At 70.9% G+C, this 54,999-nt stretch carries 53 protein-coding genes and 1 pseudogene (1 of these 54 only partly in view); 26 read left to right on the top strand and 28 right to left on the bottom strand.

All coding sequences use genetic code 11. The features are described 5' to 3' along the window. Both ACWCQ1_RS41660 and ACWCQ1_RS41655 read right to left on the bottom strand, forming a co-directional pair. Positions 1 to 244, bottom strand: the 5' portion of a protein-coding gene (locus tag ACWCQ1_RS41660) for a cupin domain-containing protein (protein ID WP_358594020.1). The gene continues 131 nt to the left of window position 1, outside the view; the window shows 244 of its 375 coding nt (coding positions 1–244); its start codon is at positions 242 to 244; its stop codon lies beyond the left edge, outside the window. A gap of 76 nt (positions 245 to 320) precedes the next feature. Beyond that, the gene (locus ACWCQ1_RS41655; RefSeq protein WP_451028800.1) at positions 321 to 4,178 is read right to left on the bottom strand and encodes an ATP-binding protein; all 3,858 of its coding nucleotides are present in this window, start codon (positions 4,176 to 4,178) and stop codon (positions 321 to 323) included. A gap of 139 nt (positions 4,179 to 4,317) precedes the next feature. Here ACWCQ1_RS41655 and ACWCQ1_RS41650 point away from each other — a divergent pair, with 139 nt between their 5' ends. From ACWCQ1_RS41650 to ACWCQ1_RS41630, 5 genes are all read left to right on the top strand, one after another. Further along, positions 4,318 to 4,995 (top strand): spermine/spermidine synthase domain-containing protein, encoded by a 678-nt coding sequence (locus tag ACWCQ1_RS41650; RefSeq protein ID WP_451028799.1) that lies wholly within the window; start codon positions 4,318 to 4,320, stop codon positions 4,993 to 4,995. A gap of 143 nt (positions 4,996 to 5,138) precedes the next feature. Continuing rightward, on the top strand, positions 5,139 to 5,876 hold the full coding sequence (locus ACWCQ1_RS41645) for a response regulator transcription factor (RefSeq protein WP_451028798.1): 738 nt from the start codon (positions 5,139 to 5,141) through the stop codon (positions 5,874 to 5,876). Next, entirely contained in the window at positions 5,873 to 6,985 is a 1,113-nt protein-coding gene (locus ACWCQ1_RS41640; RefSeq protein ID WP_358594026.1) for a HAMP domain-containing sensor histidine kinase, read from the top strand. Before ACWCQ1_RS41645 ends, ACWCQ1_RS41640 begins: the two co-directional genes overlap by 4 nt. Before the next feature lie 291 nt (positions 6,986 to 7,276). Next, complete coding sequence (locus tag ACWCQ1_RS41635; protein WP_451028797.1) at positions 7,277 to 11,071, top strand: multifunctional oxoglutarate decarboxylase/oxoglutarate dehydrogenase thiamine pyrophosphate-binding subunit/dihydrolipoyllysine-residue succinyltransferase subunit; 3,795 nt, start codon at positions 7,277 to 7,279, stop codon at positions 11,069 to 11,071. Between the two features lie 85 nt (positions 11,072 to 11,156). After that, positions 11,157 to 11,336 carry a DUF6104 family protein gene (locus ACWCQ1_RS41630; protein WP_023586593.1) on the top strand — a complete coding sequence of 60 codons (180 nt, stop codon included), beginning with the start codon at positions 11,157 to 11,159 and terminating at the stop codon, positions 11,334 to 11,336. Between the two features lie 746 nt (positions 11,337 to 12,082). On the opposite strand, the gene ACWCQ1_RS41625 is transcribed toward ACWCQ1_RS41630, so the two are convergent. Further along, entirely contained in the window at positions 12,083 to 13,042 is a 960-nt protein-coding gene (locus ACWCQ1_RS41625; RefSeq protein ID WP_451028796.1) for a hypothetical protein, read from the bottom strand. 169 nt (positions 13,043 to 13,211) lie between these two features. Between ACWCQ1_RS41625 and ACWCQ1_RS41620 the strand changes: the two genes are divergently transcribed. Both ACWCQ1_RS41620 and ACWCQ1_RS41615 read left to right on the top strand, forming a co-directional pair. Then, on the top strand, positions 13,212 to 14,240 hold the full coding sequence (locus ACWCQ1_RS41620; RefSeq protein WP_451028795.1) for a DUF4097 family beta strand repeat-containing protein: 1,029 nt from the start codon (positions 13,212 to 13,214) through the stop codon (positions 14,238 to 14,240). Position 14,241: 1 nt separating this feature from the next. Continuing rightward, positions 14,242 to 15,300 carry a PadR family transcriptional regulator gene (locus ACWCQ1_RS41615; protein WP_133044597.1) on the top strand — a complete coding sequence of 353 codons (1,059 nt, stop codon included), beginning with the start codon at positions 14,242 to 14,244 and terminating at the stop codon, positions 15,298 to 15,300. Between the two features lie 169 nt (positions 15,301 to 15,469). Here ACWCQ1_RS41615 and ACWCQ1_RS41610 read toward each other — a convergent pair whose 3' ends face one another. The 4 genes from ACWCQ1_RS41610 to ACWCQ1_RS41595 form a co-directional block, all read right to left on the bottom strand. Further along, positions 15,470 to 16,042, bottom strand: a complete 573-nt coding sequence (locus tag ACWCQ1_RS41610) for a Clp protease N-terminal domain-containing protein (RefSeq protein WP_358594034.1) — start codon at positions 16,040 to 16,042, stop codon at positions 15,470 to 15,472. Further along, the gene (locus ACWCQ1_RS41605; protein WP_016437953.1) at positions 16,042 to 16,251 is read right to left on the bottom strand and encodes a helix-turn-helix domain-containing protein; all 210 of its coding nucleotides are present in this window, start codon (positions 16,249 to 16,251) and stop codon (positions 16,042 to 16,044) included. The genes ACWCQ1_RS41610 and ACWCQ1_RS41605 overlap by 1 nt, the downstream gene beginning before the upstream one ends. A gap of 106 nt (positions 16,252 to 16,357) precedes the next feature. After that, positions 16,358 to 17,323 carry a zinc-binding dehydrogenase gene (locus tag ACWCQ1_RS41600; RefSeq protein WP_133044595.1) on the bottom strand — a complete coding sequence of 322 codons (966 nt, stop codon included), beginning with the start codon at positions 17,321 to 17,323 and terminating at the stop codon, positions 16,358 to 16,360. Positions 17,324 to 17,494: 171 nt separating this feature from the next. Then, positions 17,495 to 18,718, bottom strand: a complete 1,224-nt coding sequence (locus ACWCQ1_RS41595) for an NAD(P)-dependent malic enzyme (protein ID WP_133044594.1) — start codon at positions 18,716 to 18,718, stop codon at positions 17,495 to 17,497. A 570-nt stretch (positions 18,719 to 19,288) separates the two neighbouring features. Between ACWCQ1_RS41595 and ACWCQ1_RS41590 the strand changes: the two genes are divergently transcribed. The 3 genes from ACWCQ1_RS41590 to ACWCQ1_RS41580 are packed head-to-tail and all read left to right on the top strand — an operon-like array spanning position 19,289 to position 22,025. Beyond that, on the top strand, positions 19,289 to 20,254 hold the full coding sequence (locus ACWCQ1_RS41590) for an ABC transporter substrate-binding protein (protein WP_208781567.1): 966 nt from the start codon (positions 19,289 to 19,291) through the stop codon (positions 20,252 to 20,254). Between the two features lie 32 nt (positions 20,255 to 20,286). Continuing rightward, positions 20,287 to 21,222: an amino acid ABC transporter permease gene (locus ACWCQ1_RS41585; protein ID WP_133044592.1), complete on the top strand. Its 936-nt coding sequence runs from the start codon at positions 20,287 to 20,289 to the stop codon at positions 21,220 to 21,222. 50 nt (positions 21,223 to 21,272) lie between these two features. Beyond that, complete coding sequence (locus tag ACWCQ1_RS41580) at positions 21,273 to 22,025, top strand: amino acid ABC transporter ATP-binding protein (protein ID WP_165954883.1); 753 nt, start codon at positions 21,273 to 21,275, stop codon at positions 22,023 to 22,025. Between the two features lie 70 nt (positions 22,026 to 22,095). On the opposite strand, the gene ACWCQ1_RS41575 is transcribed toward ACWCQ1_RS41580, so the two are convergent. Next, the gene (locus ACWCQ1_RS41575; protein WP_451028794.1) at positions 22,096 to 22,869 is read right to left on the bottom strand and encodes a class I SAM-dependent methyltransferase; all 774 of its coding nucleotides are present in this window, start codon (positions 22,867 to 22,869) and stop codon (positions 22,096 to 22,098) included. Positions 22,870 to 22,982: 113 nt separating this feature from the next. On the opposite strand from ACWCQ1_RS41575, the gene ACWCQ1_RS41570 reads away from it, so the two are divergent. Then, positions 22,983 to 23,612 carry a CGNR zinc finger domain-containing protein gene (locus tag ACWCQ1_RS41570; RefSeq protein WP_133044589.1) on the top strand — a complete coding sequence of 210 codons (630 nt, stop codon included), beginning with the start codon at positions 22,983 to 22,985 and terminating at the stop codon, positions 23,610 to 23,612. Here the strand turns inward: ACWCQ1_RS41570 and sodX are convergent. Continuing rightward, on the bottom strand, positions 23,516 to 23,947 hold the full coding sequence (gene sodX, locus ACWCQ1_RS41565) for a nickel-type superoxide dismutase maturation protease (protein WP_133044588.1): 432 nt from the start codon (positions 23,945 to 23,947) through the stop codon (positions 23,516 to 23,518). The two genes, ACWCQ1_RS41570 and sodX, sit on opposite strands and share 97 nt — an antisense overlap. 145 nt (positions 23,948 to 24,092) lie before the next feature. On the opposite strand from sodX, the gene sodN reads away from it, so the two are divergent. Continuing rightward, positions 24,093 to 24,488, top strand: a complete 396-nt coding sequence (gene sodN, locus ACWCQ1_RS41560) for a superoxide dismutase, Ni (protein WP_004983535.1) — start codon at positions 24,093 to 24,095, stop codon at positions 24,486 to 24,488. A 103-nt stretch (positions 24,489 to 24,591) separates the two neighbouring features. On the opposite strand, the gene ppk2 is transcribed toward sodN, so the two are convergent. From ppk2 to ACWCQ1_RS41545, 3 genes are read right to left on the bottom strand one after another with little or no spacing between them, the layout of a single operon-like run. Beyond that, positions 24,592 to 25,491 (bottom strand): polyphosphate kinase 2, encoded by a 900-nt coding sequence (ppk2, locus tag ACWCQ1_RS41555; protein WP_133044587.1) that lies wholly within the window; start codon positions 25,489 to 25,491, stop codon positions 24,592 to 24,594. Positions 25,492 to 25,528: 37 nt separating this feature from the next. Beyond that, positions 25,529 to 25,762 (bottom strand): hypothetical protein, encoded by a 234-nt coding sequence (locus tag ACWCQ1_RS41550; RefSeq protein ID WP_133044586.1) that lies wholly within the window; start codon positions 25,760 to 25,762, stop codon positions 25,529 to 25,531. Positions 25,763 to 25,778: 16 nt separating this feature from the next. Continuing rightward, positions 25,779 to 26,933 (bottom strand): inorganic phosphate transporter, encoded by a 1,155-nt coding sequence (locus tag ACWCQ1_RS41545; RefSeq protein WP_358594042.1) that lies wholly within the window; start codon positions 26,931 to 26,933, stop codon positions 25,779 to 25,781. A 102-nt stretch (positions 26,934 to 27,035) separates the two neighbouring features. Between ACWCQ1_RS41545 and ACWCQ1_RS41540 the strand changes: the two genes are divergently transcribed. Genes ACWCQ1_RS41540 through ACWCQ1_RS41530 form a run of 3 tightly spaced genes read left to right on the top strand, consistent with a single transcriptional unit; the run spans position 27,036 to position 28,612 of the window. Beyond that, complete coding sequence (locus ACWCQ1_RS41540) at positions 27,036 to 27,440, top strand: helix-turn-helix domain-containing protein (RefSeq protein WP_133044584.1); 405 nt, start codon at positions 27,036 to 27,038, stop codon at positions 27,438 to 27,440. A 15-nt stretch (positions 27,441 to 27,455) separates the two neighbouring features. Then, positions 27,456 to 27,869 (top strand): VOC family protein, encoded by a 414-nt coding sequence (locus ACWCQ1_RS41535; RefSeq protein ID WP_133044583.1) that lies wholly within the window; start codon positions 27,456 to 27,458, stop codon positions 27,867 to 27,869. Further along, positions 27,866 to 28,612, top strand: a complete 747-nt coding sequence (locus tag ACWCQ1_RS41530) for a VOC family protein (RefSeq protein ID WP_358594044.1) — start codon at positions 27,866 to 27,868, stop codon at positions 28,610 to 28,612. The genes ACWCQ1_RS41535 and ACWCQ1_RS41530 overlap by 4 nt, the downstream gene beginning before the upstream one ends. Here the strand turns inward: ACWCQ1_RS41530 and ACWCQ1_RS41525 are convergent. The 7 genes from ACWCQ1_RS41525 to ACWCQ1_RS41495 all read right to left on the bottom strand — a co-directional run bounded on the left by ACWCQ1_RS41525 (position 28,609) and on the right by ACWCQ1_RS41495 (position 34,618). After that, positions 28,609 to 28,851 (bottom strand): hypothetical protein, encoded by a 243-nt coding sequence (locus ACWCQ1_RS41525; protein WP_308286625.1) that lies wholly within the window; start codon positions 28,849 to 28,851, stop codon positions 28,609 to 28,611. The genes ACWCQ1_RS41530 and ACWCQ1_RS41525 overlap by 4 nt on opposite strands. Then, on the bottom strand, positions 28,848 to 29,162 hold the full coding sequence (locus ACWCQ1_RS41520; RefSeq protein ID WP_358594046.1) for a DUF952 domain-containing protein: 315 nt from the start codon (positions 29,160 to 29,162) through the stop codon (positions 28,848 to 28,850). Before ACWCQ1_RS41520 ends, ACWCQ1_RS41525 begins: the two co-directional genes overlap by 4 nt. Before the next feature lie 10 nt (positions 29,163 to 29,172). Further along, positions 29,173 to 30,378, bottom strand: coding sequence for an RNA polymerase sigma factor (locus ACWCQ1_RS41515; protein WP_358594048.1), 1,206 nt, complete (start codon positions 30,376 to 30,378; stop codon positions 29,173 to 29,175). Positions 30,379 to 30,384: 6 nt separating this feature from the next. Beyond that, positions 30,385 to 30,798 (bottom strand): YciI family protein, encoded by a 414-nt coding sequence (locus ACWCQ1_RS41510; RefSeq protein ID WP_133044580.1) that lies wholly within the window; start codon positions 30,796 to 30,798, stop codon positions 30,385 to 30,387. Positions 30,799 to 31,208: 410 nt separating this feature from the next. Continuing rightward, entirely contained in the window at positions 31,209 to 31,811 is a 603-nt protein-coding gene (locus ACWCQ1_RS41505; protein ID WP_133044578.1) for a GNAT family N-acetyltransferase, read from the bottom strand. Positions 31,812 to 32,000: 189 nt separating this feature from the next. Further along, the gene (locus tag ACWCQ1_RS41500) at positions 32,001 to 33,098 is read right to left on the bottom strand and encodes a family 2 encapsulin nanocompartment cargo protein polyprenyl transferase (RefSeq protein ID WP_358594051.1); all 1,098 of its coding nucleotides are present in this window, start codon (positions 33,096 to 33,098) and stop codon (positions 32,001 to 32,003) included. Positions 33,099 to 33,211: 113 nt separating this feature from the next. Beyond that, complete coding sequence (locus tag ACWCQ1_RS41495; protein ID WP_358594053.1) at positions 33,212 to 34,618, bottom strand: family 2B encapsulin nanocompartment shell protein; 1,407 nt, start codon at positions 34,616 to 34,618, stop codon at positions 33,212 to 33,214. Positions 34,619 to 34,919: 301 nt separating this feature from the next. Between ACWCQ1_RS41495 and ACWCQ1_RS41490 the strand changes: the two genes are divergently transcribed. Together ACWCQ1_RS41490 and ACWCQ1_RS41485 are read left to right on the top strand one after the other, a co-directional pair. Next, on the top strand, positions 34,920 to 35,510 hold the full coding sequence (locus ACWCQ1_RS41490) for an N-acetylmuramoyl-L-alanine amidase (RefSeq protein ID WP_451028793.1): 591 nt from the start codon (positions 34,920 to 34,922) through the stop codon (positions 35,508 to 35,510). 22 nt (positions 35,511 to 35,532) lie between these two features. Beyond that, a complete protein-coding gene (locus ACWCQ1_RS41485) occupies positions 35,533 to 36,426 on the top strand; it encodes a 1-aminocyclopropane-1-carboxylate deaminase/D-cysteine desulfhydrase (RefSeq protein WP_451028792.1) in 894 nt (297 codons plus the stop codon). Between the two features lie 7 nt (positions 36,427 to 36,433). On the opposite strand, the gene ACWCQ1_RS41480 is transcribed toward ACWCQ1_RS41485, so the two are convergent. Further along, complete coding sequence (locus ACWCQ1_RS41480) at positions 36,434 to 38,029, bottom strand: Na+/H+ antiporter (protein WP_208780968.1); 1,596 nt, start codon at positions 38,027 to 38,029, stop codon at positions 36,434 to 36,436. Positions 38,030 to 38,091: 62 nt separating this feature from the next. Here ACWCQ1_RS41480 and ACWCQ1_RS41475 point away from each other — a divergent pair, with 62 nt between their 5' ends. From ACWCQ1_RS41475 to ACWCQ1_RS41465, 3 genes are all read left to right on the top strand, one after another. Next, the gene (locus tag ACWCQ1_RS41475) at positions 38,092 to 38,352 is read left to right on the top strand and encodes a UBP-type zinc finger domain-containing protein (protein ID WP_133044572.1); all 261 of its coding nucleotides are present in this window, start codon (positions 38,092 to 38,094) and stop codon (positions 38,350 to 38,352) included. A gap of 259 nt (positions 38,353 to 38,611) precedes the next feature. Beyond that, positions 38,612 to 39,025, top strand: coding sequence for an ATP-binding protein (locus ACWCQ1_RS41470; protein WP_004925829.1), 414 nt, complete (start codon positions 38,612 to 38,614; stop codon positions 39,023 to 39,025). Positions 39,026 to 39,042: 17 nt separating this feature from the next. After that, positions 39,043 to 40,170 carry an RNA polymerase sigma factor SigF gene (locus ACWCQ1_RS41465; protein ID WP_133044571.1) on the top strand — a complete coding sequence of 376 codons (1,128 nt, stop codon included), beginning with the start codon at positions 39,043 to 39,045 and terminating at the stop codon, positions 40,168 to 40,170. 10 nt (positions 40,171 to 40,180) lie between these two features. Here ACWCQ1_RS41465 and ACWCQ1_RS41460 read toward each other — a convergent pair whose 3' ends face one another. Next, complete coding sequence (locus ACWCQ1_RS41460; protein WP_358594065.1) at positions 40,181 to 40,630, bottom strand: hypothetical protein; 450 nt, start codon at positions 40,628 to 40,630, stop codon at positions 40,181 to 40,183. Positions 40,631 to 40,800: 170 nt separating this feature from the next. On the opposite strand from ACWCQ1_RS41460, the gene ACWCQ1_RS41455 reads away from it, so the two are divergent. Further along, positions 40,801 to 41,769, top strand: a complete 969-nt coding sequence (locus ACWCQ1_RS41455; RefSeq protein ID WP_133044569.1) for a diacylglycerol/lipid kinase family protein — start codon at positions 40,801 to 40,803, stop codon at positions 41,767 to 41,769. A 318-nt stretch (positions 41,770 to 42,087) separates the two neighbouring features. Next, entirely contained in the window at positions 42,088 to 42,345 is a 258-nt protein-coding gene (locus ACWCQ1_RS41450) for a WhiB family transcriptional regulator (RefSeq protein ID WP_006142322.1), read from the top strand. Positions 42,346 to 42,533: 188 nt separating this feature from the next. Here ACWCQ1_RS41450 and ACWCQ1_RS41445 read toward each other — a convergent pair whose 3' ends face one another. From ACWCQ1_RS41445 to ACWCQ1_RS41435, 3 genes and pseudogenes are all read right to left on the bottom strand, one after another. Next, positions 42,534 to 44,000 carry a sensor histidine kinase gene (locus tag ACWCQ1_RS41445; RefSeq protein WP_133044755.1) on the bottom strand — a complete coding sequence of 489 codons (1,467 nt, stop codon included), beginning with the start codon at positions 43,998 to 44,000 and terminating at the stop codon, positions 42,534 to 42,536. A gap of 366 nt (positions 44,001 to 44,366) precedes the next feature. Further along, positions 44,367 to 44,787: pseudogene (locus ACWCQ1_RS41440) on the bottom strand (TetR/AcrR family transcriptional regulator); the annotation flags it as partial. A gap of 58 nt (positions 44,788 to 44,845) precedes the next feature. Next, entirely contained in the window at positions 44,846 to 45,916 is a 1,071-nt protein-coding gene (locus ACWCQ1_RS41435) for an SIS domain-containing protein (RefSeq protein ID WP_358594068.1), read from the bottom strand. A 225-nt stretch (positions 45,917 to 46,141) separates the two neighbouring features. Between ACWCQ1_RS41435 and nagB the strand changes: the two genes are divergently transcribed. After that, positions 46,142 to 46,927, top strand: coding sequence for a glucosamine-6-phosphate deaminase (nagB, locus tag ACWCQ1_RS41430; RefSeq protein ID WP_451028791.1), 786 nt, complete (start codon positions 46,142 to 46,144; stop codon positions 46,925 to 46,927). A 147-nt stretch (positions 46,928 to 47,074) separates the two neighbouring features. On the opposite strand, the gene ACWCQ1_RS41425 is transcribed toward nagB, so the two are convergent. The 4 genes from ACWCQ1_RS41425 to ACWCQ1_RS41410 all read right to left on the bottom strand — a co-directional run bounded on the left by ACWCQ1_RS41425 (position 47,075) and on the right by ACWCQ1_RS41410 (position 51,798). After that, positions 47,075 to 48,562 carry a glycoside hydrolase family 3 protein gene (locus ACWCQ1_RS41425; protein WP_358594072.1) on the bottom strand — a complete coding sequence of 496 codons (1,488 nt, stop codon included), beginning with the start codon at positions 48,560 to 48,562 and terminating at the stop codon, positions 47,075 to 47,077. An 8-nt stretch (positions 48,563 to 48,570) separates the two neighbouring features. Further along, positions 48,571 to 49,428 carry a carbohydrate ABC transporter permease gene (locus tag ACWCQ1_RS41420; protein ID WP_133044565.1) on the bottom strand — a complete coding sequence of 286 codons (858 nt, stop codon included), beginning with the start codon at positions 49,426 to 49,428 and terminating at the stop codon, positions 48,571 to 48,573. Then, positions 49,425 to 50,417, bottom strand: a complete 993-nt coding sequence (locus ACWCQ1_RS41415) for a carbohydrate ABC transporter permease (RefSeq protein WP_133044564.1) — start codon at positions 50,415 to 50,417, stop codon at positions 49,425 to 49,427. The genes ACWCQ1_RS41420 and ACWCQ1_RS41415 overlap by 4 nt, the downstream gene beginning before the upstream one ends. 100 nt (positions 50,418 to 50,517) lie before the next feature. Further along, entirely contained in the window at positions 50,518 to 51,798 is a 1,281-nt protein-coding gene (locus ACWCQ1_RS41410; RefSeq protein ID WP_133044563.1) for an extracellular solute-binding protein, read from the bottom strand. A 307-nt stretch (positions 51,799 to 52,105) separates the two neighbouring features. Here ACWCQ1_RS41410 and ACWCQ1_RS41405 point away from each other — a divergent pair, with 307 nt between their 5' ends. From ACWCQ1_RS41405 to mctP, 3 genes are all read left to right on the top strand, one after another. Beyond that, positions 52,106 to 52,870: a GntR family transcriptional regulator gene (locus ACWCQ1_RS41405; protein ID WP_358594077.1), complete on the top strand. Its 765-nt coding sequence runs from the start codon at positions 52,106 to 52,108 to the stop codon at positions 52,868 to 52,870. Positions 52,871 to 53,028: 158 nt separating this feature from the next. Further along, positions 53,029 to 53,283: a DUF3311 domain-containing protein gene (locus ACWCQ1_RS41400; RefSeq protein WP_356949488.1), complete on the top strand. Its 255-nt coding sequence runs from the start codon at positions 53,029 to 53,031 to the stop codon at positions 53,281 to 53,283. Beyond that, complete coding sequence (mctP, locus tag ACWCQ1_RS41395; protein WP_451028790.1) at positions 53,280 to 54,908, top strand: monocarboxylate uptake permease MctP; 1,629 nt, start codon at positions 53,280 to 53,282, stop codon at positions 54,906 to 54,908. The genes ACWCQ1_RS41400 and mctP overlap by 4 nt, the downstream gene beginning before the upstream one ends. The last annotated feature ends 91 nt before the right edge of the window (positions 54,909 to 54,999 follow it).

Here is a 54,999-nt window from a genome sequence, read left to right as displayed (position 1 = left end):
CGTCACCGGCGTGGAAGACCTCGTCGTGGTCGGCGTACCGGAAGACCAGCTTTCCGGTGAGGACCTGGCCCCAGTGCGGGCACTGGCAGCGGTCGTCGGGCAGACCCCGGAACAGGGGCGCGGGGTCCATGTCCTGCTTCACGGTCTCGTAGCCGACGGTGTAGGGCCCGACCTGGGCGTACCGGCCCTCCATGACCGGCTCGTCCATCTGGAGCTCCGCCTCCGCCTTGGATGTGCGTGGCATGGTGTCCGCCTTCCTTCGTCGTGGTCGCTTCCACACAGAAGGCGTGAGGTCGCGCGGCACGATGTGCGGCGGTGTCTCACAGCTCCCAGGCCGGCGGGTCCTCGGGCCGGTAGACGCAGAGGGTGCCGGTGCGCAGGGCGGTCTCCAGATGCCGCCCGAGCTCGGGATGCACTTCGGCGATCCGGCGTACGGCGGCCCGGACGCGCGCGGTGACGGCGGTGCGGGCGCGTTCGGCGGGGGATCCGGTACGACGGACCCGGCCGCCGATGCCGTACGCGGCGGCGAGCTGTGCCACGAGGGCGTCCCGCTCGACGGCGATCCGAGCGGAGTGGTCGGCGTCCCCGGCGGCGTCGGCGTCCCGCGCCTCCTCCTCCAACTCGTGCAGCCTGCGCCGGTACGCGGTCCGTGCGGTGGCGTCGATGACCTCGCCGGTGTCGCCCTCGGGGTGGAGGCCGTCCACCGGCTCTCCGGGCACACCGGACACCCCCGGCGAAGCCAGCTCCACGGCCGGGACGGGAGTGCCGGGACGGGCGAGCAGGACGGCGATGTCACGCAGCCCCTTGCTGTCGGGCAGCCGCACGTCACGCCCCGCGTAACGGAGATGCCAGAGGGGACCTTCGCGACGGAAGAGGGGGGTGACGGGAGGGGCGGGGGGAGCGGCGGCCAGAGGGGGGTGCGGAGGGGCGTCGCGATGGGTGTGCGGAGGGGTGTCCCGATGGATGTGCGGAGGTGCTGCCTCCCGAAGGATGTGCGGAGGTGCATCCCGAGGGGGCGTCCGGGACGCTCCGGCCACCGCGCCGCCCACGGATGCACCGCCGGCCGCGTCGCGCACCGCGGGGCCGCGCGGTGTACCGCTGGCCGCGTCCTCCACCACGCTGCCGACGGATGCACCGCCGGCCGCTTCGGCCGCCGTGCCGCCGGACACAACGCCGCCCGCACCGGGCACCCCGCCGCCCGATGCATCGCTGGTCGCCTCGTCCACCATGCCGCCACCGAACACGCCGCTGGCGGCTGCACCGCTGGCCGCACCGGCCACCCCGCCTCCGCCGGACGTGCCGCCCAGGACCTCGTTCACCGCGCCCCCGGCGGACGCACCGCTGGTCGCCCCGGCCGTCACGCCACCGGATGTACCGCCGATCACCTCCTCCACCGCGCCGACCCCGGACACACCGCCCCTTGCCCCGTCAACCGCGCTCGCGGCACCGCTCGCCCCGCCCGCTCCCTCGCCGCCGCTCCCCCGCGCACTGGCCCCCGCAGAAGCCGCCCCCGCCCCGCCCACTTCCCCATAGCCCGTCCGCCGCGCACCGGACCCCGCCGCCGACCCCGCCCCCGTCTCGCATCGGATCCGGTCGGCCAGGGTCGCCGCGCCCGTCGTCTCGGCGGACCGTAGTGCGGCCTCCCGGTGGGCCTGGGCTCGGTGGTCGTCGCCCATGGCCGCCGCCAGCAGGGCGAGGTGGCGGTCGACGGGGCCGCGTACCGCCGCGCCGATGCCCTCGACCACGTACAGGCCGGCGTAGGGGGCGAGGAGGTCGTAGAGCGCGGAGGCGGAGGGGTGGGAGCCGGTCGCGGCGACCGTCTCCGCGGCCTGGGCCACCATCGGCAGCCACTCGCTGTCGCGGGGTGCCGTGCCGAGGTGGGGTGCCACCGCAGACAGACGGCGCGCGGCCTCCTCCAGGCGGCCGAACTGCGCGGCGACAAGCGCGAGCGACACCCGTGGCCACAGACCGGGGAGGTGGTCGAGGGGCGGCATCACGGCGAGGAGCCGCGTCATGCCGTCGAGGTCGCCCGTGTCGGTGTACAGACACCAGCGCTGGGTGCCGGCGAGCAGCGCCGCGTTGGCGCTGCCGGCCTCGCGGCCGAGTGCCTCCACCTCGTCGAGGGCGGCCGCGCAGTCGTCGTAACGGCCCTCCATCAGGGCGCGCGAGCCGCGCCACAGCGGCACGTACCAGGCGTACAGGGGCCGCCGCAGCGGTCGTACGACGGCCTCGTACGCCGTCACCTCCGCGTCGGCCGCCGCGAACGCGCCCGTCTCCGTCAGGGCCACCAACCGCAGCCGCCGGCCGAGGAGTTCGAGGACAGGGTCGCGCAGATCGCGGGCGGTCGTCACGATCCGCGCGGACCAGGCGAGCCGGTCGCGGCAGTGGTCGGGACCGGAGAGGGCGTCGCAGAGGGCGGCGAGGGCCGGTCCGAGAACCGCCGGGTCACCCGTCTCCTCGGCGAGACGGACGGCTTCCTCGGCGAGGGCGACCCGATGCTCCTCGGTCTCGACCAGCCCGCCGGCGAGCGACAGACGGGCGGTGACGGCGGCCCGGAGACCGGCGTGCGCGGGCTCGCCGGCCACCGCCTCCCGCGCCTCGACCAGCAGGTCGACCTGTTCCCGGTCCGAAAGGTCCACCTCGAACCCCACGGGCCCCGTCCCCAGTCCGAGCGCGGCCCGCGCCAGCAGGTCCCCCCGTCCGAGCTCCCGTGCCACCCGCGCCGCCCGCAGCAACGCCTCCCGGGCGGCCCCCGGCTCCCCGGCCCCGAACCGAGCGGTCCCGAGCCCGATCAACACCTCGGCGAACTCGGCCAGTTCACCGCGGGACGCGCCCTCGTCCTCGTCGGTCTCCAGGGCTCCGTGACCCCATGCCTCCACCGCCCGCTCGTACCAGCGCGCCGCGTCCTCGAACGCGTACAGCGCCTCCGCCCGCGCCGCGGCCTCCCGGGCGAACCGGGCTGCCCGCGGGGCGTGTTCGGGGCCGGCGAGGAACAGGTGGTGGGCGACCTCCGCGGGTCCCGTGTCCCGGCCGCGGCGGGCGTAGCCGGCCAGGACGTCGGCGGCGGTGTGGTGCAGGACGGAACGGTCGGCGGGAGTGAGGGTGTCGTACACCGCGTCCCGCAGCAGGTCGTGCCGGAAGGCACCCCGGTCCACCGCCGCCCCGGCCGACAGCCCGGCCTCGGCCGCCTCGCCGAGCAGCGCCCGCACCTCCGCCAACGGCACCTCCGCCGTCTCGGCCAGCACGTCCAGCCGGAACCGCGTGCCGAGCACCGCGGCGACGTCCAGCACGCGTGCCGCCCGCGGTGACAGATCCGCCAACCGCTCCTGTACGGCGGCCCGTACGGTGACGGAGGACGCGCAGGTACCGTCGACGGCCGGGGGAACACTCCAACCCCCGGTCCTGAGCGACTCGGTGACGAAGAAGGCCTCACCACCGGTGCGTTGGACGAAGGACCGCAGCGCATCCCCCTCCGGGACCTCCCCCGTCACCGCCTCGACCAGCTCCGCGACGTCCCGCTCCCCCAACGGCCCGACCCTCAACACCCGTCCCCGCCGCAGCAGTTGCCCCCACACCCACCCCCGCTCCTCCCACCCGGCCCCACCCGCACGTGCCGGTCGCCGGTCCCGCCACGCCACCCCCTCCTCCCTGGTGGTGGTCAGCAGCAGGACCGGCAGGGTGCGGGTGGCGTCGGACGTTTCCAGGAGGAGGCGGAGCGAGGACGCGTCGGCGGCGTGGAGGTCGTCCAGGACGAGGAGCAGGGGTCGGGAGCGGGCGGCCGTGGCGAGGAGGTCGGTCAGGTCGCCGGTGAGGCGCAGCCGGGCCGCCTCGGGGTCCGCGCCGCGCAGGGCGCCGGGCCCGGACCCGGCGACCAGCGCCCACAGCGGCGGCGACGCGGTGACCAGCCGCCCGCAGGCCGCGTCGTCCGCGACCAGCTCCCGCACCAGCCGTGACCAGGGGCGGAACGCCCGACCGGCGGTCTGCGGCGGGCACCAGGTCCACAGCGTGCGGAACCCGTCGGCGCGCGCGGTGGCCTCCTCCGCCGTACGCGTCTTGCCCGCCCCGGCCGGTCCCGTCAGCGTGACCAGTCCGCCCCGGCCCGCCGCCGCCCGGTCCAGGGCGGCACGGAGTTCCCCCAGCACGTCCTCGCGTCCCACGAACGGGTACTTCGCGGTCATGGCGGCAACCACCACGCTCTTCCACAGGTCCGCCAGGGCTCTTCCCGGGCCGTCCGTGCTTCGAGCGTAGGCACCGTGGTGTGCGGCAGCCACCCGTAATGCGCCCGGCCGTCGGCACCGGTTCGTGCAGGATGGGTCCATGACCACCTCCTACGACACTCCTGTGGTCCTGGACCGTCGCGAGGGCCCGTACGGCGAGGTCGTGCTGCGCCGGCACGGCGAGTTGCTGCAGATCATCGCCAACGGCTGCTTCCTCATGGACACCTCGGACGGCCGCTCGGAACGGCTGCTCGTCGACGCCGCGCTGCGGGCCCTGGACGCCCGCGGGAACCCGGCCGTGCTGATCGGCGGCCTCGGCGTCGGTTTCTCCCTCGCCCACGCCGCGGCGGATCCGCGCTGGGGCGCGATCACCGTCGTGGAACGGGAACCGGCCGTCATCGACTGGCACTGTGACGGTCCGCTCGCGGGCATCTCCGCGCGGGCCCTGGCGGATCCCCGTACCGAGATCGTGGAAGCGGATCTGCTGACATTCCTGCGTGAGACATCCGCCACGTACGACGCCCTGTGCCTGGACATCGACAACGGACCCGACTGGACTGTCACGGAGGGCAACGACGGCCTGTACGCGCGGGCCGGACTCGCAAGCTGCGCAAGGGTGTTGAAACCCGGCGGGGTGCTCGCGGTGTGGTCGGCACAGCCCTCTCCGGAATTTGAAGGAACACTGTGGAATGCCGGGTTCCAACAGGTGCGTACCGAAGAGATCCCGGTTGCCCGGGGCGTTCCCGACGTCGTGCATCTCGGCGTCCGACCTGGATAGCCGAGGGACGGTCACTCCCCGTACGCTGCTTCCCTGACGCAGATCATTCAAGCGTCAATCGCAAGCATGCGCAGGCACAGCCAGGCATAGCCAGTCAGAAGGAATGACCCCACGCATTCCGGAAAGCAACTCAGGGGCGGGCGATGGAGCAGACCCACACATCCCACAACGGCACGACGGCGACCCCGGGCGCACAACGCCGGGTCCTGGTGGTCGAGGACGACCCGACCATCGTGGACGCCATCGCGGCCCGCCTGCGCGCCGAGGGTTTCCTCGTGCAGACCGCGGGTGACGGCCCGGCCGCCGTCGACACCGCCGAGGCCTGGCAGCCCGATCTGCTGATCCTCGACATCATGCTGCCCGGCTTCGACGGACTGGAGGTCTGCCGTCGTGTGCAGGCCGCCCGCCCGGTGCCGGTGCTGATGCTCACAGCGCGCGACGACGAGACCGACATGCTGGTCGGACTCGGCGTCGGCGCCGACGACTACATGACCAAGCCGTTCTCCATGCGGGAGCTGGCCGCACGGGTGCACGTCCTGCTGCGGCGCGTCGAGCGGGCCGCGCTGGCCGCCGCGACACCGAGAAACGGCATCCTGCGGCTCGGCGAGCTGGAGATCGACCACGCGCAGCGGCGGGTACGGGTCCGCAGCGAGGACGTCCACCTCACGCCGACCGAGTTCGACCTGCTGGTGTGCCTCGCCAACACGCCCCGCGCGGTGCTCTCCCGGGAGCAGCTGCTGGCGGAGGTGTGGGACTGGGCGGACGCCTCCGGCACCCGGACCGTGGACAGCCACATCAAGGCGCTGCGCCGGAAGATCGGCGCCGAGCGGATCCGCACGGTGCACGGCGTGGGCTACGCGCTGGAGACCCCGACGCCATGAGTGACGGGCCGGCCGCACGGAGAGGCCCCGGGGAGCCCGAACCCTGGGGCGGTCTGCGCCCGTTCTCGATCAAGACCAAGCTGGGCGCACTGGTCGTCATCGCGGTCCTCATCACCACCGGGCTGATGATGATCGCCATGCGCACGGCGACGGAGCTGCGCTTCATCACGGTCTTCTCGATGATCGCCACACTGCTCATCACGCAGTTCGTGGCACATTCGCTCACCGCGCCGCTGGACGACATGAACACCGTCGCCCGCTCGATATCGCACGGCGACTACACCCGCCGGGTGCGTGAGAGCCGCCGGGACGAGCTGGGCGACCTCGCCCAGACGATCAACCGCATGGCGGACGACCTGGAGGCCCAGGACCGGCAGCGCAAGGAGCTGGTCGCGAACGTCTCGCACGAGCTGCGCACTCCCATCGCGGGTCTGCGCGCGGTGCTGGAGAACATCGTCGACGGCGTCACGACCGCAGACCCGGAGACCATGCGCACGGCGCTGAAGCAGACCGAGCGGCTCGGGCGGCTGGTGGAGACGCTGCTGGACCTGTCCCGGCTGGACAACGGCGTCGTACCGCTGCGCAAGCGGCGGTTCGAGGTGTGGCCGTACCTCTCGGGCGTGCTGAAGGAGGCCAACATGGCCGTGCCCGCGCGCGCGGGCATCGCCTCGGGCTCCGGCAGCCACACCCGTACGGACGTCCATCTGCACCTCGACGTCACCCCGCCGGAGCTGACCGCGCACGCGGACCCCGAGCGCATCCACCAGGTTGTGGCGAATCTCATCGACAACGCCGTCAAGCACAGCCCGCCGCACGGCCGGGTGACCGTGAAGGCGCGGCGCGGCGCGCTGCCGGAGTCGCTGGAGCTGGAGGTGCTGGACGAGGGTCCGGGCATCCCGCCCTCGGAGTGGCACCGCGTCTTCGAACGCTTCAACCGCGGCGGCGCGGGCGCGTCCAACGGGCAGGGCGGGGACGGCGGTACGGGTCTCGGGCTCGCGATCGCCCGCTGGGCGGTCGATCTGCACGGAGGCCGGATCGGAGTGGCCGAATCCGAGCGGGGTTGCCGGATCCTTGTCACCCTTCCGGGAGAGACATCCGTGCCAAGTTGACGTAAAGTCCGCACCGGAGCCTCAAGATCCACCTGCGTCCGGGCTGACGGACACGTGTGATCAGGCACACGCCCGCACGCACCGCGTGCAGGGCACTCGTCGTCGCACCCCGACACACCTGATTCCCAGCGGAACCACGCTTGTTTCCCGCCATTTCACGGCCCGAAACCCGCTTTGAGATGTGACTTACGCGACGATGACCTTGCTCGGCCTGACCTGACCGGCCATGGGGGCGTAGCCTTTATTTCCGCTGTCCATCACCTTGTGAAGCGGAAGAGGGCGGTTGCCGCCGTGTCGCCACAGTCCCCCAGTAACTCGAGCATCTCGACCGAAGACCAAGCCGGGAAGAACCCCGCTGCCGCGTTCGGTCCGAACGAGTGGCTCGTCGACGAGATCTATCAGCAGTACCTCCAGGACCCGAACTCGGTTGACCGAGCCTGGTGGGACTTCTTCGCCGACTACAAGCCGGGGGCGGCCGCCACCCCGGCTCCCGCGGAGACCACCGCGGCGGCTCCGGCGCCCGCCGCCCCGGCTCCGGCCGCCAAGGCCGCCGTGCCCGCGCCGGCCCCGGCCGCCCCCGCGGCGCCCAAGCCCGCGGCCGCCGCCCCGGCCCCCGCGAAGCCGGCCGCTCCGGCCCCCGCGCCCGCCGCGCCGAAGCCCGCCACCCCGGCTCCGGCCGCCAAGGCGGCGCCCGCCGCCGAGGCCGCCGCCCCGGAGGGCCCGGAGCTGGTGACGCTGCGCGGTCCCGCCGCCGCCGTCGCGAAGAACATGAACGCCTCCCTGGAACTGCCGACCGCCACCTCGGTCCGCGCCGTCCCGGTGAAGCTGCTGTTCGACAACCGCATCGTCATCAACAACCACCTCAAGCGCGCCCGGGGCGGGAAGATCTCCTTCACGCACCTGATCGGCTACGCGATGGTGCAGGCCATCAAGGCCATGCCGTCGATGAACTGGTCGTTCGGCGAGAAGGACGGCAAGCCGACCCTCGTCAAGCCGACGCACGTCAACCTGGGCCTCGCCATCGACCTGGTGAAGCCCAACGGTGACCGCCAGCTCGTCGTGGCCGCCATCAAGAAGGCCGAGACGCTGAACTTCTTCGAGTTCTGGCAGGCCTACGAGGACATCGTCCGTCGCGCCCGCGACAACAAGCTGACGATGGACGACTTCACCGGCGTCACGGTCTCCCTGACCAACCCGGGCGGCCTCGGCACCGTCCACTCCGTGCCGCGTCTGATGCCCGGCCAGTCGGTGATCATGGGCGTCGGCTCCATGGACTACCCGGCGGAGTTCCAGGGCACCAGCCAGGACACCCTGAACAAGCTCGGCATCTCCAAGGTCATGACGCTCACGTCGACCTACGACCACCGGGTGATCCAGGGCGCCGCCTCCGGCGAGTTCCTGCGCGCCGTCGCGAACCTCCTCCTCGGCGAGAACGGCTTCTACGACGACATCTTCGAGGCCCTGCGCATCCCCTACGAGCCGGTCCGCTGGCTCAAGGACATCGACGCCAGCCACGACGACGACGTCACCAAGGCCGCCCGCGTCTTCGAGCTGATCCACTCCTACCGGGTCCGCGGCCATGTCATGGCCGACACCGACCCGCTGGAGTACCGCCAGCGCAAGCACCCCGACCTGGACATCACCGAGCACGGCCTCACCCTGTGGGACCTGGAGCGCGAGTTCGCCGTCGGCGGCTTCGCCGGCAAGTCGATGATGAAGCTGCGCGACATCCTCGGCGTGCTGCGCGACTCGTACTGCCGCACCACCGGCATCGAGTTCATGCACATCCAGGACCCCAAGCAGCGCAAGTGGATCCAGGACCGCGTGGAGCGCGGCCACACCAAGCCGGAGCGCGAGGAGCAGCTGCGCATCCTGCGCCGGCTGAACGCGGCGGAGGCCTTCGAGACCTTCCTGCAGACCAAGTACGTCGGCCAGAAGCGCTTCTCCCTGGAGGGCGGCGAGTCCGTCATCCCGCTGCTGGACGCGGTCCTCGACAGTGCGGCGGAGTCCCGCCTGGACGAGGTCGTCATCGGCATGGCCCACCGCGGCCGGCTGAACGTCCTCGCCAACATCGTCGGCAAGTCGTACGCCCAGATCTTCCGCGAGTTCGAGGGCAACCTCGACCCGAAGTCGATGCACGGCTCCGGCGACGTGAAGTACCACCTGGGCGCCGAGGGCACCTTCACCGGCCTGGACGGCGAGCAGATCAAGGTCTCGCTGGCCGCGAACCCCTCCCACCTGGAGACGGTCGACCCGGTCATCGAGGGCATCACCCGCGCCAAGCAGGACATCATCAACAAGGGCGGTACGGACTTCACCGTCCTGCCGGTCGCCCTGCACGGCGACGCGGCCTTCGCGGGCCAGGGCGTGGTGGCCGAGACCCTGAACATGTCGCAGCTGCGCGGCTACCGCACCGGCGGCACGGTCCACATCGTCATCAACAACCAGGTCGGCTTCACCGCGGCCCCCGAGTCCTCCCGCTCGTCGATGTACGCGACGGACGTGGCGAGGATGATCGAGGCTCCGATCTTCCACGTCAACGGCGACGACCCCGAGGCGGTCGTCCGCGTCGCCCGTCTGGCTTTCGAGTTCCGCCAGGCGTTCAACAAGGACGTGGTGATCGACCTCATCTGCTACCGCCGCCGCGGTCACAACGAGTCGGACAACCCGGCCTTCACCCAGCCGCTGATGTACGACCTGATCGACAAGAAGCGCTCGGTGCGCAAGCTCTACACCGAGTCCCTGATCGGTCGCGGCGACATCACCCTGGAAGAGGCCGAGCAGGCCCTGCAGGACTACCAGGGGCAGCTGGAGAAGGTCTTCACGGAGGTCCGCGAGGCCGTCACCTCCCAGCCGGCCGCCGGCCCGGTGTCGGACCCGCAGGCCGAGTTCCCGGTCGCCGTGAACACCGCGATCTCCACGGAGACCGTGAAGCGGATCGCCGAGTCCCAGGTCAACATCCCCGACAGCTTCCAGGTCCACCCGCGTCTGCTGCCGCAGCTGCAGCGCCGGGCGGCGATGGTCGAGGACGGCACGATCGACTGGGGCATGGGCGAGACGCTCGCCGTGGGGTCGTTGCTGCTGGAAGGCACCCCGGTCCGCCTCTCCGGCCAGGACTCCCAGCGCGGCACCTTCGGCCAGCGCCACGCGGTCCTCATCAACCGCGAGACGGGCGAGGAGTACACCCCGCTGCAGTACCTCGCCGAGGACCAGGCCCGCTACAACGTCTACAACTCCCTGCTCTCCGAGTACGCGGTCATGGGCTTCGAGTACGGCTACTCGCTGGCCCGCCCCGACGCGCTCGTGCTGTGGGAGGCCCAGTTCGGCGACTTCGTCAACGGCGCGCAGACGATCGTCGACGAGTACATCTCGGCGGCGGAGCAGAAGTGGGGCCAGACGTCCGGCGTCACCCTCCTGCTCCCCCACGGCTACGAGGGCCAGGGCCCGGACCACTCGTCCGCCCGCGTCGAGCGCTTCCTCCAGCTGTGCGCCCAGAACAACATGACGGTCGCGATGCCGACCCTCCCGTCGAACTACTTCCACCTCCTGCGGTGGCAGGTGCACAACCCGCACCACAAGCCGCTGGTGGTCTTCACCCCGAAGTCGATGCTGCGTCTGAAGGCCGCCGCGTCGAAGACGGAGGAGTTCACGTCGGGTCAGTTCCGCCCGGTCATCGGCGACTCCACGGTCGACGCGGCCGCGGTCCGCAAGGTCGTCTTCGTGGCGGGCAAGCTGTACTACGACCTGGAGGCCGAGCGCGCCAAGCGCGGCGTCACGGACACCGCGATCATCCGCATCGAGCGGCTGTACCCGCTGCCGGGTGCCGAGCTCCAGGCGGAGATCGCCAAGTACCCGAACGCCGAGAAGTACCTCTGGGCGCAGGAGGAGCCGGCCAACCAGGGCGCCTGGCCGTTCATCGCCCTGAACCTGATCGACCACCTGGACCTGGCGGTCGGCGCGGACATCCCGGCGGGCGAGCGCCTGCGCCGGATCTCCCGCCCGCACAGCTCCTCGCCCGCCGTCGGTTCCGCCAAGCGGCACCAGGCGGAGCAGGAGCAGTTGGTGCGCGAGGTGTTCGAGGCGTAACCGCTCCCGCGGACAGCACGCGGCGGGGCCGCATCCCCTGGTGGGGGTGCGGCCCCGCCGTTTGGGCGCCTCTATCCTTGGCAGCATGTACTTCACGGACCGAGGCATCGAAGAACTGGAGAAGCGGCGCGGCGAGGAGGAGGTCACCTTCGAGTGGCTCGCCGAGCAGCTGCGAACGTTCGTCGACCTGAACCCGGACTTCGAGGTACCGGTGGAACGCCTGGCCACGTGGCTGGCCCGCCTCGACGACGAGGACGAGGAGTAGCTGTGGGGTGGGGGGTTGTTGACGGGGTGACGGAGCTTGACCGCGGGTCGCGGGGTGGCTGACCGGGGACGGCGCTTGGCCGCGGGTCGCGGGGGGCGTTGGCGGGTGGCTGCGGGGCGCGGGGGGCATTGGCTGGGGACGGCGCTTGTCCGCGGGTCGCGGGCTAGTCGACGGGGGCGGCCGGTCGCCTGTGGGTGCGGAACGTGTTGACGGGGACGATCGGACGCCGTCGAGCGCACGGTTTGCGGGCGAGGACGACCGGCAGCCCCCCAGGGGCCTGGCTGGTGAGCGAGGGCGACCGGCAGCCGCCAGGCACACGGCACGTGAGCCAGGACCACCGGCTTGTGAGCGGGGGCGCACGGCAGCCGCCAGGCACACGGCTCGTGAGCCAAGACGACCGGCAGCCGCCAAGCACACGGCTCGTGAGCCAAGACGACCGGCTCGTGAGCAAGGCGCACGGCAGCCGCCAAGCACACGGCTCGTGAGCGAGGGCGCACGACAGCCCCCGTGCGCACGGCTCGTGAGCCAGGACGACCGCCAGCCGCCAGGCACACGGCTCCCAAGCCAAGACGACCGGCAACCGCCGGGTGCGGCTCTCGTGCCCGAGGACGACTGTGGGTCGCGGTGCTCGTGGACGACGACGTGTGCTGGCGGACGCGGGGCTGCTGAGCGAGGGCGACGGGTAGCCGGGCCTGCCCTGGGTGCGGTGCCGCCTCGCAGCGCGCGCTCGTGGTCTCCCTGGGACCTCAGTCCCACGGCCACACGGTCGTGTACAGCAGCCCCAGCGCCCCGTGCGCCAGCAACAGCGCACCCGCTGCGATCCAGCCGCCGTTGCGGCGCCGTAGGCCCCAGGCCGTGAGCGGGATGCCTGCCGCCACCTGAGCAAGGGCCAGGGCGCGGGGGCGGGGCACGCCAGGCAGGCCGGGCCAGGCCAGGCGAGGGGCCGGGCGGCCACCCTCGGTCGCCTCGGGGCGCGTGCCGGTCGCCTCATTGGTCGCCACCGAGCGCGCCTCTGTCGCCTCTGGGTGCGCGTCGATCGCCTCGGTCGCCGCCGAGCGCGCGTCGATCACATCCGAGCGCGCTTCGGGCGCCTCGTGCGGCCCCGGCCAGTCGACCGGGCGGGTGTCCGAGCGGGCGCGGGCCGCCTCGCGCAGGCGGTCCGCGGGTTCGCCGGGTGCCATCCCCTCTGGCAACGACACTCCCGCGCGCGTCAGGACAGCGAGCAGGGCGCGCAACCGGGCCCGGGCGTCGGCGACCCGGTCGGGCTTGGTGAGGTGGTCCAGCGCCTGGACGTCCAGGACCGGATCCAGGCCCAGGCGGCCGGCGAAGGTCCGCATCGCCTCGTCCTCGCCGGCCGGCGTGCCGTTGGCGAGCCAGACGTAACCGACGGGGCGGCGGAAGCCGGACGCAAGGATGTAACCGGCCCGGTCGGCGTCCCACCACAGGGCGAGCACGGGCCAGGGCGCGCTCACGGCGAGGGCGGTGACCCAGCCGGTCAGCACACGGTCGACGGGTTCCCCTCCGTTCAGCCAGGGCGTGCCCTCGGGGACCAGGACGCTCCAGTCGTCACCGGCCCGAGCGAGCAGCATGTGCTCGTGGAGGAGCTGGGCCGCGGGGACGACGGACTCCGGCCGGGCGCGGCACAGCAGGAGAGCGCCGGGCGCGGACACGGCGGCCGAACCGGTGCGGAAGGCTTCCGTCGACATGGTCACACGCTAGAGCGGTTCGACCCTTCGGTCCTGTTGTGAGCCAGCCCGCCGCCCTGTCGCCGTGCCGCCCCGTCCCCCGAAAGGGTGTCTTGACTTTCCGTGCCCGCGATATATCGTGAATAGCAGAAGACGCGATATGGCGCGTTGGGACGGGGAGGTCCGCATCATGTCCGAGTGGTCCGTCGGGGAGCCGAGGAAGCTCACGTTCGACAAGCCCGTGAGGGAGCTGCACGTACGCATCGTCAACGGAACGGTGAACGTGGTGGGCACGGACGAAGGTTCCGCACGCCTGGAGGTCTCCCAGATCGAGGGACCGCCCCTGGTGGTAACCCAGCAGGGCGGCACCCTCACCGTCGCCTACGAGGACCTCCCCTGGAAGGGCTTCCTCAAGTGGCTCGACCGCAAGGGCTGGCGGCGCAGCGCCGTCGTCTCCCTCGCCGTGCCGGCCGACACCCGCGTGGAGGTGGGCGTGGTCGGCGCCGCGGCCGTGGTCTCCGGCATCGAGGGACGCACCGAGGTCAAGGGCGTCACCGGCGACACCACGCTCGTGCGGCTCACCGGCCCGGTGCGCGCCGACACCGTCTCGGGGAATCTCGAGGCGCAGGCCCTGCGCGGCGACCTCCGCTTCAACTCCGTCTCGGGCGATCTGACCGTGGTGGAGGCGGGCTCCTCGGTCAAGGCGGACTCGGTGAGCGGCTCGATGATCGTCGACCTGGACCCCACGAGCCGGCCGACCGACATCACCCTGGCGAACGTCTCGGGCGAGATCGCCATCCGGCTGCCGCACCCGGCGGACGCCGAGGTGGAGGCGAACACCGCGAGCGGCTCGGTCTCCAACGCCTTCGAGGACCTGCGGGTCAGCGGCCAGTGGGGCGCCAAGCGGATCACCGGCCGGCTCGGCGCGGGCAACGGCAGGCTGAAGGCCACGACCGTCTCCGGCTCGATCGCCCTGCTGCGCCGGCCGCCGGTCGAGGAGGAGCCGTGGGACGTGGAGCCGGAGGACATCGGCCCGCTGGTCGAGGACACGCCACCGAAAGCCGACCCCGGGAGCTCCGACGCGAGCGGCCGGACCGGCCCGGCGGACACCCCCGAGGCCGGAGGACACAGCGACTCGGGGGACAATTCCGCTTCCGGCCAGGGTGACGGCGCGAGCGACGCCCCGGCCGACGGCACGACCGACAAGAAGGTGCTCTGACATGCCCCCCGTCTTCGCCCATGGCCGCCTGCGTCTCTACCTGCTGAAGCTGCTGGACGAGGCCCCGCGCCACGGTTACGAGGTGATCCGTCTCCTCGAGGAGCGGTTCCAGGGGCTGTACGCACCGTCGGCCGGCACCGTCTACCCCCGCCTCGCCAAGCTGGAGGCCGAGGGCCTGGTCACCCACACCACCGAGGGCGGCCGCAAGGTGTACGCCATCACGGACGCCGGTCGCGCCGAACTGGCCGACCGAAGCGGTGAGTTGGCCGACCTGGAGCTGGAGATCCGGGAGTCGGTGGCCGAGCTCGCCGCCGAGATCCAGGCCGATGTGCGCGGCGCCGCGGGCGATCTGCGGCGCGAGATGCGCGCGGCGGCCTCGGAGGCCCGCGGCGGTCCCGGCGGCAGGGGGCGCGGCCGGCACGACGGTCCGCTGGGGGACTTCGCCGAGTACTCCGACAAGGAGTCCTGGCAGGCCGCCAAGGAGGAGATGCGGCGGGTCAAGCAGGAGTGGAAGGAGCAGGCCCGGCGCGCCAAGGACGAGAGCCGGCGGGCGCGCGAGGAGGCCCAGCGGGCCCGGCGTCAGGCCAAGGAGGCACAGGATCGGGCCCGGGCGCAGGCGCAGGAGGAGGTGCAGCGCATCGCCAAGCGGGTGCAGGACCAGGTGCAGGACCACTTCGCGCGGGGTGACTGGCCGGCCGGGGTGCGTGAGGGACTGACCGAACTGGCCAAGGAGTTCGGCGACTTCGGGATGAACTTCGGCAAGGAGTTCGGCAAGGACCTGGGCTTCGGACGGGCCGGCACCGGCACCTCCGCGCCGCGCCCGGAGTACTCGTACACGCCCGAGGACTTCCCCGCCGAGTACGAGCCGGCCTGGGCGCACGATGACGGCACCGGGGAGCCGGCCCGCGACCTCGACCGTCTGCTCGACCGTTTCCGGGACGACATTCGTGACGCCGCCCGCGACCACGGCGTCACGGACGACCAGCTCCGCGACGCCCGCCGCCATCTGTCCACGGCGGCGGCGCACATCGGGGCGATACTGCGCTCGCCGAGAAGCTGAGATCCGACGGACCGCTTCCCTCGGGTGGGGCCGGCTTCACCCGCACTACCAGAGGAAGCGGGCCCCTTGCCGCCAGGCCCTTTGCCGCCGGACGCCGGACCTCGGGAACCGGGCGTCGGACACCGGGCGTCGGACGTCCGGCGAGCGGGAGGCTTGACCGGCGCCCAGTTCAGCCGGCCTTCGCCTCGCCGGGCCCCCCGTGGAGGATCCGGGTCAGCGCCTCGTACGTCACCCCGTGGTCGGCGAGGACCTCGGCGGGGACGCCGGGCAGCAGGGTCAGCGACAGCAGGAGGTGTTCATCGCCGATGTGCCGGTCGCCGCGGGCGACGGCCGAACGCAGGGCGCGTTCCAGGACCTGTTTGGCGCCCCGCCCGAAGGTGCGGCGTCCTTGCGACCACCAGCCCCTGTCCCCGCGGTCGCCGGACATCGCCCCTATGCCGTGCACCTCCTCGACCCGGGCGACGATCTCCGACACGTCGATGCCCAGCCCGGCGAGCGCGTCGGACTCGGCCCGGGACAGGCCCGCCCGCCGACGCGCCTCGGTCACCGCGCGCCGCACCGACTCCCTGCGCTCACCGTCCAACCCGAGCGAGGTGAGCGCGAACGAGCCCCTGCTGCCCTCCCTGTCGAGCAGCGCGAGCAGCAGATGGTCGGGGTCGACGGTCCGTGCCCCCGTCCGTTCCGCGTGCTCGGCCGCGTTCTGCACCACCTCGCGGGCGTCCCTCGTGAACCGCTCGAACATCAATGCCTCCCGTACTTCTTGTGCACGGCCTGCCTGCTGACTCCGAGTTCCGCGGCGATCTCCTGCCACGACCAGCCCTGGTTGCGCGCACTGCGCACCTGCACCGCCTCCAACTGCTCCAGCAGCCTGCGCAGGGCGGCGACGGCGCGCAGTCCGACCCGTGGATCGCGGTCGCCGGCGCGCTCGGCGAGATCCGTTGCTTCGGTCATGATGTCAACTTACGTTGACAGTACGGCACACGTCAACCCCGGTTGACAAACGCCGACGGCCGGCCCGATTCGGGCCGGCCGTCGGCTGACGAAACGACAGAGACCGTCAGTCGTTGGTGAGCACGATCTTTCCGAACTGCTCGCCGGACTCCATCCGCTCGAAGCCCTCCCGGGCCCGGTCCATCGGCAGCACCTCGTCGATGACGGGGCGCACGCCCGTGGCGGCGCAGAAGGAGAGCAGGTCCTCCAGCTCGTCCTTGGTGCCCATCGTCGAGCCGACGACCTTGAGTTCGAGGAAGAAGATGCGGGTCAGTTCGGCGTGCGAGGGCCGGTCGCCGCTCGTGGCGCCGGAGATGACGAGCGTGCCGCCGGGACGCAGAGACTTGACCGAGTGCGACCAGGTGGCGGCACCGACGGTCTCGATGACGGCGTCCACGCGCTGCGGCAGCCGGGCCCCCGACTCCACCGCCTCCACGGCCCCCAGCTCCACGGCCCGCTTCCGCTTGGCCTCGTCCCGGCTGGTCGCGAACACCCGCAGCCCCGCGGCCTTGCCGAGCACGATCGCGGCGGTCGCGACACCGCCGCCGGCGCCCTGCACGAGGACCGAGTCACCGGGCCGTACACCGGCGTTGGTGAAGAGCATGCGGTAGGCCGTCAGCCAGGCCGTCGGCAGGCACGCGGCCTCCGCGAAGGAGAGCTCCTTGGGCTTGGGCAGGACGTTCCACGTGGGCACGGCGGTCTGCTCGGCGAAGGTGCCCTGGTAGCGCTCGGTGAGGATGGAGCGGGGCTCCCTGGGGCCGACCCCGTGCCCGCTCTGGCCGATCACGGAGTGCAGGACGACCTCGTTGCCGTCCTCGTCGACGCCGGCGGCGTCGCAGCCGAGGATCATCGGCAGCCGGTCCTCCGGGAGGCCGACGCCCCGAAGCGACCAGAGGTCGTGATGGTTGAGGGAGGCGGCCTTGACGTTGACGGTGCTCCAGCCGGGCCGGGCCTCGGGAGCCGGACGCTCCCCCAGTTCAAGGCCGTTGAGCGGCTGGTCGCGGTCGATTCGGGCGGCGTAGACGGCGAACATGACCTTGACGATAGGCGTCGACCCGAACCGACGGAACCGTGCGGCCCTGTGACACACGCCCTCTTGCCAGGAACGCCGTCGGCGCCATCCGCCATCACCCGACCGGGCGTGCACGTGGGTAAAGAAATGGCCCCGCCCGAACGGGCGAGGCCATTCAGGGCCGACGACGCGTCAGCGGCGGGCGACGCCCTCCGCGCGGGCCGCGGCGGCCACCGCGGCCGTGACCGCCGGGGCCACCCGCTCGTCGAACGGCGACGGGATGACGTAGTCGGCGGCGAGATCGTCCCCCACCACGCCCGCCAGCGCCTCGGCAGCGGCGATCTTCATCCCCTCGGTGATCCGGGAGGCCCGCACCTGCAGCGCGCCCGCGAAGATCCCCGGGAAGGCCAGCACGTTGTTGATCTGGTTCGGGAAGTCGGACCGCCCGGTCGCCACCACGGCCGCGTACTTGTGCGCGACGTCGGGGTGCACCTCGGGGTTGGGGTTGGCCATGGCGAAGACGAACGCGCCCTCGGCCATCGAGGCGACGGCCTCCTCCGCGACCGTACCGCCGGAGACGCCGATGAAGACGTCCGCGCCCTCCAGAGCCGCCTCCAGCGACCCGGTGAGACCGGCCTTGTTGGTGAAGGAGGCGAGCTCGCGCTTGACGTCCGTCAGGTCGTCCCGGTCCGCCGAGACGACACCCTTGCGGTCGGCCACGGCGACATCGCCGATACCGGCCTCGACGAGCATCTTGGCGATGGCGACACCCGCCGCGCCGGCACCGGAGATGACGGCCCGCAGGTCCGCGAGGCCCTTCCCGGTGAGCCGGGCCGCGTTGCGCAGGGCCGCCAGCGTCACGACCGCCGTGCCGTGCTGGTCGTCGTGGAAGACCGGGATGTCGACCCGCTCCTGGAGCTTGCGTTCGATCTCGAAGCACCGGGGTGCCGAGATGTCCTCCAGGTTGACCCCGCCGAAGGACGGAGCGAGACGCACGACGGTCTCGATGATCTCGTCGACGTCGGTGGTGTCCAGCGCGATCGGCACGGCGTCCACGCCGCCGAACTGCTTGAACAGGATCGCCTTGCCCTCCATCACCGGGAGGGAGGCCTCGGGGCCGATGTCCCCGAGTCCGAGCACGGCCGTACCGTCGGTGACGACGGCCACCACGGACGACTTCCATGTGTAATCGTGGACCAGTTCCGGCTTCTCCGCGATCGCGGTGCACACGCGCGCGACGCCGGGTGTGTACGCGAGGGACAGGTCGTCCTTGTCCCGGACGGGCACGGTGGCCTGCACGGCCATCTTGCCGCCACGGTGCAGCGCGAACGCCGGATCGAAGGAATCGAGGGGCTCGGCCCCGCCGTCCTGGTCCGTACTGCTGTCGCTGCGAGGATTGACGATCTCCGCTGCCACTTTGTTTTACCCCTTAAATCTTCATTGGTTTGAGGGTGGCCACTCCTGGTGAGAAGTGGGCGGGACCGCGCATGCCCCGATCTGTTGATGCGTACGGGTCATACGCGACGGGCGCGCCGCACACGCGCCTCGAGCCCCGGATGAGGGGTGTAAAGAACCTTCTTACCGGACGACCGCGTCGAGGACGAGTCCATTAAGTGCAAGGTCACACTCCGGGCACCGAAGGTCACGCGCAGGCGAAGAGAATCGTCACGAATTGTGCCTACACGTCCTCGACGATCGCCTGACCGGCGGTGGAGCAGTGATCAACGCCTCGCGGCCCTGTTCCGCATCCCGAGACACGCCGGAGATCCTCCGGCCGGAATGAGGGATTCCCGCAGATGGTCCTGCCATGTTGTCCTGACCTGGTGCGGTTCGGGGGTCACCCGTTATCCGATTTTGACATCATCGGCCCCCTGAACGGCTCCGTCCGAATGGCAGGATGCGGTAAACCCACGAGGTCGCGACACCCGAAGGTGTGTGTTCTCGTCGACCCATCGGCAACTCCACCCATCGCCGGAGGAACCCAAGATGACCGCAAGCTCCACCCGTCGTACGACCGCCGCGCACCACCGTCTGGCCGCGGTCGGTGCGATCGCGGTCGCAGGCGCCCTGATTCTCACCGGCTGCGGTGACCAGACCAAGAACAAGGACAAGGGCGGCAGCAGCAACAGCGCACAGGCGAGCTCCGCCCCGCTGGCGAGCAAGCTTCCCGCGTCGATCCGCGACAAGGGCGTCATCCGTGTCGGCTCGGACATCGCCTACGCGCCAGTCGAGTTCAAGGACAGCTCCGGCAACGTCGTCGGTCTCGACCCGGACCTGGCGGCCGCCATGGGCAAGCAGCTGGGCGTGAAGTTCGAATTCCAGAACGGCACGTTCGACGCCCTGCTCACCGGTATCCGTTCCAACCGGTACGACATCGCGATGTCCGCGATGACGGACAACAAGAACCGGCAGGAGGGTGTCGACCCCGACACGGGCAAGAAGGTCGGCGAGGGCGTCGACTTCGTCGACTACCTGACCGCCGGTGTGTCGATCTACACCCGCAAGGGCGACACCAAGGGCATCGCCTCCTGGTCCGACCTGTGCGGCAAGAAGCTCGCCGTCGAGCGCGGCACCGTCTCCGAGGACCTGGCCAAGGCCGAGGCGAAGAAGTGTCCGAGCGGCAAGAAGCTCACCATCGAGCCCTTCGACGACGACCAGCAGTCCCAGACCCGCCTGCGCTCGGGCGGCGCGGACGCGGCCTCCTCCGACTTCCCGGTCGCCGCGTACGCGGTGAAGACCTCCGGCGGCGGCAAGGACTTCCAGATCGTCGGGGACCAGGTCGAGGCGGCTCCGTACGGCATCGCGGTCGGCAAGGGCAACACCCAGCTGCGGGACGCGCTGCAGGCCGCGATGAACGCGGTGATCAAGAGCGGCGAGTACGAGAAGATTCTCGCCAAGTGGGGCGCGCAGGACGGCGCCGTCAAGGAGTCCGTGATCAACGGCGGCAAGTGATCGCGCCCAGCGGGCACTGAGAGGCAACACCCGTGACTTCTGACATCGACAGGACGGCCGGGCCGAAGGGCTCGCCGTCAGCCGGACCGGAGGCCATCAAGGCCATCCCGGTCCGGCACTACGGGCGGTACGTGACCGCCGTCATCGCGATCGCGATCCTCGTCGCGATCATCTACGCGTTCAGCCAGGGCAAGATCAACTGGCACGCGGTACCGGACTACTTCTTCGACCACCGCATCCTCACCGGCGTCTACAAGACCCTCCTGCTGACGGTCCTGTCGATGGTGATCGGCATCGTCGGCGGCATCATCCTCGCCGTCATGCGGCTGTCGAAGAACCCGGTGACCTCGTCGATCGCCTGGTTCTACATCTGGTTCTTCCGCGGCACCCCGGTCCTGGTCCAGCTGTTCCTCTGGTTCAACCTGGGCCTGGTTTTCGAGTACGTCAACCTCGGGCCGATCTACAAGAACTACTGGTCCGACTTCATGACGCCGTTGCTGACGGCGCTGCTCGGCCTCGGTCTCAACGAGGCCGCGTACATGGCGGAGATCTGCCGCGCCGGTCTGCTCGCCGTCGACGAGGGCCAGAGCGAGGCGGCCCACGCGCTGGGCATGAGCTACGGCAAGACGCTGCGCCGGATCGTGATCCCGCAGGCGATGCGCGTGATCGTGCCGCCGACGGGCAACGAGGTCATCAACATGCTGAAGACGACCTCGCTCGTGGCGGCCGTCCAGTATCCGGAGCTGTTCCGCTACGCCCAGGACATCGGCCAGAACTCCGGTGCCCCGGTGGAGATGTACTTCCTCGCCGCGGCCTGGTACCTGATCATGACGTCCGTGCTCAGCGTGGGCCAGTACTACATCGAGCGGTACTACGCGCGCGGTTCGAGCCGCGCCCTGCCGCCGACCCCGTGGCAGAAGGTCAGGGCGCACCTGACGACCTTCTCGAGCAGGAAGGTCACGGCATGACCGACAAGCCGAGCACCACGGACGCCGTCCCCCGCGACGGGTCCACCGCGATGGTCAAGGCCGAGGGCGTGCACAAGAGCTTCGGCCCGCTCGAGGTCCTCAAGGGCATCGACCTGGAGGTGCGCTCAGGCGAGGTGTTCTGCCTCATCGGCCCCTCCGGCTCCGGCAAGTCGACCTTCCTGCGCTGCATCAACCACCTGGAGAAGATCAACGCGGGCCGGCTGTACGTCGACGGGGAGCTGGTCGGCTACCGCCAGCAGGGCGACAAGCTGTACGAGCTGCGGGACCGCGAGGTGGCCCTCAAGCGCCGGGACATCGGCATGGTCTTCCAGCGCTTCAACCTGTTCCCGCACATGACCGCGCTGGAGAACGTCATCGAGGCGCCGGTCCAGGTCAAGAAGCAGAACAAGGCGGAGGCCCGGGAGCGCGCCCGGCAGCTGCTGGACCGGGTGGGCCTGGCCGACAAGGCGGACAGCTACCCCTCGCAGCTCTCCGGCGGCCAGCAGCAGCGTGTCGCGATCGCCCGGGCGCTCGCGATGGACCCGAAGCTGATGCTCTTCGACGAGCCCACCTCGGCCCTCGACCCGGAGCTGGTCGGTGACGTCCTCGACGTCATGCGCGACCTCGCCGAGTCGGGTATGACGATGGTCGTCGTCACCCACGAGATGGGCTTCGCCCGCGAGGTCGGCGACAGCCTCGTCTTCATGGACGGCGGCGTGGTGGTCGAGTCCGGCCACCCCCGCGAGGTCCTGACGAACCCTCAGCACGAACGGACGCAGTCGTTCCTGTCCAAGGTGCTCTGAGGGTCCTTCCGGCGGTACGACGGCTGAGGGGCGGTACGGAACTCCCGTACCGCCCCTTCCCGTTGGCCGGCTACTTCAGGGCCAGCAGCAGCGTGTCCGAGGGGGACGCCCACACCGCGCGGGCCTCGGCGAAGCCCTGCTCGCGCAGCACCCGCGCGTGCCAGGCCGCCGGCGGCATCTCGCCGTCCGCGTGGGCGCCGTAGATCTCGAAGCGGCGGGCCGTGGGGGCGGCGAGGACCGGGTCCTTGGCGGCCAGGGCCCACCACTCGGCCCAGTCGAGGGCGCCGTCGCGCATCGCCCGCTCCATGCGGGCGCGGCTGTGGGTGGCCTCGGTCGCGTTGATCCGGGGCGTGGTGTCGTCGGGCATGTGGTCGGCGTTCATGAACACGCCGCCGTGGCGGACGAGTCCGGCGATCCGGCCGTACAGGACCGTCAAGGGGTCGCTGCGCAGCCAGTGCAGGGCGGTGGCGGTGAGCACCGCGTCGTAGGTGTCGTACGGCAGCCGCTCCGGCCAGCGCGGGTCCTGGAGGTCGGCCTCGACGAGGGTGACGCGGTCGTCGCCCTCGAAGGTGCCGCGGGCGATGGTGAGCAGGGCCGGGTCGAGGTCGACGCCGGTGCTGGTGGCGTTCGGGAAGCGGTCGAGCAGGCGGGCGGTGATGCTGCCGGTGCCGCAGGCCAGGTCGAGGACGCGCGGCTCGCGGCCGACGAAGGCCTCGACCATGTCCAGCATGGTCCTGAAGCGCTCCTCGCGGTCCGGCATGTACCACTCCTGCTGCCGGTCCCAGCTCTGCTGCCAGGCCTGCCAGTCGGTGCCCGTCGTACCGGTTCCGGTCGTGGTGGTCATGGAGTCCCCTTCTCCGTTCAGCCGCGGAACGCCCGCCGCGTAATACCCTGGGAGCGTAGGCAGCCGTTACTTATCCCGCCCATGACCATAGAGCGCCTCGGTAAGGACTACAAGTGGAACTGGCCTATTACTCGGACTACGCCGTACGCCTCGTGAACACCGAGGAGCCGGCCCGGGGCAAGGACTCCCTGACCTCCATCGATGCGGTCCGCGACCTCTTCGGCGCCAACCAGTCGGCGGCCCGGCGGGCCACCGACGCCGACGTCACCCGCTTCCGTTCGGTCCGGGCGCGGCTGCGGTCGGTGTTCGAGGCGGCGGACAAGGGCGACGAGACGCTGGCGGTGGACCTGCTGAACTCCCTGTTGCTGGAGTTCCCGGTGAGCCCGCAGATCTCCGGGCACGACCACCGCGACGACGACGGCCGCCCGCTGTGGCACATGCACCTGGCGGACCACCCCTCCAACGCGACCGCGGGGTACGCGGCGATCGCGGCGATGGGGCTGGCGTTCCATCTCACCGAGTACGGCGTGGACCGGCTGGGCCTGTGCGAGGCGTCGCCGTGCCGCAACGCCTACCTGGACACCTCCACCAACCGCTCCCGGCGCTACTGCTCGGACCGGTGCGCCACCCGGGCGAACGTGGCGGCCTACCGCGCCCGCAAGCGCCTGGAGGCGGACCGGTCGGACAGGACGGGCCTCGCGGCCGACCACGCCCAGCGCACGAGCGCGAACGGCGAGCGCTGAGGGGGCAGCGGGCGGTAGCGGAAGCGCGCCTTGGCCAGCACCAGCTCCTCCGGGACGGTGCCGTAGTCCGTGCTGTCGCCGCCCGCGTAGGCGTTGTCGCCGAGCACCCACCACCCGCCCTCGCGGCGCTCGGCGGCCCGCTTGACGACGAGCAGGTCCTGCTGGAAGGGGTGTCGCAGGACCACCACGTCGCCGGGGCGGATCCTGGCTCCGTACTGGACCACGAGGCGGTCCCCGTGGTGCAGCGTGGGCACCATCGACGGGCCGGTCACCTCGGCCACCCCGAAGGGCAGCAGCGGCCTTCCGCGCTCGATGTCCTGCGACAGCTCCGGCATCCCCGGCACCTCCCCTGTCCGTTCCTCCACCAGTCTCAGTCTGACCCCGGACTTTTGTCCTAAGCCCCGGGGGGCACTCGCCAAATCGCCTTCTCCAAGGAGTAATGTCGCACCTGAGAAGACGATCACGAGGAAGGAACGCTTCATGCTTTCCCGCCTGTTTGCCCCCAAGGTCAAGGTCAGCGCGCACTGCGACCTGCCCTGCGGTGTGTACGACCCGGCCCAGGCCCGCATCGAGGCGGAGTCCGTGAAGGCCGTCCAGGAAAAGATGGCCGGCAACGACGACCCGCACTTCCAGGCGCGTGCCACCGTCATCAAGGAGCAGCGTGCCGAGCTCGCGAAGCACCACGTCTCGGTGCTCTGGAGCGACTACTTCAAGCCCCCGCACTTCGAGAAGTACCCGGAGCTGCACCAGCTGGTCAACGACACCCTGAAGGCCCTGTCGGCCGCCAAGGCGTCCACCGACCCGGCCACCGGCCAGAAGGCCCTCGACTACATCGCCCAGATCGACAAGATCTTCTGGGAGACCAAGAAGGCCTGACCCAGGGCCTGTTCGCCAGGGCCGGCGATCGGTGCACCATCGCAGGCCCACGGGCACCCCGAAGGGGCCCGGCCGGAGATCCGGCCGGGCCCCTTCGCCGTCGCTAGCGGTCGTGGTCGTCCTCGCCCGCCTCCAGCAGGCCCGCCGCCGCGCCCACGATGCGCGGGTCGGGGCTGCCGACGACCTCCTCGTCCTTGTCGGAGTAGTCGAAGCGGGCCAGCACGCTGCGCATCGCCTCGACCCGGGCGCGCTTCTTGTCGTTGCTCTTCACCACGGTCCAGGGCGCGTGTTCGGTGTCCGTCTCCCGGAACATGGCGACCTTCGCCGCGGTGTAGTCGTCCCAGCGGTCCAGGGACGCCAGGTCCATGGGGCTGAGCTTCCACTGCCGTACGGGGTCGACCTGACGGATCGTGAAGCGGGTGCGCTGCTCGCTCTGCGAGACGGAGAACCAGAACTTCACCAGGTCGATGCCGTCGTCCACCAGCATCCGCTCGAACAAGGGGGCCTGGCGCATGAAGCGCCGGTAGTCGTCGTCCGAGCAGAAGCCCATCACCCGTTCCACACCGGCCCGGTTGTACCAGGACCGGTCGAAGAGGACGATCTCCCCGGCCGTGGGCAGGTGTTCGACGTAGCGCTGGAAGTACCACTGGCCGCTCTCGCGCTCCGTGGGCTTCTCCAGTGCCACCACCCTCGCCCCACGCGGGTTGAGATGCTCGGTGAACCGTTTGATCGTGCCGCCCTTGCCGGCCGCGTCCCGTCCCTCGAAGACGATGACGAGCCGGCGGCCGGTCTCCTTGACCCAGCTCTGCAGCTTCAGCAGTTCGATCTGCTGCAGCCGCTTGTGCCACTCGTACTCCTTGCGCTCCATGCGCTGTGCGTACGGGTAGTTCTCCCGCCAGGTGTCGATGGGCGAGCCGTCCGGGCGGATCAGCACGGGGTCGTCGGGGTCGGTGTAGTCGACCTTCAGGTCGGCCTGTTCGGCCAGCAGGGGCGGGGTGGTCATCCGGTCCTCCTCGGCGTCCGGTGGTGTTCTCGGCGGCTCAGTGGAACTGCGGCACGATCAGATAGATGCCGTAGACCACCACGGCCGCGCAGGCGAGGAAGCACAGCCCGGCCTGGGCCATGCCGACGGCCGACGTGCCGCCGCCCTCCTCGCGGGCGCCCTCGTGGCGGGCGAGGCCGAGCACACCGAGGGCGAAGACGACGACCACGGCGACGGTGACACCGATGCTCACCCCGGTCACCTTGCCGAGCGCGTTCCAGTCCAGGTCCATCGAAGCTCTCCCTGCCTCAGGCGGCCGTGCCGACGGTGGCCGGCGGCTCGGTGCGGATGGCCACCTCGTGGTGGTCGTTGACGTTGTTCGCGTGCACCGGGTTGCGGCGCGAGAGCAGGACGATCCCGCCGGCGAGCGCGGCACCGACCAGCGCGACGACGACCGTGCCGAAGTTGCCGCCGTGCTTGACGGCGCTCGCCGAGAGACCGCCGACGAGGGCGGCGGCAGGCAGCGTGATCAGCCATGCGGCCACCATGCGGCCGGCGACGCCCCAACGCACCTCCGCCAGCCGCCTGCCCAGACCGGCGCCGAGGATGCTGCCGGAGGCCACCTGCGTGGTGGACAGGGCGAAGCCGAGGTGGGCGGAGGTGAGGATGACGGTCGTGGAGGCCGTCTCGGCGGCGAAGCCCTGCGGGGACTGGATCTCCGTCAGGCCCTTGCCCATGGTGCGGATGATCCGCCAGCCGCCGATGTAGGTGCCGAGGCCGATGGCGAGACCGGCCGAGGCGATCACCCACACCGGCGGGCCGGCGTCGTGGCCGAGGGCGCCGGCGGAGATCAGGGTCAGGGTGATGACGCCCATCGTCTTCTGCGCGTCGTTGGTGCCGTGCGCGAGGGAGACGAGGGAGGCGGAGGCGATCTGGCCGAGCCGGAAGCCCTTGGTCACGGAGTCCTTGCGGCCGCGGGCGGTGAGCTTGTAGGCGAGGTAGGTGGCGATCAGGGCGGCGACGCCCGCCACGACCGGCGAGGCGACGGCCGGGATGAGGATCTTCTCGACAACCTTGTCGAAGTGCACGCCGTGGGAGCCGGCGCCGACCCACACGGCCCCGATCAGCCCGCCGAACAGGGCGTGCGAGGAGCTGGAGGGCAACCCCACCAGCCAGGTCAGCAGGTTCCACAGGATCGCCCCGACCAGCCCCGCGAAGATCATCCCGGGACTGACGAGGCTGTCGTCGACGATGCCGCCGGAGATCGTCTTGGCGACCTCCGTGGACAGGAAGGCTCCCACGATGTTGAGGACCCCGCTCACCAGCACCGCCACTTTCGGCTTGAGCGCGCCGGTCGCGATGGAGGTGGCCATCGCGTTCGCGGTGTCGTGGAATCCGTTGGTGAAGTCGAAGGCCAGGGCCGTGACGATGACGACCGCCACGAGGAACGTGATGTGGTCCATGTCTCCATGGGAGCAAGGGCTTTCGTACAGCAGACGAACTCAAGGCAAAGCGCGCTCCAGGTACAGGCGCCCGACCGGTGAGGATCGTGCGATGCTGACGTGGTGAACCGTGAGGACCTGGTACGTCTGCGCAAGGCCCGCGACCGCATGGACCGCGAGTACGCCGAACCCCTCGACGTGCCCGCCCTCGCCCGCACCGCCCTGATGTCGCCCGGCCACTTCCAGCGGCTGTTCCGCGAGGCCTACGGCGAGACCCCCTACAGCTACCTCATGACCCGCCGGGTCGAACGCGCCAAGACCCTGCTGCGCCGGGGCGACCTCACGGTCACGGAGGTCTGCTTCGCGGTCGGCTGCACCTCCCTCGGCTCCTTCAGCTCCCGTTTCACGGAGCTGGTGGGCGAGTCGCCGAGCGCCTACCGGGCCCGCTCGCACGAGGAGAGCGCGGAGATCCCACCGTGTGTCGCACGCGTGTACACCCGCCCGACCAGGACATATGGGCCGTACTGACCTTAGGTTGGAAGCATGGACCTCAAACTCAACACCTGTTTCATCGCGGTCGACGATCACGACAAGGCGATGGAGTTCTACTGCGACGTCCTGGGCCTGGAGGTCCGCAACGACGTCAAGTACGAGGGCATGCGCTGGGTGACCGTCGGGTCGCCGCTGCAGCCGGACGTGTCGATCGTGCTGGAGCCGCCGGCGGCGAACCCCGACCTCTCCCCCGCCGACCGGGACGCGATGGAGCAGCTGCTGGCCAAGGGCGTGCTGCGCGGGGTCAACTTCACCACCGAGGACTGCGACGCGCTCTTCGCCCGTGTCCAGGAATCCGGTGCCGAGGTGATCCAGGAACCGATGGACATGCCGTACGGGGTGCGCGACTGCGCGTTCCGGGACCCGGCGGGCAATATGCTGCGGTTCATGGAGCGCAAGGGGTGAGCGGACGGGTCCGGTGGACGTACGCCTTCATCGACCGCCCGGCCGGGGCCTTCGCCCCCGCATGCGCCTTCTGGACGGCCGTCACGGGTACACGGCTGTCGGAACTCCGGGGTGACGACAAGGAGTTCACCACCCTCCTGCCCGACGGGGCCGACCCCTGCGTGAAGGCGCAGGCGGTCGCCTCGGGGCCGGGCGGCGCCCATCTGGACTTCCCCGTGGAGGATGTACGGGACTTCATGGGCGCGGCGCTGCGGCTGGGGGCGGAGTTGGTCGCCGATCACGGCACCTGGTCCGTACTGCGCTCGCCCGCCGGGCAGTTGTTCTGCACCATGCCCTGGAGCGGTGAGTCGATCCGTCCGCCGGTCGTGCGCGGCAGCCGCCTCGATCAGGTGTGCGTGGACCTCGCGCCGTCCGCGTACGACGCCGAAGTCGCCTTCTGGAGCGCCCTGTTGGCGGACTGGGAGTCCGTACCCGGCTCACGCCCCGAGTTCCACGTGGTCAAGCCGCCGCCCGGCCTGCCGGTCCGGATCCTCCTCCAGCGGCTCGGCGAGGAACGCCCGACCACCGCCCACCTGGACCTGGCCTGCGCCGACATCGATGCGGCGCGCGCCGAACACGAGCGTCTGGGCGCGGCGTTCGTCGCGCACGGCTCCGGCTGGACGGTGATGCGCGACCCGGCGGGCGGGGTGTACTGCCTGACGGGCCGCGATCCGGAGACGGGCGGACTGCCGGCCGTGTCCTAGCGCGTGCGGATGAAGCACAGGACGGCCGCGTGGCCCTCGGCGTCGGGTGTGGGGGTCGGGCACTGGCTGCGCCATCCCTCCGGAAGCGACGGTGTCGGGCTGCTCCGCTCCCACCCCGCCGACGGCGCGGGTTCCTCGGACTCCCGCAGCCACAGCGTGAGGCCGCCCCCGACGACGACCGCGCCCAGCCACAACGCCACGGCCCAGCGCCACACTCTCCGCCGTGCTAAGCCGCTCACGTCCACGGCTCCACGGCCACCACGGCGTCCACCGGGAGCGGTCCGTACACGTGCGGGAACTCCTCGCCGCCGGGCTCGGGGGCCTCGTACGTCACGGGTATGCCGAGCCGCTCCGGGTCCACGACCAGGACCACCAGGTCGTCCAGACCGTCGTAGAAGCGGGCGGTGCCCGGGAGTTGGGCGCGCGTGGAGAAGTGGATGAAGCCCTCCTCCTGAAGGGTCCGGCCGCGCGTCGAGATCTCGTACGTGCCCTTGGCGCGGGCGGCTTCCCACAGGGAGCGTTCGGTGAGGTGCAGGATGTGGTCGGTCATGGGGATCACGCTACGGCCTCAGCCGTGCGGCCCGCCCCTGCAGATAACGCTGCTCGGGAAGGCTCAGGGTGGCCGCGGCGGCCGATTCGTAGGCGGCCCGGGCCCCGTCGTACGCGCCGGCCCGCTCCAGGAGGTGCCCGCGCACGGCGTCCAGGCGGTGGCCCAACCCCGGCTCCAGCAGGGCGAGTTCCGCGAGGCCCGCCTCGGGCCCGTCGACCATCGCGAGGGCGACGGCGCGGTTGAGGCGTTCGACGGGGCCCGGAACCTGGCGGACCAGCACCTCGTACAGCCCGAGGATCTCCCGCCAGTCGGTGGCCCGCGCGGACGGCGCCTCGTCGTGCACGGCGGCGATGGCGGCCCGGAGCTCGTAGGGGCCCGCCGGTCCCCGGGAAAGCGCCCGCGTCACCAGCGCCACGCCCTCCTCGATCGCCGCCTTGTCCCAGCGGTCGCGGTCCTGCTCGTCGAGCGGGATCAGCTCGCCGTGCGGTCCGGTACGGGCGTCGCGGCGGGCGTCGGTGAGCAGCATCAGCGCCAGCAGGCCGGCCACCTCGCCGTCGTCGGGCAGGAGCCGGTGGACGGTGCGGGTCAGCCGGATCGCCTCGCCGGCCAGGTCTCGGCGCTGCAGGCTGGTGCCGGACGTGGCGGTGTAGCCCTCGTTGAAGATCAGGTACAGGGTGTGCAGCACGGCGGGCAGCCGCTTCGCCCAGTTCTCCGGCCGCCCGAACCGCACGCCCCGCACCTTCTGCTTGGCCCGGCTGATCCGCTGGGCCATGGTCGCCTCCGGCACGAGATACGCGCGGGCGATCTCCGCCGTCGTGAGGCCGCCGACCGCGCGCAGGGTGAGCGCGATCTGGGCGGGCGGGGTCAGGTCCGGGTGGCAGCACAGGAAGAGCAGGCTGAGGGTGTCGTCCTCTCGGGGCGCGCGGTCCGGGCCGGTCGCCAGGGGCGCGGTCAGCGCCGCCGCCCGTTCCTCCCGTGCCCGCCGCGCCTCCTCCGAGCGCAGGGCGTCCGTCAGCCGCCGCGATGCCACCTTGATGAGCCAGCCGCGCGGGTTGTCCGGAATCCCCGCCGAAGGCCACTGCCCGGCCGCGGCGAGCAGCGCCTCCTGTACGGCGTCCTCGGCGGCGGCGAAGTGGCCGTACCGTCTGACCAGCGCGCCGAGGACCTGCGGCGCGTGCAGCCGCAGCAGGTCCTCGGTCTCGGCGGTGGGACGCACGGCGGCTCAGACGTCCGCGGAACCGCTGTCGATGGGCCGGATCACCACGGGGTACCTGCGGGCCCCGGCGGGCTGGGGGCACTCGAGGACGCGCTCGGCGATCTCGGTGACCCGCTCCAGGCTCGCGCAGTCGAGGACCCAGTAGCCGGCCAGCAGCTCCTTGGTCTCGCCGTAGGGCCCGTCCGTGATCACCGGCTTCCCGTCGTCGCCCGGGCCGACCAGCCGGGTCCTCGCCGGCTCGACCAGACCCTGTCCGTCGATCAGCTCGCCGGTCTCGGCGAGGTCGTCGTTGAGGGCGCCCATGAAGGCGTACATCGCCTGGACGTCCTCCTGGCTCCAGGCCGGGGAGGTGGCGTTGGCCTTGCCGCGCATGCCCTCGTAGTCCGCCTGCGTGCACTGCACCATGACCAGGTACTTCATGACTTGGCTCCTTCGGCTCGGGCCGCCCGTGGGGGGCGGCTCTCACGGGGGACGTCGGAGCCGGGCCGGACTTCTCGACACGGGGCCGGATGATTTTTTACGGGTTTCCCTGTCCGGTCGGTGCATAGCCTGTACGCGGTCTTCAGGACTCCTCTGCAGGCGGCCGCTCCCGCTCCCCGTCCCGCTCGCCGCTCCGGGGAACGTACGCCTCGCACTCGGCATTGCGGCACGGGCCCGGTCCCCAGACCGGGACCCAGGCGCCGAGTGTCTTGTGGCGCCTGACCACCGTCTCCACAGGCTGCCCGCACCGGGGACAGACGTGTTCCGAGCCGTCCATGCCCTCAGATTAGGCCGCTCACCGCTTGCGCGCGCAGGTACGGACCCGGGCGGACCGGTGTTCGTGCCCGGGCTCAGGCGGGACGGGGTTCGCGCCACATCGGCCACATGTGGGGGCCGTCGGGGAGGGCGAGGGGTTCGCCTGCGGGTTCGAAGCCGAGGCGTTCGTACAGGGCACGGCTGCGGTCGCTGCTGGCCTCCAGGTAGGCGGGCAGGCCCTCGCGGTCGCAGCGGTCGAGGACGTGCTGGATCAGGGCCGAGCCGAGGCCCTCGCCCTGCCGCTTCGGGGTGACGCCGATCATCCACAGATATTCGTGGGCGCGGCCCGTGGGGTGGATGTCCTGGGTGAGCCGGCCGATCAGCTCGACGCGCTGGTTGTCCGGGTCGACGGCGGCACGGAGTTGGGCGGGGCCGTCCTCGTCGGAGTCGTCGGCGTGCGGATCGGCGGGCATCGACAGCCAGAGCGCGCAGGCGGCGGCGTCCTCGGTGAGGTCGACGCGGCCCTCGGCGAGGACCAGATCGGTGAAGGCGGCCATCAGCCCGGGGTGCCGCGCACGGCGGTGCTCCGCGCCGGGGAAGACCCAGTTGCTGACCGGATCGTCCTGGAACGCCTCGTCCAGCAGCCGTACGACCGTCTCACGATCGTCCGCGCCCGCCGCCCGGATCACCACACCCATGTGCCGTCCCCTCGCCTCAACCGACCTCGAACGTACGGGGGTTGAGCCTATCCGGAACGTACGAAGCGGCGGGGCCCGCACACCGTGGGGATGTGCGGGACCCGCCTCCGCCGGAGCCTCGGCGGCCGCGCGGGGTCAGGAGCCGCGCGGTCGCCCCGGTGGGCTCCGGGGCCTGGGTGGGCGCCGGGTTCAGCTGCTGCGCCGGGTCACGAACTCCGCCAGCGCGAGCAGTCCGCCCGCCGCGTCCGGATCGGGGATCGCGCGGGACAGTTCCTGCACCGCGCGGGCCATCCGGTCGGCCGCCTGGACCTGCGCCCAGTCCCGGCCACCGGCCCGCTCGACGGCGAGCACGGTCCGCTCCAGGTCCTCCTTCTCGTACGGCGCCTCGTACAGCCCGGCCAGTTCGGCCGCCGCCGGGGTGCCCGCGGTGAGCGCGGCGACCACCGGGAGGGACTTCTTGCGGGCGGCGAGATCGGCGCCGGCCGGCTTGCCGGTACGGCTCGGGTCGCCCCATATGCCGATCACGTCGTCGATGAGCTGGAAGGCGAGCCCGGCCTGCCGGCCGAACGCGTCCATCGCCTCGACGTCCTCCTGTGCCGCCCCGGCGTACAGCGCGCCCAGTGCGCAGGCGCACCCCAGCAGCGCGCCCGTCTTGGCCTCGGCCATGGTCAGCACCTCCTCCAGGGTGACCTCGCCGGGGTGGCGCCGCTCCATCGCCGTGTCCGCGTGCTGCCCGGCGCACAGCTGAACGACACAGGCCGCGAGCCGGGCCGCGGCCGCCCCGGATGCCGGGTGCGGGTCCTCGGCGAGCAGCCCGAGGGCCAGCGCCTGCAGGGCGTCACCGGCGAGGATCGCGTCGGCGTCGCCGAACACGGTCCAGGCGGTGGGCCGGTGACGGCGGGTGGTGTCGCGGTCCATCACGTCGTCGTGCAGCAGCGTGAAGTTGTGCACCAGTTCCACCGCCGCGGCCGCCCGCACCGCCGCCGTGTCCGACCCCCCTCCGCCGAGCGCGGCGGCCGCCGTGAGCACGAGGGCGGGGCGTATCGCCTTGCCCGCGTTGCCCGCCGCCGGTGTCCCGTCGGCGTGCTCCCAGCCGAAGTGGTAGAGCGCGATCCGCCGCAGGGAGCCCGGCAGGGAGTCGACGGCGCCGCGCAGGGCGGGGTCGACGGCCGCCCGGGCGCGCTCCAGGATCGCCGTCGCCTCGGCCCCGTCGAACCCTCCCCCGCCCTCGCGGCCCTCCCTCCGCCGGGCGGGGTGCCGCCTCGCCTTCGTCAGGAACTCGGCCATGGGGTCCCCCTCGGTCAGTCCGCGGACGGTGGCGCTTCCGCTCGGGCCGGTCGCGTACGACCGGGATCTACCCCGGCCGGGCTGCGGGGACACGGCTCCCGGGTGGAGAAACGTCACCTCCAGCGGCCGATCTCGATGTTCTCCAGGACCCCGAGCGCGTCCGGCACCAGGACCGCGGCCGAGTAGTACGCCGTGACGAGGTACTTGATGATCGCCTGTTCGTTGATGCCCATGAACCGGACGGACAGGCTCGGCTCGATCTCGTCCGGGATGCCCGCCTGCTGCAGCCCGATCACGCCCTGCTCGGCCTCGCCGGTGCGCATGGCGATGATCGAGGACGTACGGGCCTCGGTGACCGGGATCTTGTTGCAGGGGTAGATCGGCACGCCCCGCCAGGTCGGGATGCGGTTGCCGGCCACCTCGATGGTCTCGGGGACGAGCCCGCGCTTGTTCAGCTCGCGGCCGATCGCGGAGATCGCGCGCGGGTGGGCGAGCAGCAGCTTGGTGCCGCGCCGCCGGCTGAGCAGCTCGTCCAGGTCGTCGGGGCTGGGCACACCGTCGTGCGGCTGGAGCCGCTGGTCGTACTCGCAGTTGTGCAGCAGGCCGAACTCGCGGTTGTTGATCAGCTCGTGCTCCTGGCGCTCCTTCAACGCCTCGACGGTGAGCCGCAGTTGCTGCTCGGTCTGGTTCATCGGCTGGTTGTAGAGGTCGGCGACGCGCGAGTGGATGCGCAGCACGGTCTGGGCGATGCTCAGTTCGTACTCGCGGGGCCTCGCCTCGTAGTCGACGAAGGTGTGCGGGATGTCCGGTTCGCCGCTGTGGCCGGCGGCGAGGTCGACGGCCTTCTCGCCGTACTTGTTGGTGTGCTGCTCGGGGATCGAGCGCACGTGCTGGAGGTGCTCGCGCAGGGAGTCGGAGCGCTCCGCGACCTGTTCGACGTCCTGCCGGGAGAGGGTCAGCACCGTGCACGCGGTGGCCGTGCGGACCGTGCACTCCCAGATGGCGTCCGGGCTGAGCAGTGCCGCGTCGCCGAAGTAGGCGCCGTCGGCGAGCACACCGAGGACCGCGTCGTCGCCGTAGGGGCCCGTGCCCACCTTCTCCACCCTGCCGTGCGCCAGCAGATGGACCTCGTCGGCCGCGCCGCCGAAGGAGGCGATCACCGAGCCCGGCGCGAACTCCTGCTGCCGGCAGCGCTGGGCCAGCTCCGAGAGGACCTCGTCGTCCTCGTAGTCACGCAGCGCGGGCAGTTCGCCCAGCTCCGCCGGGATGACCTCCACCCGGTCGCCGGTCTTCACGAACGTGATGCGGCCGTCCCCCACCGCGTACGTCAGGCGCCGGTTCACCCGGTACGTGCCGCCCTGGACGTTGACCCAGGGGAGCATGCGCAGCAGCCAGCGGGAGCTGATCTCCTGCATCTGGGGCGCGGACTTGGTCGTGGTGGCCAGGTTCCGCGCGGCGGCCGTGGCGAGACTCTGCTGCGGCTTGCCCTGTTCCGAACGGACCTCTTCGCCTACCGACATATGAGAATTGCCCTCCCGGTCATGCGGCGGCACGGTCGGAGCCGCCGCATTGCGATCTGCACGGCCAGCCTTCCATCACGGAGTGTGGCGGTGCTATTACACGAAAGAGCGGGGTTGGATCTTCGGATCGGTGGGCACAAAGGAGGCTTTCGTCAGCAGCCCGCCCGGCGCGCGGAATGGCCGGATTCGTTCGGCGGCGACGAGCACGATGCGTAATCACGCACTCACTTTAGGTAAGAGGCCCTGGCACAGGCGGTCGCGTCGGGCGGTCGTCGGCACGGCACGTACGAAGGAGGCGGTCATGGCCTCACCCATGTCCGCGGGCGCTTTTCGGGCGGGGCTCCTGGCGGAGGGCCTCACCGTCGTCGAGGTCGACGACTGGGAACATCACAACCGCAATCACAAGGGTCCGTGGGGCCCGGTGCACGGGGTGGTGATCCACCACACGGCCACCAGCGGCAGCGAGCGCACGGTCGAGCTGTGCCGCGACGGCTACGCCGGCCTGCCCGGCCCCCTCTGCCACGGGGTCATCACCAAGGACGGCACGGTCCACCTCGTCGGTTACGGCCGCGCCAACCACGCGGGACTGGGCGACGACGACGTGCTGCGCGCGGTGATCGCCGAGAAGGCGCTGCCGCCCGACAACGAGGCGAACACCGACGGCAACCGCCACTTCTACGGCTTCGAGTGCGAGAACCTCGGCGACGGGCACGATCCCTGGCCCCGGGCCCAGCTGGAGGCCGTGGAGAAGGCGGCGGCAGCGGTGTGCCGGCACCACGGCTGGACGGAACGCTCGGTGATCGGCCACCTGGAGTGGCAGCCGGGCAAGGTGGACCCGCGCGGCTTCACGATGGCGTGGCTGCGCGAGCGCATCCGGGACCGCCTGAAGTGACGCACCGGGTCACAATGGAGCCGTGACCGGCCTCGACACCCTGCGACCACGCCTCCCCTCCCCCCTGCAGGAACTGTCGGACCCCCGTTTCGACCGCCGTGGCCTGCGTCTTCTCCTCAAGCGGGACGACCTGATCCACCCGGAGCTGATCGGCAACAAGTGGCGCAAGCTCGTGCCGAACATCGAGGCCTGCGGCGGACGGCCGCTCGTCACCTTCGGCGGGGCCTACTCCAACCACCTGCGGGCCACGGCGGCGGCCGGGCGGCTCCTCGGGCTGCCCACCGTCGGCGTGGTCCGCGGGCAGGAACTGGCCACCCGTCCCCTCAACGCCTCGCTCGCCCGGTGCGCGGCCGACGGCATGCGGCTGCACTTCGTCGACCGGTCGACGTACCGCCGCAAGACCGAACCGGACGTCCTCGCGCGCGTGCTGCGCGCGGCGGGCGCGGAGGACGCGTACGTGGTCCCGGAGGGCGGCAGCAACGCGGAGGCGGTGCGCGGCTGCCGGGCCCTGGGCGAGGAGCTGCGCGGGCAGGCGGACGTGGTCGCCCTGGCCTGCGGCACCGGCGGCACCCTGGCGGGCCTGGCCGCAGGCCTGTCCCCCACCCAACGCGCCCTCGGCATACCCGTCCTCAAAGGCGGCTTCCTCACCGCCGGCATAAGAGCCCTCCAGCAGCGGTCCTTCGGCGGCCCCCGCGGCGACTGGACCCTGGACGAACGCTTCCACTTCGGCGGCTACGCGCGCGTGCCCACCGAACTCGACGCCTTCGCCGAGGACTTCGAGGAACGACACGACGTGGCGGTGGAGCGCCTGTATGTCGCCAAGTTGCTCCATGGACTTGTCGTCCTGGCGGAGGAGGGGGCGTTCCCGCGCGGGACGACGATCGCGGCCGTGATCACCGGGCGGCCCCTCCCGTAGCGTCCGTCTACGCCGTCTCCCGATAGGCCGCCGCCTCCTCCAGGTCCAGGCGCCGCAGCAGTGTGCGCAGCATCTCGTCGTCGATGTAGCGGCCGTCGCGCAGCCGTACGAACATCGCGCGCTCGGCACCGATCATCTCCCGCGACAGGCGGCGGTAGGTGTCGTCGACGGACTCGCCGGTGACCGGGTTGGTCTGGCCCAGGCGCTCCCAGACGGCGTTGCGGCGGCGCTCCAGGACCTGGCGGAGGCGGTCGGCGAGGGGCGGCGGGAGGGTGTTGCGCTCGTCGGTGAGCAGTTCGTCCAGGCGCTGCTCGGCGACCCGGGAGGCCTGCGCCTGCGCGTTGGCCTCGGCGAGGGTCTCGGCCTGCGCGTCCTTGGCGGGGAACCGCACCAGGCGGATCAGCGGGGCCAGGGTGAGGCCCTGCACCACCAGGGTCCCGATGACCGTCGTGAAGGTCAGGAAGAGGATCAGGTTGCGCTGCGGGAAGGGGCCGCCGTCGTGCACGGTGAGCGGGATCGAGAAGGCGATGGCCAGTGAGACGACACCGCGCATCGCGGCCCACGAGGTGACGATCGGGCCTCTCCAGGTGGGGTTGTCCTCGCGTTCCCTGATCCGCGAGGACAGCATGCGCGGCACGAAGGTCCCCGGATACACCCAGACGAACCGGGCCAGGACGACCACCAGGAAGACGGCGAGCGCGTACCAGGCGGCGTCGACGCCCCGGTAGTCCCCGAGGCCCTTGAGCACGACCGGCAGCTGCAGCCCGATGAGCGCGAAGACCGCCGACTCGAGCACGAACGCGACCATCTTCCACACCGCCTCCTCCTGGAGCCGGGTGGCGAAGTCGACCTCCCACGCGCGGTGCCCGATGTAGAGGGCGACGACCACGACCGCGAGCACACCGGAGGCGTGCACCGCCTCGGCGACGGCGTAGGCGACGAAGGGGATCAGCAGCGACATGGTGTTCTGCAGCAGCGCCTCCTTCACATGCGTGCGCAGCCAGTGGATCGGTGCCATCAGCACCAGTCCGACCACCACACCGCCGACCGCGGCCAGCAGGAACTCGCCGATGCCGCCGATCCAGGACGCGCCCTCGCCGACGGCGGCCGCGACGGCCACCCGGTAGGCGGTGATCGCGGTCGCGTCGTTCAGCAGGGACTCGCCCTGCAGGATCGTGGTGATCCGGGAGGGCAGCCCGACCCGCCGGGCGACCGCGGCCGCCGCGACCGCGTCCGTCGGCGCCACGACCGCCCCCAGCACCAGCGCCGCGGGCAGCGGCAGCCCCGGTACGACGAGATAGGTGACCCAGCCGACGACGAACGTGGCGAACAGCACGTACCCCACCGACAGCAGCGCCACCGGCCGCACGTTCTTCCGCAGGTCGAGGTACGAGCTCTCGACCGCCTCCTTGTGCAGCAGCGGCGGCAGCACCAGCGGGAGCACGATGTCCGGATCGAGCGTGTAGTCGGGCACCCCCGGCACGTACGACACCACCAGCCCCACCGCCACCAGCCACAGCGGCGCCGGCACCGGAGTGCGGCGCGCGGCCGCGGCGACCGCGGTGCTGCCCGCCACCAGCAACAGCAGTGGCATCACGTCCATCGTCCTCGCCCACCCTCGTTTTTCCGCGCGGCCCTCCGCGCGGGCGTCGTAATCTGGCAATCATGAAACAGTGCACGCACGCCGAAGCGCTGCCGCTCCCGGAACCCGGTCCGCTCAGCGAGACGTGCCTGGAGTGTCTGCGCGACGGCACGCACCCGGTGCAGCTGCGGCTGTGCCTCACCTGCGGCCACGTCGGCTGCTGCGACTCGTCGCCGAACCGGCACGCGACGGAGCACCACAAGGACTCCGGCCACCCGATCATGCGCACGTTCGAGCCCGGCGAGAACTGGCGTTGGTGCTTCGTCGACCACGTACTTGTGTGACCCTGGACGCCAGGGTTCCAGGACGGTTCGACCGTCTGACGTCTGGGTACGTCAACCCGGCGCGCCTTCTTCCCATTGGGAGCCGCAGACCCCTAGACACGGAGCGTGTCCACAGTTTTACTGTGAGTGACGGCAAGAGGTCGGGGTCCTGGGGACAGGAAAGTTGAGAGCGCGATAGCGTCACCGCTGAACCACACGTCGCGTTACCCCGGGGGGCGACCCTCGGCCCCGTAAAGCTTGTACCACCATGGAGGTGAGGGTGTCCCAGATCGCAGGCGAGCCCGCGACCCAGGACTTCGTGGAAGTCCGGCTGCCGGCCGCGGGTGCCTACCTGTCGGTGCTGCGTACGGCCACAGCCGGCCTCGCGGCCCGTTTGGACTTCACCCTCGACGAGATCGAGGACCTGCGCATCGCGGTCGACGAGGCCTGCGCGATCCTGCTGCAGCAGGCCGTGCCCGGCTCGGTGCTCAGCTGTGTCTTCCGGCTCGTCGACGACTCCCTCGAGGTCACCGTCTCGGCCCCGACCACGGACGGTCACGCCCCCTCGCGGGACACCTTCGCCTGGACCGTGCTGTCCGCTCTCGCGGGCAAGGTCTCCTCCGCCGTGGACGAGGACAAAACCGTTTCGATCAGCCTCTACAAACAGCGCGGCGCGGGACCCGGGCCGGCGTGAGGACAGGGGACGGGCCGGTGCGTGACGAAGAGCGCGGCACACGGGAGCTGCCGGCCGAGGGCACAGGCGGGTCCCGTCACACGGGGGAGCCCGTCGGCGACAGGGCCGGCATCGAGGTCACGGCGGGCATGGCCGGCATCCCCGAGCAGGCCCGGCCGCATCCGGAGGAGGACGCCGGCCCAGTGGCGGCGACCGGCTTCCTGGACGACGGCGGCCGGCGGGATCGGGAAGGCGCCGCGCCTGGCACCCCTGCGGACGGGCCGAACGGGATCACCCCGGCCCCGCCGCAGGCGAGGGCTGGGCGAAGGACAACGGGCGGGACGATGAGCGAGCACGAGCGAGACGAGCAGCAGGACGCGCAGAGCGTGCAGCAGGCCACGCAGCACGACGCACAGGACCGCAGCGGAGCGCGCGCGATGTTCGTCGAACTGCGTGGGCTGAAGGACGGCAGCCCGGAGTACGCGGAGCTGCGCAACAAACTGGTCCGTATGCACCTGCCGCTGGTCGAGCACCTCGCGCGCCGCTTCCGCAACCGCGGCGAGCCGCTGGACGACCTCACCCAGGTCGCCACCATCGGCCTGATCAAGTCCGTCGACCGCTTCGACCCGGACCGCGGGGTGGAGTTCTCGACCTACGCGACCCCGACGGTCGTCGGCGAGATCAAGCGCCACTTCCGCGACAAGGGCTGGGCGGTGCGGGTGCCACGGCGCCTGCAGGAGCTGCGCCTCGCGCTCACCACGGCCACCGCGGAGCTGTCCCAGCAGCACGGCCGCTCCCCGACCGTGCACGAGCTCGCCGAGAAGCTGGCGATCTCGGAGGAGGAGGTCCTGGAGGGCCTGGAGTCGGCCAACGCCTACTCGACGCTGTCCCTGGACGTCCCCGACACCGACGACGAGTCCCCGGCGGTCGCGGACACCCTGGGCGCCGAGGACGAGGCGCTGGAGGGCGTCGAGTACCGCGAGTCGCTCAAGCCGCTGCTGGAGGACCTGCCGCCGAGGGAGAAACGGATCCTGCTGCTGCGCTTCTTCGGGAACATGACCCAGTCGCAGATCGCGCAGGAGGTCGGCATCTCCCAGATGCACGTCTCCCGGCTGCTGGCCCGCACCCTGGCCCAGCTGCGGGAGAAGCTGCTGGTGGAGGAGTAGCCCTACGGCACTACTGCTTGCCGTCCTGGGCGCGGCCCGGACCCTTGATCCCGAGGGCCTGGGTCGTCACGGGGTTGACCAGCAGCACCAGGGCGGTGACGGCGATGACCGCCAGCGCGATCCCGGCGGGGATCGCCACGCTGTCGGCCTGCAGCAGGTTGTAGGCCACCGGCAGCGCCATGACCTGGGTGATCACGGCCGGCCCCCGGCTCCAGCTCCTGCGCGCCAGCAGTCCGCCCGCGGCCAGCAGGGGCAGCAGCGCCAGGACGAGCAGGGTGACGCCGCCGGTGACGGCGGAGCCCCGGTCGTCCGGGGAGCCCACGAGGCCCTCCACGAGCATCCAGACGCCCCCGACGGTCAGTGCGAGCCCTTCCAGCCCGGCGAGCGCGGCGGCGTACGTCAGGCGCCGCGGGCGGGGGCCGGTGTCTTCCTCGGTGGCGGGGGTCTTCTCACTGGTCACCCCTGAAGGGTAGCCCTGGGGAGGCCGGTCGGCGCGGGGGCGGGCCCGGGGGACGCAGGCCCTCTCGGCGGGGTTGAGCCGGCCCCGGGTGGCGAGACTCACGCCCCTCCTCTTACCTGATCCCTACCTCGCGCTGTGCCCGGTACCAGGCAGTAGGTACGCTGCAACTCATGCGTGCACTCCTCGTGGTCAACCCGGCGGCAACCACCACCAGCGCACGCAGACGCGACGTGTTGATCCACGCGCTGGCGAGCGAGATGAAGCTCGAGGCGGTCACCACCGAGTACCGCGGCCACGCACGCGACCTGGCCCGGCAGGCGGCCGACAGCGACGACATCGACCTCGTGGTGGCCCTCGGCGGCGACGGCACGGTCAACGAGGTCGTCAACGGTCTGTTGCACGCCGGCCCCAATCCGGACGGCCTGCCCCGCCTCGCCGTGGTCCCGGGCGGCTCCACCAATGTCTTCGCCCGCGCCCTGGGCCTGCCCAACGACGCCGTCGAGGCGACGGGCGCCGTGCTGGACGCCCTGCACCAGGGCAGCGAGCGCGCGGTCGGCATGGGGCTGGCCACGGGGACGCCGGGGACCGAGGACGAGTCGGTGCCCGCGCGCTGGTTCACCTTCTGCGCGGGGCTCGGTTTCGACGCCGGCGTGGTCGGGCGAGTGGAGCAGCAGCGCGAACTGGGTAAGAAGTCCACACACGCCCTTTACCTGCGCCAGGTCGCCCGTCAGTTCCTGCAGGAGCCCCACCGGCGGCACGGCACCATCACGCTGGAGCGGCCCGGCGAGGAACCGGTGACCGATCTGGTGATGTCCATAATCTGCAACACGTCGCCCTGGACGTATCTGGGCAATCGTCCGGTGTACGCGTCGCCTAAGGCTTCGTTCGATACCGGGCTCGACGTACTCGGCGTCAGCCGCATGTCCACGGTCACGGCTGCCCGGTATGCCACGCAGTTGCTCACTTCGTCCCCCGAGCGGGGACCCCATGGAAAGCACGTCGTGTCCCTGCACGACCTGGACGGGTTCACCTTGCATTCGAAGGCGCCTCTCCCCCTTCAGATGGACGGCGACCACCTCGGACTGCGTACGAGCGTGACGTTCACAGGCGTACGCCGTGCACTGCGTGTGATTGTGTGAGCAGAAGGGGCTAAAGTCCTTTCACTCGAACGTTTAGGCCAGGGTCCACCCCATGGAAGTACGGCTGTGACCTAGTCGACACCGAGGAATCAAAAAAAACTTTCCGGAAGGGGTTGTATCCGCCGCTGAGGTTTGCGAGTCTCTACGTGGCGATCGGGACAGCCCGCAACACCGGCATCCACAGATCACCGGAACCCCTCTTCAATCTCAGGACCACGCCGGGGAGACTCGGCGGTCGGCCCTTCACTTGTTGAGGGATTCGTGAAAGCGTTCACATTCACAAGCACCTGCACGTAATACCAAGGAGAGGTAGCAGCCATGGACTGGCGTCACAACGCCGTTTGCCGCGAGGAAGACCCCGAGCTCTTCTTCCCCATCGGCAACACCGGTCCTGCGCTGCTGCAGATCGAGGAAGCCAAGGCCGTCTGCCGTCGCTGCCCCGTCATGGATCAGTGTCTGCAGTGGGCGCTCGAGTCCGGTCAGGACTCCGGCGTCTGGGGTGGTCTCAGCGAGGACGAGCGCCGCGCCATGAAGCGCCGCGCCGCCCGCAACCGGGCCCGTCAGGCCTCCGCCTGACGCACCCGCCCCGCGACAGCCTGAGCTTGGCGGCGCGTACAGCGAGTACGCATCTCCCGCCCCCGAGCCGCAGCGCGCAGTATCCCCGGTGCGCCTAGTAATAGAGCAGCAACGAGCGACTGGCCCTGGATCCCCCCGGATCCGGGGCTTTTTGCTGTGCTCGCCGCTTACCCGCGGACTACTGCGGACTACTTGTGCGCCCGCACCGGTACGTCGAAGATCACCCGGGTCCCCCGCTCCGGCGCCGGCACCATGTCGAACGTGCCGCCCAACTCGCCCTCCACCAGGGTCCGTACGATCTGCAGGCCGAGGTTGCCGGCGGTGTGCGGGTCGAAGCCCTCGGGCAGACCGACGCCGTCGTCCTGGACGGTGACCAGGAGGCGGGCCTCCTTGGTGGTGCCGCCGCGGACGGCGGAGACCTCGACCGTGCCGGTCTCGCCCTCGCGGAAGCCGTGTTCGAGGGCGTTCTGCAGGACCTCGGTGAGAACCATCGACAGCGGGGTGGCGACCTCGGCGTCCAGGATGCCGAAGCGGCCGCTGCGGCGGCCGGTGACCTTGCCCGGCGAGATCTCGGCGACCATCGCGAGCACCCGGTCGGCGATCTCGTCGAACTCCACGCGCTCGTCGAGGTTCTGGGAGAGCGTCTCGTGCACGATCGCGATCGACCCGACCCGGCGCACCGCCTCCTCCAGGGCCTCCCGGCCGCGGTCGGACTCGATGCGGCGGGCCTGCAGACGCAACAGGGCAGCCACGGTCTGGAGGTTGTTCTTCACCCGGTGGTGGATCTCCCGGATGGTGGCGTCCTTGGTGATCAACTCGCGCTCGCGGCGGCGCAGTTCCGTGACGTCCCGGAGCAGGACCAGCGAACCGATGCGGGTGCCCTTGGGTTTGAGCGGGATCGCGCGGAACTGGATGACCCCGTCGTGGGCCTCGATCTCGAACTCGCGGGGCGCCCAGCCGCTGGCCACCTTGGCGAGCGCCTCGTCCACCGGGCCGCGGGTCGGGGCGAGTTCGGCCGTCGTCCGGCCGAGGTGCTGGCCGACGAGGTCGGAGGCGAGGCCCATGCGGTGGTAGGCGGACAAGGCGTTCGGGGAGGCGTACTGGACGATGCCGTCCGCGTCGAGACGGATCAGGCCGTCGCCCACGCGGGGGGCGGCGTCCATGTCCATCTGCTGGTTCGCGAAGGGGAAGGCGCCGGCCGCGATCATCTGCGCGAGGTCCGAGGCGCTCTGCAGGTAGGTCAGTTCGAGCCGGCTCGGGGTGCGCACGGTGAGCAGGTTGGTGTTGCGCGCGATGACACCGAGGACGCGCCCCTCCCGTCGCACCGGGATCGACTCGACCCGGACCGGGACCTCCTCCCGCCACTCGGGGTCGCCCTCGCGCACGATCCGGCCCTCGTCGAGCGCCGCGTCCAGCATCGGGCGGCGGCCGCGCGGGACGAGGTGGCCGACCATGTCGTCCTGGTAGGAGGTGGGCCCGGTGTTGGGCCGCATCTGGGCGACGGAGACGTACCGGGTGCCGTCGCTGGTGGGCACCCACAGGACGAGGTCGGCGAAGGAGAGGTCGGAGAGCAGCTGCCACTCCGAGACCAGCAGGTGGAGCCACTCGAGGTCGGAGTCGTCGAGGGCGGTGTGCTGGCGGACCAGTTCGTTCATGGAGGGCACGGGTGCGAGCGTACCTGGCGGTATGTGGGTGGCCGAAAAGCGGCCTGAGAACACCCGCGGGCCGCGGCGCCTGGGAGGGACCCTCAACCCTCCCGGCACCGCAGCCCGGAGCAGCATCGGCCGCGGGCTGTGCGGTCCCGGTCGGCCGAAGGTCGAGGAGCCGGGGCAGTCAGGGCAGAGAGCTCCGGTTCCTCGGTCCGTCCTCCTGTGCGGGGAGGGCGGAAGTTCGCTTCAATTGTGGACTAGACCACTGTGCGTGTCCATGCGTTGGAGCCTGTTGGTTGTTGTTATTTCCCGACCGGCTCTACGGCTACTGGGACGCCCTGTTGTCCATCACGCAGCCTAACCCGTGTGGGTTCATGTGCGGGGCCAGATGGACATGGCAATTTCGGCAAGACCTGCCGACCGCTCCCGGCTCACCCCGTCCCGCTGTTGTTGCGGCATGCCCTGGATCATCGCGTACGGCTCTCGAACGCGGCGACGTCGGCGTCGCGCCGCGCGCGCAGTAACTCCTCGACCTCGGGGGCGGTGCAGTTGGCGGCCGAGTGGAGGACGCGGCAGCCGTACGGGCGGCCCGGCGTCGCCGGGTACGCGGCTGCGGCCCGGCGCCAGGTGGGCAGCTGGGCCTCCCGCAGCGCCCGCTCGACGGCCGCCCGGGCGGTGGGCTCCTCGGCGAGCGCGCGGCCGGTGAAGGCGCCGTGGCGGGCCCGGTGGACGGTCACGATCTCGTCGACAGCGCGCGTTCGTCGCCGAAGACGGCGTACAGGCTCGGGGCGCCATGCTCGTCTCGACGCAGTCCACCATGGCCGGACTGTACTGCGGGTACCGGCGAAGGGTCAGTGGGTCTCCGTCACCTTCGCCAGGGCGCGGGGGGCGTCCGGGTCCTGGCCGCGGGCGATGGTGACCTCGTAGGCGAGGAGCTGGAGGGGGATGATCTCCAGGATCGGCTGGACCTCCTCGGCGACGCCCTCGGTGGGCAGCACCAGACCGGCCGAGGCCCGCTCGACCTGCTCCCGGGGACCGACGACGAAGAGATCGGCGCCGCGGCCGCGCAGCCGGTCCAGGACCGGCTGGAGGGCCTCGCCGCCCTTGCCGTCGGTGACCACCGCGATGACCGGGGAGACGTTGTCGACCATGGCGAGCGGGCCGTGCAGCAGGTCGGCGCCGGAGTAGGAGAGAGCGGGGATGTAGCTCGTCTCCATCAGCTTCAGCGCCGCCTCCTTGGCCGTGGGATAGCCGTAACCGCGGGAGGTGATGACCATGCGCTCGGCGAAGCGGTAGCGGGCGGCGAGGGCGCGGACCTCGTCCTGCCGGGCGAGCAGCTGCTCGGCGAGGTCCGGGAGCACCTTCGCCGCGCCGCCGTCGCCGCCGTGCAGTCCCTCGACGAAGAGGTAGAGGGCGAGGAGGGAGGCGGTGTACGTCTTGGTCGCCGGGAGCGCCTTCTCCGGTCCGGCCATGATGTCGACGTGGTACTCGGAGACGCCGGCCAGCGGTGAGTCGGGGTTGTTGGTGACGGCGAGGGTGATCGCGCCGGCCTCGCGTGCCGCCCGGGTCGAGGCCACCAGGTCAGGGGAGCCGCCGGACTGGCTGACGGTGATCACCAGGACGTCCGTGAGGTCGGGGCGGGCACCGTACGCCGTGGTGGTGGACATCGAGGTCAGCCCGCAGGGCAGGCCGAGGCGGATCTCCAGCAGGTACTTGGCGTACAGGGCGGCGTTGTCGGAGGTGCCGCGCGCGGTCAGCAGGACGAACCGGGGCCGGCGGGCGGCGATCTCCTGGGCCACCTGCCGGATCGCCGGGGCGCCCTCGTCCAGGATCCGCCGCAGTACGGCGGGCTGCTCGGCCATCTCACGGGCCATGATCCGGCCCGGGACGTCGGTCTGCGGCTCCGGTGGCGTGGCGGTCATGGTGGTTCCTCCTGGATCGGGCTGCGCTGCGGTACCCATTGCACTCCCCCGGCCCCCATGGTGCCCGTCCGGCGCGTGAACGGCTCCCGAGCGGGCGGTTTCAGGGTTCGGACGACCTGGGCCGCGGGATCCCGCTCTGTTAGATTGACCCCGCACAGATTGGTCTAAACCACATAGTCCAAACCGCATAGTCCTTCACGGTCCTTCAGAACGGCAGGCCCCAGCGTGGAAGTTGTCATCGTTCCGGACGCCAGGTCGGGTGGCGAGCTCGTCGCCGAGGCCATGGCACGGCTGTTGCGGCGCAAGCCGGACGCGCTGCTCGGCGTGGCCACGGGGTCGACTCCGCTGCCCGTGTACGAGGCGCTGGCGGCCCGGGTGCGCACCGGTGCCGTGGACGTCTCACGGGCGCGGATAGCGCAGCTCGACGAGTACGTGGGCCTGCCGGCCGAGCACCCCGAGTCGTACCGTTCCGTGCTCCGGCGCGAGGTGCTGGAGCCGCTCGGCATCGGCATGGAGGCGTTCCTGGGGCCCGACGGGACGGCCGAGGACGTGCAGGGCGCGTGCGACGCGTACGACGCGGCGCTGGCGGCGGCCGGGGGCGTGGACCTGCAGTTGCTCGGGATCGGGACCGACGGGCACATCGGCTTCAACGAGCCGTGCTCCTCGCTGGCCTCGCGGACGCGGATCAAGACGCTGACCGAGCAGACGCGGGTGGACAACGCGCGGTTCTTCGACGGGGACGTCGAGGCGGTGCCGCATCACGTGATCACGCAGGGCATCGGGACGATCCTCGAGGCTCGGCATGTGGTGCTGCTCGCGACGGGGGAAGGGAAGGCGGAGGCGGTCGCCGCGACGGTGGAGGGGCCGCTTGCCTCTGTGTGTCCGGCGTCGGCGTTGCAGATGCATCCGCACGCGACGGTGGTTGTGGATGAGGCCGCTGCTTCGAAGCTGAAGCTGGCGGACTACTTCCGGCACACGTATGTGAACAAGCCGGACTGGCAGGGGATCTGACGGTTTGTTGCGGGGTGCGGGTCGGTGGGGGCTGGTCGCGCCCACGCGGCGGAGCCGCATATCGATACAGTGCCGCGCCCCTGAGGACGTTGCAGGCGCCGGGCCATGAGAAGGGCCCGGCGCCTGAATCGTCTCGAGAACCGTGAGCTACTCCCCCGCGATGATCTCCGCCGCCGCTCGGCCGCAGACTCGGGCCGCGCCGTGGGTGGCTATGTGGAGGGTGCCTCGGGGTGGGGCCTGGGGGAGGCCCATTTCGACCACGATGGTGTCGGGGCGGGTGCGCAGGACGGTGTCCAGGGCCCTCCCCATCCAGGGGTGGCGGTGTTCGTCGCGGACCACCGCCACGATCCGGCGCCTGCCGGCCGCCGCCAGGGTGGCCAGGCCGGCGTCCTCTCCGGCGAACGTTCCCGTTTCGGTGCCCGGGAGCAGCCGGGAGAGTTCCGCGGCCACGCCCCAGGGCGTCTCCTCGCCCACGGCGATGTTGGCGACCGGGGTGAGGGCGGCAACGTAGGGCGGTTCGGTGAGGGGCGTGAAGGGCTGGGCGGACGTCAGCCTGAGGGCGCGGCGGGCCGCGCGCAGGCCCGCCTCCTCGTCGGCCGGCGGCCTGGCGTCGGCGGCGCCTGCCGCGGCCGTCCAGCGGGCCAGGGTGCGTACCCGTTCCGCCGCGTCCGCCAGGCGGGCCTCGGGGAGTTCGCCGGTGCGGACCGCCGTGACCAGGGCGTCGCGCAGCCGCCGTACCGTCTCGTCGTCGGCGAGGCCGCCGCCCACACAGATCGCGTCGGCGCCGGCCGCGATGGCCAGGACGCTGCCGCGCTCGATGCCGTACGTGGCCGCGATCGCCCGCATCTCCATGCCGTCGGTGACGATCAGCCCCTCGTAGCCGAGTTCGCCGCGCAGCAGCCGGGTCAGGACCGGGCGGGACAGGGTCGCGGGGCGGACCGGGTCGAGGGCCGGGACCAGGATGTGGGCGCTCATGACGGCCCGGGTGCCGGCGGCGAGGGCCGCGCGGAACGGGGCGAGTTCGCGGGCCGAGAGCACCTCGGCGGACACGTCGATGCGCGGGAGCGCGTGGTGGGAGTCGACGGCCGTGTCCCCGTGGCCCGGGAAGTGCTTGGTGCAGGCGGCGACCCCGGCGGACTGCAGGCCGGTGACGTAGGCCGCCGTGTGCCGGGCCACCAGGTCGGTGTCGGCGCCGAAGGAGCGCACGCCGATGACCGGGTTCGCGGGGTTGGAGTTGACGTCGGCGGAGGGGGCCCAGTTGAGGTTCACCCCGCAGACGGCGAGGCGGCGGCCCAGTTCGGTGGCGACCTGCCGGGTCAGTTCCACGTCGTCGACCGCGCCCAGCGCGTTGTTGCCGGGGAAGGAGGAGCCGGTGCGCACCTCCAGGCGGGTGACGTCACCGCCCTCCTCGTCGACGGCGACGAGCACGTCGTCCCGCTCGGCGCGCAACTGCGCGGTCAGGGCCGCCAGTTGTTCGGTGGAGGCGATGTTGCGGCCGAAGAGGCCGACGGAGGCGAGGCCCTCCCCGAGGCGGCGCAGCAGCCAGTCGGGGGCGGTGGTGCCGGTGAAACCCGGTTGCAGGACCGTGAGGGCGTCGCGGGTCAGGGTGTCGGAGCCGCTGGCGATTGTCGTCATCGGGGGCGTTATCCCTTCACGGCGCCCGCGGTCAGGCCCGCGGCCATCTTGCGCTGGACGAGGAGGAAGAGGGCGACGATCGGCACGGCCATCATGGTGGCGCCGGCCATCATCGGGGCGTACTCGGTGCCGTGTTTGGTGGTGAAGTTGCCGAGCCAGACGGTCGCGGTCTGGTGCTGCTGGCTGAGCAGCATGAGGGCGTAGATGTACTCGTTCCAGGCCTGGATGAAGGCGTAGACCGAGGTGGCGACCATGCCGGGGGCCAGCAGCGGGAAGACCACGCGGATGAAGGCGCCGGTGCGGGAGCAGCCGTCGACCATCGCCGCCTCCTCCAGTTCCCGGGGGATGTTGACGATGAAGCCGCGCAGCGTCCACACCGTGAAGGGGAGGATGAAGGTCAGGTACGTGATGATCAGGCCCGAGAGCTTGTCGTACTGCTTCAGGTCGTTGAGGAGCAGGAAGACCGGGATGATCATGGCCACCAGCGGGACCATCTGGACGGCGAGGATGCCGATGATGACGACCTTGCGGCCGCGGAAGGCGAACCGGGAGATGGCGAGCGCCGCCAGCAGGCCGACGACCATGCCGATCACCACGACCGACAGCGAGACGATCAGGCTGCGGCCGACCGGGCCCCAGAAGTCCGCGATGTCCAGCGCCCGGCGGAAGTTGGCCAGGGTGAAGCCGGTCGGGAAGAGGCTCGGGTCGGGGTCGATGGTGTCCTTGGCCGGTTTGATGGCCGTGTTGAGCATCCAGTAGACGGGGAAGCCGGCGGTCAGGAAGACGAGGAGACCGAGGAGGTTCCAGCCGAGCTTGGACTTGCGGGGCCGCCGCCCCGTGGTGATCGCACCGCTCATGCCGGTCATTCCACGTCTCCGATCTTCAGCATCTGGCGCATGTACACGGCGACCACGCCCAGCAGCAACAGCACGGTGATCAGGGCGATCGCGGAGCCCTGCGCGTAGTCGTTGACCTGGAAGGCGCGGTCGTAGGAGTAGGTCGTCAGGAGCTGGAACTCGTCCTCGGGATGGCCGTCGCGCATCACGAAGACCTGCGGGAAGACGCCCATGTCCCAGATCACCGACAGGGTCGTGAGCATCACGATGATCGGCTTGAGGATGGGCAGGGTGACGTACCGGAAGACGCCCCAGGAGCCCGCGCCGTCCAGCCGGGCCGCCTCCTCCAACTCCGCCGGGACCTGGGTGAGTCCGGCGCTGAGGGTGATGACGACGAAGGGCACGGCGCCCCACACCACGAGCAGCATGATGACGGCCAGGCCCTGCGGGCCGCTCGCGAACCAGTTGTGGCCGATCAGCTCCACCCCGGGCAGCTTGCTGAGCAGCGCGTTGAGGATGCCGTAGTCGCTGTCGAACAGCCACTTGAAGACGGTCGTGGCGACGATGATCGGCATGCCCCAGCTGGCCACCAGCACGATGTTGACCAGTGTCTTCACCCAGCCGGAGACGCGCTGCAGCAGCAGCGCGACCAGCATGCCGAGGACCATCGTGAAGATGACCGACCCGGCGGCGAAGATGATCGTGCGCAGCACGACCTGCCAGAACTGGGTGTCGCCCAGCACCCCGGTGAAGTTGGCGAACCCGACCCATTCGGCCGGCTGGAAACCCCACAGCTGGGACTGCCCGAACTTCTGGAAGGACAGGGTGACCAGGCGGACCATGGGGTAGCCCATGACCAGGGCGAGGATCAGCAGACAGGGGGCGAGCAGCAGCCACGGTGTGGCCGCGCCGCCCGAGTTGCGGCCTCTGCGTGGCGCGTCCGGGGCGGACGGTGGTGACGGCGGCGCCTGCCGCGGCGGCGGCACCTTGGCAGGGGTGGTCGTGTCTGCGGCACTCATCGCGCGCTCCTCAGCGGTCCCTCAGGTCGTACGGTCGTACGAGAGGCAGGGCCCCCGCCCCGGACGTATGCCCCGGGGTCGAAAGGGCCCTGCCCTCAGGTCACTTGGTGTTGATGACCTTGTCGATCGCGGCGTCCGCGGCCTTCGCGGCGGCCTCGACCGACTGCTTGCCGGTGCCGATGCTCTGCAGCATGGTCTGCAGCACCTGGGCCTTCTCGACCTGGCCCCAGCCGGGCGCCATCGGGACGAACCAGTTGGACTCGGCCGCGGTGGCCGGGACCGCCGTCGCGGGGTCGTTCTTCAGGGTCTGGAGGTCGGTCTTGTTGTTGGGCAGGTTGCCCTTGGCCATCAGGCCCTTCTGACCGGAGGGGCCGGTGAAGGCGTTGATCCACTCGGCGGCGACGCCCTGCGCCTTGGACTTGACCGGGATGGCGAGGTCCGAACCGCCCAGGAAGACGGGCAGGTTCTTGCCGGACGGACCCGGCATCACGAAGTTCTCGAGGTTGTTCTTCAGCTTGCCGGTCTTGTCGTTCTTCGGGTCGGCGGAGGTCGCGCCCTCCCAGGCGGCACCGAAGATCATGCCGGACTTGCCCTGGCCGTAGACGATGTAACGGTCGGACTCGTCCTTGGTCTTGTCACCGTGCATGTACTTGTCGATGACGTTCTTGAACTCGGTGAGGCCCTTGACGGACTCCGGCGAGGAGAGGTTGCCCTTCCACTGGCCGCCGTCCTGCTTGGCTATGGAGCCGCCGGCGTCGTAGACGAAGGACATGGCCGCGTACCAGTCACGGGTGGGCTGGTACCAGGCGGAGAACTTGTTGCCCTCCTTCGCCTGCACCTTGTCGAGGGCGGCGGTGAGTTCGGCGTACGTCTTCGGCGTGGACTTCACGCCCACCGAGGCGAAGAGGTCCTTGCGCCAGTTGCCGACCCGGCCACCCGCGTAGTACGGGACGCCGTAGGTCTTGCCGTCGTACGTCACCGAGGCCTTCAGGCCGTCCAGCCAGGCGGAGGAGTTGGTGAACTTCGCGGGGTCGACGGGGGCGAAGGCGCCCTTGACCATGTAGCTCAGCATCTCGGTGTTGCCCATCTCGACCACGTCCGGCACCTTGTCGGTGGCCAGGACCGCGTCGAGCTTGGTGTTCTTGTCCGGCCAGCCGTAGTACTCGTGGTTGATCTTGATGCCGGGGTGGGCCTTCTCGACGGCCGCGTCGGCGGCCTTCACGAGGTTGGGCCAGTTGTTCTGGGCGTCGACGGTGAGCCAGACCGTCAGCTCCTTGGCGTCGGAGCCGGACGTCGAGCTCTTGTTGTCGCTTCCCCCACACGCAGCGACCGAGACCATCATGCCCGCGATACCGATCGCGGCTGCCAGCTTGCGCTTCACGCCACCCTCCTCAGGGATGCCCACACCTCCCCGCCCATACGCCGGGACCTGAACCAATGGTGTAGACCAGTACCGGGAGCTTGGACCAGACCACGAAGCCTGTCAAGAGTGCTCGAAAAGGCTCTGACCAGCCGTTATGCGACCTACATATGCAGGAACCTTTAAGTAAGAAGGCAGCGAAAACAGCGGCGGCGGAGTAGTCTCGTCCGCTAGACCACTTGGCTCTGTGGACTAGACCAAAACAGGTGGCGACGGTATACAGAGGGGATCACGACGTGACCCACGTCCGGAGCCGGGAAGGCAGACCATGAGTACCGACGTCAGCAGTGCGGAGCACGAGGGCGGGGCAGGCGTCCGTACGGCGCGCGTGCCCAAGTACTACCGCCTGAAGAAGCACCTGCTGGACATGACGGAGACACAGTCGCCCGGCACACCGGTACCGCCCGAGCGCACCCTCGCCGCCGAGTTCGACACCTCCCGCACCACCGTGCGGCAGGCGCTGCAGGAACTGGTCGTCGAGGGGCGCCTGGAACGCATCCAGGGCAAGGGCACGTTCGTCGCCAAGCCGAAGGTCTCCCAGGCACTGCAACTGACCTCCTACACCGAGGACATGCGCGCCCAGGGCCTGGAGCCGACCTCCCAGCTGCTGGACATCGGCTACATCACCGCCGACGACCGGCTCGCCGGGCTCCTCGACATCACGGCCGGCGGCCGGGTGCTGCGCATCGAGCGGCTGCGCATGGCCAACGGCGAGCCGATGGCCATCGAGACCACCCACCTCAGCGCCAAGCGCTTCCCGGCCCTGCGCCGGTCCCTCGTCAAGTACACGTCTCTGTACACGGCGTTGGCCGAGGTGTACGACGTCCATCTCGCCGAGGCCGAGGAGACCATCGAGACCTCGCTGGCCACCCCGCGCGAGGCCGGCCTGCTCGGCACCGACGTGGGCCTGCCGATGCTGATGCTCTCCCGCCACTCCCTGGACAGGGACGGACAGCCGGTGGAGTGGGTGCGGTCGGTGTACCGGGGGGACCGGTACAAGTTCGTGGCGCGGCTGAAGAGGCCCGTCGACTGAGTAGAAGGGGGCGGGGGTTCCACCCCCGCCGCGGGTCTTCACGGAATCGACATACCGATATCCCGACGCGGTCTTCCACTGCCGTGACGCCGTGACCTACATTGCCTGCGCGTTGCACATGTGATCACTGGGCGATCGTTAGGGGACGGAGCCGCCGTATGTCCGAAGTACCCGAAGTGAGACCACCGGTGGTGACCCCGGTCCGCGTGATCATCGCCATCTGCCTGCTCGCACCCTTCGTGGCGATGCTGTGGGTCGGCTCCTACGCCAAGACCGACCCGGAGTTCATCGGCATCCCGTTCTTCTACTGGTACCAGATGCTGTGGGTGCTGGTCTCCACGGCGCTGACCATGACCGCGTACAAGCTGTGGCAGCGTGACCAGCGCGCCCGCAAGGGGGGTGCGGGCAAGTGAAGGACGGTGTGAACGGCGTCGCGCTCGGCGTCTTCATCTTCTTCTTCCTGGCCGTCACGGCCATGGGCTTCCTGGCCGCTCGCTGGCGCAAGGCCGAGAACGAGCACAGCCTCGACGAATGGGGCCTGGGCGGACGGTCGTTCGGCACCTGGGTCACCTGGTTCCTGCTGGGCGGCGACCTGTACACGGCGTACACCTTCGTCGCCGTTCCGGCGGCGATCTACGCGGCGGGCGCGGCCGGCTTCTTCGCCGTGCCGTACACGATCCTGGTCTACCCGCTGATCTTCACGTTCCTGCCGCGCCTGTGGTCGGTCTCGCACAAGCACGGGTACGTGACGACCTCCGACTTCGTGCGCGGCCGCTTCGGCTCCAAGGGCCTGTCGCTGGCCGTGGCGCTGACCGGCATCCTCGCGACGATGCCGTACATCGCGCTCCAACTCGTCGGCATCCAGGCCGTGCTGGACGTCATGGGCGTGGGCGGCGGTGAGAACACCAACTGGTTCGTGAAGGACCTTCCGCTCCTGATCGCCTTCGGTGTGCTCGCGGCCTACACCTACTCCTCCGGCCTCCGGGCCCCCGCCCTGATCGCGTTCGTGAAGGACACGCTGATCTACATCGTCATCGCGGTGGCGATCATCTACATCCCGATCAAGCTGGGCGGCTTCGACGACATCTTCGCCAAGGCGGGCCACGCGTTCGCCCAGACCAACCCGGCGACGGGCAAGCCGCGCGGCGCCCTGGCACCGGCCGAGCCCGCCCAATGGACGTACGCCACGCTGGCGTTGGGCTCGGCGCTCGCGCTCTTCATGTACCCGCACTCGATCACCGCGACGCTCTCCTCCAAGAGCCGTGAGGTGATCCGCCGCAACACCACGATCCTGCCGCTGTACTCGCTGATGCTCGGCCTGCTCGCGCTGCTGGGCTTCATGGCCATCGCGGCCGGGGTCAAGGTCACCAACGGGCAGCTGGCGATCCCGCAGCTCTTCGAGAACATGTTCCCGAGCTGGTTCGCCGGGGTGGCCTTCGCGGCGATCGGCATCGGCGCGCTGGTCCCGGCGGCCATCATGTCCATCGCGGCCGCGAACCTCTTCACCCGCAACATCTACAAGGACTTCATCAAGCCGGACGCCACGCCGAAGCAGGAGGCCCAGGTCTCCAAGATCGTGTCGCTGCTGGTGAAGGTCGGCGCGCTGGTCTTCGTCCTCACCATGGACAAGACGGTCGCCATCAACTTCCAGCTGCTGGGCGGCATCTGGATCCTGCAGACCTTCCCGTCCCTGGTCGGCGGCCTCTTCACCCGCTGGTTCCACCGCTGGGCCCTGCTCGCCGGCTGGGCGGTCGGCATGGTCTACGGCACGGTCGCGGCGTACGGCGTGGCCTCCCCCACCCAGAAGCACTTCGGCGGCTCGTCGAAGGAGATCCCGGGTATCGGGGAGATCGGCTACATCGGCCTCACGGCCTTCGTCCTGAACGTGGCGGTGACGGTGATCCTGACCTTCGCCCTGAAGGCGCTGAAGGCCCCCGAGGGCATCGATCAGACCAGCCCGGAGGACTACACGGCGGACGCGGGCGACCCGGGGGTGGAGGTGGAACTTCCCCCGGCGACGGCGGGGACCTCGCGCTAGGTCGTTTCTGATGGCTCTTGGACGGTGTCTCGGAGCCAGATGACGATCGCGGTGACGGTCAGAGTGCCGTTGAAGATGTAGTCACGTTTGT

This window comes from Streptomyces sp. NPDC002144, from assembly GCF_053593695.1.
This window is presented reverse-complemented; position numbering and strand designations above follow the sequence as displayed.

Bases quoted from the DNA above. Each gene is read 5' to 3' on its own strand.
- ACWCQ1_RS41655 (WP_451028800.1), bottom strand. From the start codon at position 4,178: ATGACCGCGAAGTACCCGTTCGTGGGACGCGAGGACGTGCTGGGGGAA.
- ACWCQ1_RS41650 (WP_451028799.1), top strand. From the start codon at position 4,318: ATGACCACCTCCTACGACACTCCTGTGGTCCTGGACCGTCGCGAGGGC.
- ACWCQ1_RS41645 (WP_451028798.1), top strand. From the start codon at position 5,139: ATGGAGCAGACCCACACATCCCACAACGGCACGACGGCGACCCCGGGC.
- ACWCQ1_RS41640 (WP_358594026.1), top strand. From the start codon at position 5,873: ATGAGTGACGGGCCGGCCGCACGGAGAGGCCCCGGGGAGCCCGAACCC.
- ACWCQ1_RS41630 (WP_023586593.1), top strand. From the start codon at position 11,157: ATGTACTTCACGGACCGAGGCATCGAAGAACTGGAGAAGCGGCGCGGC.
- ACWCQ1_RS41625 (WP_451028796.1), bottom strand. From the start codon at position 13,042: ATGTCGACGGAAGCCTTCCGCACCGGTTCGGCCGCCGTGTCCGCGCCC.
- ACWCQ1_RS41620 (WP_451028795.1), top strand. From the start codon at position 13,212: ATGTCCGAGTGGTCCGTCGGGGAGCCGAGGAAGCTCACGTTCGACAAG.
- ACWCQ1_RS41615 (WP_133044597.1), top strand. From the start codon at position 14,242: ATGCCCCCCGTCTTCGCCCATGGCCGCCTGCGTCTCTACCTGCTGAAG.
- ACWCQ1_RS41610 (WP_358594034.1), bottom strand. From the start codon at position 16,042: ATGTTCGAGCGGTTCACGAGGGACGCCCGCGAGGTGGTGCAGAACGCG.
- ACWCQ1_RS41605 (WP_016437953.1), bottom strand. From the start codon at position 16,251: ATGACCGAAGCAACGGATCTCGCCGAGCGCGCCGGCGACCGCGATCCA.
- ACWCQ1_RS41600 (WP_133044595.1), bottom strand. From the start codon at position 17,323: ATGTTCGCCGTCTACGCCGCCCGAATCGACCGCGACCAGCCGCTCAAC.
- ACWCQ1_RS41590 (WP_208781567.1), top strand. From the start codon at position 19,289: ATGACCGCAAGCTCCACCCGTCGTACGACCGCCGCGCACCACCGTCTG.
- ACWCQ1_RS41580 (WP_165954883.1), top strand. From the start codon at position 21,273: ATGGTCAAGGCCGAGGGCGTGCACAAGAGCTTCGGCCCGCTCGAGGTC.
- ACWCQ1_RS41575 (WP_451028794.1), bottom strand. From the start codon at position 22,869: ATGACCACCACGACCGGAACCGGTACGACGGGCACCGACTGGCAGGCC.
- sodX (WP_133044588.1), bottom strand. From the start codon at position 23,947: ATGCCGGAGCTGTCGCAGGACATCGAGCGCGGAAGGCCGCTGCTGCCC.
- sodN (WP_004983535.1), top strand. From the start codon at position 24,093: ATGCTTTCCCGCCTGTTTGCCCCCAAGGTCAAGGTCAGCGCGCACTGC.
- ppk2 (WP_133044587.1), bottom strand. From the start codon at position 25,491: ATGACCACCCCGCCCCTGCTGGCCGAACAGGCCGACCTGAAGGTCGAC.
- ACWCQ1_RS41550 (WP_133044586.1), bottom strand. From the start codon at position 25,762: ATGGACCTGGACTGGAACGCGCTCGGCAAGGTGACCGGGGTGAGCATC.
- ACWCQ1_RS41545 (WP_358594042.1), bottom strand. From the start codon at position 26,933: ATGGACCACATCACGTTCCTCGTGGCGGTCGTCATCGTCACGGCCCTG.
- ACWCQ1_RS41535 (WP_133044583.1), top strand. From the start codon at position 27,456: ATGGACCTCAAACTCAACACCTGTTTCATCGCGGTCGACGATCACGAC.
- ACWCQ1_RS41520 (WP_358594046.1), bottom strand. From the start codon at position 29,162: ATGACCGACCACATCCTGCACCTCACCGAACGCTCCCTGTGGGAAGCC.
- ACWCQ1_RS41510 (WP_133044580.1), bottom strand. From the start codon at position 30,798: ATGAAGTACCTGGTCATGGTGCAGTGCACGCAGGCGGACTACGAGGGC.
- ACWCQ1_RS41505 (WP_133044578.1), bottom strand. From the start codon at position 31,811: ATGGGTGTGGTGATCCGGGCGGCGGGCGCGGACGATCGTGAGACGGTC.
- ACWCQ1_RS41500 (WP_358594051.1), bottom strand. From the start codon at position 33,098: ATGGCCGAGTTCCTGACGAAGGCGAGGCGGCACCCCGCCCGGCGGAGG.
- ACWCQ1_RS41495 (WP_358594053.1), bottom strand. From the start codon at position 34,618: ATGTCGGTAGGCGAAGAGGTCCGTTCGGAACAGGGCAAGCCGCAGCAG.
- ACWCQ1_RS41490 (WP_451028793.1), top strand. From the start codon at position 34,920: ATGGCCTCACCCATGTCCGCGGGCGCTTTTCGGGCGGGGCTCCTGGCG.
- ACWCQ1_RS41480 (WP_208780968.1), bottom strand. From the start codon at position 38,029: ATGGACGTGATGCCACTGCTGTTGCTGGTGGCGGGCAGCACCGCGGTC.
- ACWCQ1_RS41475 (WP_133044572.1), top strand. From the start codon at position 38,092: ATGAAACAGTGCACGCACGCCGAAGCGCTGCCGCTCCCGGAACCCGGT.
- ACWCQ1_RS41455 (WP_133044569.1), top strand. From the start codon at position 40,801: ATGCGTGCACTCCTCGTGGTCAACCCGGCGGCAACCACCACCAGCGCA.
- ACWCQ1_RS41450 (WP_006142322.1), top strand. From the start codon at position 42,088: ATGGACTGGCGTCACAACGCCGTTTGCCGCGAGGAAGACCCCGAGCTC.
- ACWCQ1_RS41445 (WP_133044755.1), bottom strand. From the start codon at position 44,000: ATGAACGAACTGGTCCGCCAGCACACCGCCCTCGACGACTCCGACCTC.
- ACWCQ1_RS41435 (WP_358594068.1), bottom strand. From the start codon at position 45,916: ATGACCGCCACGCCACCGGAGCCGCAGACCGACGTCCCGGGCCGGATC.
- ACWCQ1_RS41425 (WP_358594072.1), bottom strand. From the start codon at position 48,562: ATGACGACAATCGCCAGCGGCTCCGACACCCTGACCCGCGACGCCCTC.
- ACWCQ1_RS41420 (WP_133044565.1), bottom strand. From the start codon at position 49,428: ATGACCGGCATGAGCGGTGCGATCACCACGGGGCGGCGGCCCCGCAAG.
- ACWCQ1_RS41415 (WP_133044564.1), bottom strand. From the start codon at position 50,417: ATGAGTGCCGCAGACACGACCACCCCTGCCAAGGTGCCGCCGCCGCGG.
- ACWCQ1_RS41405 (WP_358594077.1), top strand. From the start codon at position 52,106: ATGAGTACCGACGTCAGCAGTGCGGAGCACGAGGGCGGGGCAGGCGTC.
- ACWCQ1_RS41400 (WP_356949488.1), top strand. From the start codon at position 53,029: ATGTCCGAAGTACCCGAAGTGAGACCACCGGTGGTGACCCCGGTCCGC.